The following is a 54,392-nucleotide window of genomic DNA, read 5'->3' as shown; positions in this document are numbered from 1 at the left end:
GATCGACGTCGAACGGGGCCGGAACGGCGGCTCGAGGCTCAACGTGGCCGGCCGGACGGCAACGGTGGGCCAGCTGCTGCGGCTGCTGAATACGCGGGTAGACCCCGCCGACTGCCACACCGTGAACGGAGATTGTCCGCTGATCAATGAGTGCAGGCTGCGCGGCGCCCTGGCCCAGGCCCGGGAAGCCTTCTACCGCGAACTCGACCCACTGGTTATCGCGGAACTTCCCAACCACCGGCAAATGGCCCCTGTCTTTGCCATGATCGGCCTGCGCCCCGGGCTTTAAGCCCCCGGCTTCAGACCCAGACTCAGGTTCAGGCTCCCCAAACCCCCTCCGTCACCGATTTGATTCCAAGTTCTACGGGGTGTAGAACTTGGGGTAAGAATACTCGTATCTGAAATACAAGTATTCGAGCCAGGCCGGACAAAACCCCCGGTCCCTAAACATCAGGAGTACACATGCTCTCGGACAAGTCCCGCCCAGTCATTGAGGCAACGCTGCCGCTCGTCGGTTCGCGGATCGGCGCCATCACCCCCAAGTTTTACGCCCGCCTGTTTGCCGCCCATCCCGAACTGCTGGACGGCCTCTTCAGCCGCTCAAACCAGCGCAACGGCAACCAGCAGCAGGCCCTGGCGGGAAGCATTGCCGCTTTCGCCACCCATTTGGTGAACAACCCCGGCACACTGCCCGAGACGGTGCTCGCCCGCATCGCCCACCGCCACGCGTCCCTCGGTATCACCGAACCGCAGTACCAGGTGGTCTATAAGCACCTTTTCGATGCCATCGCCGAGGACCTGGCCGAGGTCATCACGCCGGAAATCGCTGAGGCCTGGACCGAGGTCTACTGGCTCATGGCGGACGCACTGATCAAGCTGGAGAAAGGGCTCTACGCGGCACAGGCCAACGGAAAGATGTGGAGCCCCTGGAGGGTTGCAGCCAAGACGGCCGCCGGCACCGGCTCCATGACCTTTACCCTGGAACCCGCCGACGACACCCCGATCACCGCGGCCCTCCCCGGCCAGTACGTCAGCGTGAAAGTCACCCTGCCGGACGGCCTGCGCCAGGTCCGCCAGTACTCGCTGTCCGGCGATGCCGGCACCAGCCGCAGCTTCACCACAAAGAAGGACGACGGCGGCGAGGTTTCCCCCGTGCTGCACAACAGCGTCCAGGTCGGCGACATCCTGGAAATCTCCAACCCGTACGGCGAGATCACACTCAAGGAAGGCGACGGACCGGTTGTCCTGGCCTCAGCGGGTATCGGCTGCACTCCGACGGCGTCCATCCTGCGCTCCCTTGCCGACGCCGGCTCGGACCGCCAGGTCCTGGTCCTGCACGCTGAAAGTGATCTGGAGTCCTGGGCACTGCGTTCGCAGATGACGGACGACGTCGAGCGCCTCGACGGGGCCGATCTCCAGCTCTGGCTCGAGCGTCCGGTTGAGGGAACCAGGGAGGGGTTTATGTCCCTGCGTGAAGTGGACCTGCCGGCCAACGCCTCGCTGTACCTGTGCGGTCCCCTGCCGTTCATGAAGAGCATCCGCAACGAGGCCATTAACGCCGGGATCCCGGCCACGAAAATCCACTACGAGGTCTTCGGCCCGGACATCTGGCTGGCCAGCTAAGTCCCCACCGCCTCCCTCGCGTACGACGACGGCCCCGCACCTTTTCGAGAAAGGTGCGGGGCCGTCGTCGTACTTCAGGCGGTTCAGCTAAGGCGGGCCTTCAGAGCTGCAAGCTCGGCCGTCAGGGCCTCGGGCAGGGAGTCACCGAACTTGGCGTACCACTCTTCGATGGAAGCCAGTTCAGCGGCCCACTCCTCGGGATCGACGCGCACGGCGTCCTCCACATGGGCGTGGGTCAGGTCTAGTCCAGTCAGGTCCAGCGAGTCGCCGGTCGGAACGAAGCCGATCGGGGTTTCCACAGCGGCAGCCTTGCCTTCGATGCGCTCGATGGCCCACTTGAGGACACGGGCGTTATCACCGAAGCCGGGCCACGCGAACCCGCCGTCAGCCGTCCGGCGGAACCAGTTGACCAGGAAGATCTTGGGCAGGCGCGCCGGGTTGGCCTTGGACGAAACGCTGATCCAGTGCTTGAGGTAGTCCCCGGCGTCGTAGCCGATGAAGGGCAGCATGGCCATCGGGTCGCGGCGGAGCACGCCCACCTGGCCGGCAGCAGCTGCCGTGGTCTCGGAGGACAGCGTGGAGCCCATGAAAATGCCGTTGGTCCAGTCGCGGGACTGGGTGACCAGGGGCACCGTGGTCTTGCGACGGCCACCGAAAAGGATGGCAGAAAGTTCCACGCCATCAGGGCTGTTGTATTCCTCGGCCAGCATGTCGATCTGGGAGATCGGCGTGCAGAAGCGGGAGTTGGGGTGGGCCGCGGGCTTGTCAGAGTCCGGGGTCCAGGAGTTGCCCTGCCAGTCGGTCAGGTGGGCGGGGACCTCATCGGTCATGCCCTCCCACCAGACGCCGCCGTCGTCCGTGAGGGCGACGTTGGTGAAGATGCTGTGGCCCTTGGCGATGGCGCGCATGGCGTTCGGGTTGGTTCCCCAGCCGGTGCCGGGGGCTACGCCGAACAGGCCGGCCTCGGGGTTGGTGGCGCGGAGTTCGCCCTCCTTGCCGATCCGCATCCACGTGATGTCGTCACCCAGGGTCTCAACCTTCCAGCCGTCGATCGTGGGATCGAGGAGGGCGAGGTTGGTCTTGCCGCAGGCGGACGGGAAAGCAGCAGAGACGTAGTACTTCTTCTGCTCCGGGGACGTCAGCTTGAGGATGAGCATATGCTCGGCCAGCCAGCCTTCATCACGGGCCATAACGGACGCGATGCGCAGGGCGTAGCACTTCTTTCCAAGCAGGGCGTTTCCGCCGTAGCCGGAACCGAAGGACCAGATGGAGCGCTCTTCGGGGAAGTGGACAATCCACTTGTCCGGGTTGCACGGCCAGGCCACGTCCTTCTGACCCGGGGCGAGCGGAGCGCCCAGTGAGTGCAGCGCCGGAACGAAGAAGGCGTTGGTCTCAGTGATCCTGTCCAGGACCTCAGTGCCGATGTTGGCCATGATGCGCATGGAAGCGACCACGTAGGCGCTGTCCGTGATTTCGACGCCGAACTTGGGGTCCTCAGCCTCGAGGTGGCCCATGACAAACGGGATCACGTACATGGTGCGGCCGCGCATGGAGCCGGAGAACAGGCCTCGCAGCTTGTCCTTCATCTCGGCCGGGGCCATCCAGTTGTTGGTGAAGCCTGCATCGCGTTCATTCTCGGAGCAGATGAAGGTCTGCTCTTCCACGCGTGCAACGTCGGCGGGATCGGAGAATGCGGCGAAGGAGTTCGGGAAGAGCTCCTGGTTCAGCCGGGTCAGGGTGCCCGCGGCGACCAGCTCGTCCGTCAGGCGGGTGTTTTCCTCTTCAGAGCCGTCAACCCAGTGGATGCTGTCCGGCTGCGTGAGCTCAGCAACCTCTTCGACCCATGCGAGCAGCGCAGCATGTGTGGTGGGTGCTTTCTCAAGCAGCGGCTGTTGTGCCAGATCGCCCATTGCGGTTCCCTTCCTCGGGTTCATCGGTGTGTCCTAAATGCTATGGGCCGACCGGGCTGCGTTTTCTGTAGCACCGATGCACCTTCGTGAGCGTTTGGAGGAGAAACCGCGCAAAATCAAGGAAACTACGTGCAAAACAGTCGAATTAAGTGACGAAGGTCACCTATACCGGTCTAGTCGCTCATATTACATGCCGTTCGATTTGGCAGGAGGTGCCAGCCTCGCGTAAAGTAATTCGAGGTTCGGGGAGCGAGATACTCCGCGGAACAGAATATGCGCCCATAGCTCAGCTGGATAGAGCGTCTGTCTACGGAACAGAAGGCCGGGGGTTCGAATCCCTCTGGGCGCACAGAATGAAGGCCCGCACCGGTTCGCCGGTGCGGGCCTTTTTGCTTTAAGACACCACCGGCCCGAACCCCTGGTACCCCCGCGGCCCCGGCGTAGGCTGGACCAATGACCCCTCAGGCTCTGGCACGCGAATTTGACGTCATCGTAATAGGCGCTGGTGCCGTGGGAGAAAACGTGGCGGACCGCGTGGTCCAGGGCGGACTCAGTGCGGTCCTCGTGGAAGCCGAGCTGGTGGGCGGGGAATGTTCCTACTGGGCCTGCATCCCCTCCAAGGCACTGCTACGCTCCGGCACTGCCCTCCACGGCGCCCAGACGGTTCCGGGGGCGGCGGAAGCAGTCACGCGGACCTTGGACGTGGCCGCGGTCCTCAGGCGCAGGGACTACTTCACCGGCAACTGGCAGGACGATGGCCAGGTGAAGTGGGTGGAAGAAACAGGTATTGAGCTCATTCGAGGCCACGGCTGGATCACCGGAGCGCGGTCGGTTGAAGTAGCCGGGCTGGACGGCAACTCCTACCGGCTCGAGGCGCAGCACGCCGTCGTACTGGCCACCGGTTCAACCCCCACCATGCCGCCCATCCAGGGCCTTGCCGATCTTCAGGTCTGGGGCACCCGGGAAGCCACCTCCGCCCAGGAGGTGCCTGCGCGGCTGGCGGTGCTGGGTGGCGGGGTTGCCGGGACGGAACTGGCGCAGGCCTTCGCCCGGTTGGGTTCGAACGTAACAGTTGTGGCCCGGAGCGGCCTGCTGGGCAGGTTTCCTGCAGAGGCGTCGAAGCTGGTGGCGGCAGGCCTGCGCGCGGACGGGGTGGAGATTCATCTCAACACGTCCACCGAAAGTGTCCGGGAAAAGGACGACGGCACCTTTGAACTGACGTTGGCCGGTCAGAACACCGGCGATCAGGGCACCGTGATCGTCGACAAGGTCCTGGTCTCCACCGGCAGGCACCCCGCCCTTGAAGGACTGGGGCTGGAAAGCCTCGGCTTCACGGCGCAGGACGGCAAGCTGACGCTCACCACCGATTCCACAGGCCTCGTCCAAGGGACACCCGACGACGACGACCCCTGGCTCTACGCCGTAGGCGACGCGGCCGGAAAGAACTTCTTCACGCACCAGGGCAAGTACGAGGCCAGGGCTACCGGTGACGCTATTGCAGCGCGGGCCAAGGGCGAACTCCGGGGCGCCCCGGACGCCTGGAGCCGTTATGCCCACACGGCCAACGAACACGCCGTCCCAAGCGTGGTGTTCACCGATCCCGAGCTCGCCACCGTGGGGCGCACGGCAGCGCAGGCCGCGAAGGACGGGTTTAACGCCTCATCCGTGGAGCTGCCCATCCAGGTGTCCGGATCATCCCTGCACTCGGAGAACTACCAGGGCTGGGCTCAGCTGGTGGTCGATGAGGACCGCGGGGTGCTGCTGGGCGCCACTTTCGCCGGCCCTGATGTGGCCGAACTGCTGCATGCCGCCACCATTGCCGTGGTGGGCGAGGTGCCGCTGGACCGGCTCTGGCACGCGGTGCCGTCGTTTCCCACGGTCAGCGAGGTATGGCTGAGGCTGCTTGAGAAGTACGGCTTGTAGGCTCGAAACGCTATTTGAACTGACCAGTCAGTTCAGTTAGACTGTGGGCAGACAGTTTCCTGCGAAAGGCCCTCTTTGCTCTCCGCCCAGCAACTCCACGTCAAAGGCCGGCGCGGCGACCTCCTTCCGCCCACGTCCCTCAGCGCAGGCCGCGGCGGGTTGCTGCTCGTTGTCGGCGAGCGCCAGGACCAGCGGACCGCGCTTGCCCTCACCGTCAGTGGGCGCATGAAACCCACTGCCGGTCGCATCCTGTGGGATGGCAGTGACCGCACCAAAACCCTCCGTCTCGCCAGCGCGCTGGTCGATTCCCCCGGTGTGAACGAACCCGAGGAACACCTCAGCGTGCGCGACCTGGTCACCGAGGATCTTGCCCTGATCCCCCGCCGTTACCGCGGGGCGCTGCTCAGCAAGCCCTGGCTGAAGGTCAACAGCTTCGAGGACATCGCGGACCTGTGGACCGAACAGCTGCCGCCGGACCGCCGGATGGAGCTGCTGACCGGCCTCGCCCTGGCCAACCCGCATACAGACCTCCTCGTGGTGGACTCCCCCGACAGGCACAGCGCCCACGCTACGGACTGGCTCCCGAGACTTGAAGAGCTGGCGTACGACGGCGGCCGGCCGCTCGCCGTCGTCGTCACCGTCGCTGCCCTCCCGGCAGGGTGGAGGGGACCGGCAGCTGTCATCGGCAACTCGGTCCACCACCCCGGGGGCGTTCCGGCCGGGACGCCCGAAAACGATCTCCTACTCGAAACCGAGGATGCCAAGTGACCGTTCTGCGGCTTGCCCGTTCCGAACTCAAGCGGATGACCGGCGGGCTGCTGCCCAAGCTGACCATCCTGGCGCTGATCATGGTGCCGCTCCTCTATGGCGCCGTGTACCTGTACGCCAACTGGAACCCCTATGGGAACCTGAACCAGATCGACGCCGCCCTGGTGGTCGAAGACACCGGCGCCACGTCGGGTGACGGCACCGAACTGCAGGCCGGCAGGAAAGTGGCGGACGGTCTCGTGGACGGCAACGTCTTCAACTGGACGCCGGTGGGCACCACGGCCGAGGCAGATGCGGGAGTCAGCAGCGGCAAGTACGCCTTCGCACTGAAGATCCCGGCGGACTTCTCCACCAATCTCGTCTCCCCCGGCAGCTTCGATTCGGCCAGCCAGGCCATGCTGAACGTCACCACCAACGATGCCAACAACTATCTGCTGAGCACCATCGTGGACAAGCTGACCACCGCCGTCCACACCACCGTGGCCAAGGAGGTGGGCGAAGAGACCGCGAACCAGCTGCTGTCCGGGTTCGGCACCATCCACACCCAGATGCTCAAGGCAGCCGACGGCGCCGGACAGCTTGCCGATGGCGTTGCCTCCCTCCGCGACGGCGCCACTACCTTGCATGCGGGCACCGGCGAGCTGGCGGCCGGGGCAGGGGACCTCTACGCCGGGCAGCTGAAACTCCGGGATGGCGCAAACCAGCTGACCGACGGCGCCGGGCAGCTCAGCAGCGGACTCTCCGTTCTCAAGGACAAGACGGCTACCCTGCCGACGGACACCCGGACACTCGCCAACGGCGCGGCGCAGGTGGCTGCCGGAAACGCCCAGCTGAATTCGAAGATCCAGGGCGTCGTCACCCAGCTCGATGCCGCGGACCAGGGGCTCCGGACCCGGGTCCTCGAATCGAACGCCCGTCTGGTGGCCGAGCAGGTGATCACCCAGGCGCAGGCCGACAGAATCCTGGCCGACGTTGTTGCCGCTGCCGCCTCCGGCCCGGTGGCCGCAGCAAAAACCACCATCCAGGCGGACGCGGCGCAGATCCAGCAGCTCGCTGACGGTTCCGAAGCCGTGAGTGTGGGCGCGGCCCGGCTCGCTGCCGCCACCCCTGGCCTCAAGGACGCCATTGGCCAGGCGTCAGCCGGCGCAGACCAGCTCCATACCGGCGCAGCCACCCTGGCCACCGGGCAGCAGGCGGCCCTCGACGGCGCCGGACGCCTTGCTGAAGGGGCCCGGACGCTCGACGCCGGTGCGGGGCAGCTTGAGGCCGGGGCCCGCACCGCAGCCGAGGGCTCCCGGACGCTGGCTGACGAAATTGCCAAGGGCGCCGGGCAGGTTCCCAACCCGGACGAGTCGCAGAAGAGCAGCCTTTCCCAGGTGATCGCCGACCCCGTTTCGGTCAGCAATGTCTCCCAGGCCAAGGCGGAGTCCTACGGCGCCGGCCTGGCCCCGTTCTTCCTGACCCTTACCTTGTGGATTGGCATTTTCATGCTGATCCAGGCGATGCGTCCCATCACCCAGCGGGCTCTGGCGTCAAACGCCCCCGCCTGGAAAATCGCCGTCGGCGGCTGGCTGCCGTTCCTTGCCGTCTCCGTCCTGCAGGCCAGCCTGCTGACCCTCGTGGTTGATCTGGCCCTGGGCCTGAATCCGGCGCATCCGGTGCTGATGTGGCTCTTCATGCTGGCGGCGGCCATGGCGTTCAGCGCCATCATCCAGGGCGTGGTGGCGTTGTTGGGATCCCCCGGAAAGCTGGTGGTTCTCATCCTGCTGGTGCTTCAGCTGGTGTCCTCCGGGGGAACCTTCCCCTGGCAGACCACACCGCAGCCGCTGCACGTGGTGCACCAGGTCCTGCCGATGGGTTACGTGGTAACCGGCATGCGGCACCTCATCTACGGTGCGGACCTGTCCATGATCGTGCCCACTGTTGCAGGGCTGCTCGGCTATACGTTGCTGGGGGCCGCGATGTCCACGCTTGCAGTGCGGAAAAACAAATACTGGACACTCAAGACCCTGAAGCCGGAGATCGCGGTATGAGCGCGGGCATGGGCCCCGGTACCGGCCGCAGCATGGGCCACAGTGTGGGTACAGCAGGGCCGGAGCGGGCTCCTGCGGATAAGAAGCTGCGCCCGGAACGGACGAATGCCACGCGGCAGAAGCTGTTCGAGGCGTCAATGGATCTGATTGGCGAACGCGGCGCGGCCGGCGTCACGATGGACGAGATCGCCGCGGCGGCCGGAGTGTCAAAAGGGACTGTCTACTACAACTTCGGCAGCAAATCGGATCTCATTGCACAGCTTCTGCGGCACGGCGTGGACATCCTGAAGGTGCGACTGCTCACCGAGCAGGGGGACGCTGCTGCCGATCCCTTGGTGTCGATGGAGGCAATGATCGGCCAGGCCATGGATTTCATGGCGGAGTACCCGTCCTTCGCCCGGCTGTGGGTGAGCGAGAACTGGCGCATCCCCAGCGAGTGGCAGGACACGTTCGCGGTACTCCGGGCGGAGTTGCTGGCGGTCATCGGCTCTGCCATCGACAAGGTGGCAGCTGCCTACCCAGTGGACGAGGGCATCCCGCGTGGCAGCCTGGAAACGGCCATCTTCGGCGCCTGCTTTGTGGTCGGGCTGGACCGCCAGACCTACAACCCCGAGCGCACCCGTGACCAAAGCGTTGCAGCAATCATGGCAATCATGCGCGGCTACGTGGTCAAGTAGCTTTTGCCTCAGGGATGATTGGTCCCATGCGTCACATGGGGAACAGTGGAAAGCTCGCCTTGATCGCGGCTGTCGTCGCGCTGCTCATGCTCGTTTTGACGGCCCTCACCCTCGAGGAGCCGGTTCTCTTTGCGTTCCTTGGGCTGGTGGCCCTTGCCTACGTTGCCGCCCTGTACGAGGTCTTATCCCGAGGCCGGCATGCGGTGGCCGTCGCCACAGGCCTGGGGACCTGCCTGACGCTCGCCTTTTCCCTGGCCTTTGTCAGCACCTGGGAGCTCGCGTACGCCAACCAGTCCTCGATCATCGGCACTCCGCTCCCCACCGGCGATCCGGACGATTACTTCTACCTCGCCGCGGGTTCCGCGGTGGGCACGCTCATGATCCTGTTCGTTGGGGCGGCATGGCCCGCCGTCAGGAGGCTGGGGGCGGCGCAGCGGAAGACCTCGCCGGCCAAGCGGCGCCCCGCCTCTTCTGCCCGCCGGCCGCCGGCCAGGTTTTCGGCTGCCCGGGGCTCAGCAACGCGGGGCTCAGCAACGCGGGGATCGGCAACACAGGGGTCCGCCACACGCTTGTCGGCAACGCAGGGAACAGCAACGCAGGGAACAGCTACACAGGGAGCGGCAGCCCGCAACGCTGCCGGTCAGCGCTCGTCCGGGTCCCGCGCTCCGGCGCGCCTGCCCGGCGCGGCAGCCAAGCGGACCGCATCGTCCGGATCGTCCGCCTCGTCCGCCTCGACAGTGCGCAAACCCGCGCCCAATCCGGGATCCAAAGCCCCGTCCCGACGCTGACCGGGCCTGCGGCTTCCGGTGAGCACCGCCGTCGCCACCCCGCCCAGGAGGAGCAGTCCGCCCAGCAGTTCGGCCGGCGTCGGCACCTCCCCCAAAACGAGCCACGCGGCAGTCATTCCCACCACCGGCACCAGCAGGGTGAAGGGAACCACGGCCGACGAGGGGTAGCGCGCCAGGAGCCAGTTCCAGATCCCGTAGCCCACCAGCGACCCGAAGATGGCCGTGTACAGCGCGCTCAGGAGCGTTACGGGCTGCAGGTCCCCGAGCGTCCCCAGCACGGCGTCCGGGCCGTCGACCAGGAAGGACAGTCCGGCCAGGGGTACCGGCACAACGGCACCGGACCAGACCACCAGCCCCAGCCCTGAGGCGGCTTTCGCCTGCCGGGCAATGACGTTTCCGGCGGCCCAGGACAGCGCCGCCGCAAGCACGATGACCAGCGGGAGCAACGGCGCCACGGCGCTGCGGCCCACGGCCACCACGGCCAGGCCCGCAACGCCCAGGACGACGCCGGCCAGCTGCCGGCGGGTGGGCCGCTCACCGAGGAATCCGGCCGCCAGGAGAACGGTCAGGAGAACCTGCGCCTGCAGCACCAGCGAAGCGATGCCGGCAGGCATGCCCAGCGCCAAGGCCACGTAGAGGAGACCGAACTGGCCGGCACTCATGAAGAGTCCGACGCCGATGATCGCCTTCCAGCTGACGTCCGGTTTCCTGATGAAGTAGATCAGCGGAAGGACCACGAGGACGAACCGCATGGCCACGAACAGTAGCGGCGGAACCTCCTGGCCGTCCGCGTGCAGGCCAAGGTCGATCGCCACGAAGTTCAGGCCCCAGAGCACGGCGACCAGTAGGGCAAGGAGGGAGTGGCGGAGGTTCACCCGTCCAACTATTGCAGACGGTGCCGGCCGGGGCTGTCCGATTGCTTGCTTGCTCAGTGCGCCCTTGGCACCTTGAACCTGGTCAGCCGGGCGTCCTGGCCGTCCAGCTCTGCCCAGGATTTTTCCGTTTCCAGTACCGTGAGCGCGCTCGTGGGATAGCGGGTGGCGGCATCCATGTAAGCGTCGTGGTTCGAGTCCCGTGAGGCCAGGTGCATGGCGAGGTCCTGCACGCCGGGCATGTGCGAGATCAGCATCAGGGTGGTGACGGTGTCCGGCACATGGTTGACCACTGCGAGCATGCGTAGCGCGGAGGCGGCATACAAACCGTCTTCAAGCTTCGGCGTCGGGGCCTTATCCCCCAGTTCGGAGCACACCCAGGTGCACGTCTGGCGGGTTCGGAGGGCACTGGAGCACAGGATGAAATCGGGAACGATGTTGTGCTTGAGCAGCCACTTCCCGGCAAGAGGCGCCTCCCGGTGCCCGCGCTCCTCCAACGGCCGTTCATGATCAGCAACGCCGCCGGGCCAGTCGGCCTTGGAGTGGCGCATGATCACCAGTCGCTTGATGTGGTGCTCGCTCATCCCCCAAGCCTAACGCCGCAGCATCACCATAGAGGCGCAGGCACATGCTCGCTGGTCCCGAACGCGCAAAAGCGACTTTCCGCGTAGTGCCGCATCGCCGGGGCCCACGCCGCCAGGGTTCCCTGGCCGAGCCTGCGAGGCGAGGGAGGCGGTGGGGAGGGACGAGCGCAGGCGCAGAGGGATCGTGCCGCGGAAGCGAAAGCGGCCGCCCACTGGGGCCAGCCGCTTTTGCGCGTCACGTATGGACTAGATTGAGTATTCCGGAGCAGCCCAGACAACAACTTCGGGGTGCTCGTAGAAGCGGTAGCCCTGGCCGCGGACGGTGCGTACGGTGTTGGCGAGGCGGCCCAGCTTGGAGCGGAGACGGCGGATGTGGACGTCGATGGTGCGCTCGTTGGGGACCTCCTCGGCGTTGCGCCACAGGCCCTCGAGCAGTTCATCGCGCCCTACGGTGCGGGTTCCGTTTTCGACGAGGTAGTTCAGGAGTTCGAATTCCTTGAAGGTCAGGTTCAGTGACTCGCCGTCCAGGTGGACTTCGCGGCGGGCCAGGTCGATCAGGACGCCCGACGGGCGCGGGTCCTGGGGCTGCAGCCGCGCGGTCTCTGTGCGCTTCTGGGCATTCACGGTGGGGTCACCGAACGTGGAACGCACGACGTCGAGCGCGGAACCGGGCGTGCCGGCCGGGGCCACGGCCACGGCAGCATAGCTCTCGGCGCCGGTCACGAGCGACTGTGCGTAGGCGCGGATTTCCTGGGCAAGCTTGGCGATGGAGGTTCCCGCGGCTGCGGCGGTTTCCTCATCGATGCCCATGTACAGGACAAAGCCGCGGGCCAGGTTGTCGTTGGCAACGGGCCGTACCGCGTTGGGACCGGCCACCACGGGCGTCGGTGCGGTCAGCGGCGCCGCCTCGGCGGGCTGGACGGCGCGGAGCTGGCCGTAGGAGTTGGGGTTGTAGCCCTGGGGCGCGTAGCCGGGGGCGGGAAAGCTGGTGCCGGGGGCTGCGGGGGCGAATGCCGGGCGGGCGCCGAAACCTTGGCGGAGGCCTGAAGCCTGGCCGGCCTTTCCTGCGTTACGGACGGAGATGTGGACGTATCCGGATGCAACGGTCATGTTTGCTTACCTCAATGTGAATGGCCGTCATCGCGGCTCGAATGCTGGGTTCCCCGCAATGAAGAAGTGGGGAGGGGCGCCCTACGCTGGGCTGGGGGGCGAATGCCTAAGAACTTCGTGGGGTTTGAAGGTCAGGCGTGCATTCGACAACAGCGCATGTCGGCAGCAGCTGGTGTGCTGGGCCAATATTCTGCGGCTGCAGGTGCTGTTGAGTTCTTGTTCACAATTGAAAGTGTGCAACGTAACAATGAAAACTTGCAAGTAACAAAGGGCCTTTAGTTCCGCATTGTGAGACAAAGTGGCTGTTTGTGGTGTAGGTCACGATTCTGGATCGACGGCAAATAGCCGGTTGCCTTCCGTATCAGAGGCCCCGTTGCAGCCCTCTTTCGAAGATGCTTCGGGCGGCATGGCCCATCCGGATTTTAAATTCATCTGGAAATCATTTACCGAAATCTGTCCGCCGTTTAGGCCGCGTGTCCAGCCCTGAAGGCCAAATATGGCGGCACCCGCCTGGTTTTCCCGGCACCGGACAGTCCCTCCGGGCCGCACGGCCGGAGTCCTGCGCCTGCACCACATCCAGCTCGCTAGGCTGGGATTCACAGCCCGCACACAGGAAGCCCATAGCGCGGGCTAACCCGAACATCGGAGAGTTGTCCCATGGCCACTTCGCACTCCATGACCAACAACCTTCCGCAGCTCACCCACCCGGACGGCTCCCCCATCCGCGCCCTGGTGGTTGACGACGAGCCCAGCCTCTCCGAGCTCATGAGCATGGGGCTCCGCATGGCCGGATGGTCCGTTGCCGTGGCCGCGGACGGCCCGGAGGCCGTCAAGCTGGCCAAGGAGTTCCGCCCGGATGTCCTGGTGCTGGATGTGATGCTGCCCGGGTTCGACGGCGTGGAGCTGCTCGGCCGGATACGGGCCTTCGCCCCGGAGGTTCCTGCGCTGTTCCTGACTGCCAAAGACGCCGTCCAGGACCGGATTGTGGGCCTGGCGGCCGGCGGGGACGATTACGTCACCAAGCCATTCAGCATGGAAGAAGTCCTGCTGCGGCTGCACCGTCTGGTCCAGCGGTCCGGCGTTGCCGCCATGGACACCGCCGAACTCGTGGTGGGCGATCTGGTCCTCAACATCGACACCCGCGAGGTGACCCGCGCCGGCGACGACGTCCAGCTCACTGCCACCCAGTTCGAGCTGCTCCGTTACCTGATGGAGAACCCCAAGCGTGTGATCAGCAAGGCCCAGATCCTTGACCGCGTCTGGAATTACGATTTCGGCGGGCAGGCCAACATCGTCGAACTCTATATCTCCTACCTGCGCAAGAAAGTCGATTCCGTCCACCCGCCCATGATCCACACCGTGCGGGGCGCCGGTTACGTCATCAAGCCGGCAGAGTAGCCCTTCCATGTCCTCATCACTGGCCACCCAGCCGTCCAGACGGAGCTGGCTGAAGCCCGCCACCTGGCACCTGCGTACCCGCCTGGTCCTGCTCGCCATGGCTCTGCTGGTGGCCATCTGCGGGGCCGTCGGCCTGTTCAGTTACGCTTCCATGGATTCCTTCCTGACGCGGCAGCTCGATGAGCAGCTGAGCCAGGCCGCGAACCGTTCGAACGATCCCGGGCGGCCTCCCTCGGGCGGCGGATTCAACGGCAGGGACCCGCTGGACGCCCGCGGCCAGAGTGTGGGAACCCTCAACGCCCGCATCGTGAACGGACAGCTCAACAGCGGCGGCTACCTGGACCCGAACACCACACGCTCTGCGCTCAGCTCTGAGGACAAGCAGACCCTGCTCGCCCTGGCGCGGAACGGCAATCCGGTGGACCGCCCGCTCTCCAAGGGTGACTACCGGATCGTGGCCGTGGAAACCGGCTTCGGCGACGTCCTGGTGACGGGACTTCCGCTGGCAGCCAAGGAAAGCACGCTGGCGTCACTGGTGTGGACGTTCACGTTCGTTTCCCTGGGCGGCCTGGCGCTGATCGGGCTTGCCGGGACCGTGCTCATCCGGCGCACCATGAAACCGCTGGAGCAGCTTTCAGAAGTTGCCACCCGGGTATCGCAGCTCCCCCTGGATGCGGGCGAGGTGGCACTCGCGGTGCGCGTCCCGCCGTCGAACTCCAACCCCGGAACCGAAGTGGGCAGCGTGGGCCACGCCCTCAATCTGATGCTGGACAACGTGGCCAATGCGCTGGAGGCGAGGCAGAAAAGCGAAACCAAAGTTCGTCAGTTCGTCGCCGATGCCTCACATGAATTGCGGACTCCGCTGACAGCCATCCGAGGCTATACGGAACTGATGCGGATGACCGAGAATTTCACGCCGGACGGCCGGAAGTCCTTGGCGCGGGTGCAGAGCCAGTCGGAGCGCATGACCACCCTCGTGGAGGACCTGCTCCTGCTTGCCCGGCTCGACGAGGGCCAGCCGCTCAAACTCAGCGAGGTGGACCTCACCCAACTGGTGGTCGAGACAGTCAGCGACGAAAAAGTCATCGCCCCGGGCCACACCTGGCGCCTCGAACTGCCGGACGAGCCGGTCGCGGTGACCGGTGACGCATCGCAACTGCGCCAGGTCCTGGTGAACCTGCTCTCCAACGCACGCAAGCACACTCCGCCGGGAACCACCGTGGTGACCGGGGTCAGCAGGGCGGCTGATGGCAGCGCCGAGGTTACGGTAACGGACGACGGCGGCGGCATGCCGGCCGGATTCGTGGACAAGGCCTTTTCGCGGTTCGCCCGCGCAGACGCTTCCCGGGCGGGCACCGCCCACCCTTCCGGAGCCGCGGCCTCCGAGGGCACCAGCGGCCTGGGCCTGTCCATAGTGCAGTCCATCGTTGAGGCGCACGGCGGAACCGTCACGGCGACATCTGCCCCCGGCCATACGGCCTTTACGCTTCGCCTCCCTTCAGGTTCCCCAACCACGCAAGGTGACACACCGGCGTCGTGATCCCTGTTACCAAAATGTGACTTAAGGTTGTAACTCCTGTACCGTCGATTGGGTGCAGTTCCCTTTGGGCTGCATATCCGGATGACGCCAAGCTCTGCCGCTCCCCGGATTCCGCGTTCAGAGGCAGAGGCGGGGGACCCACGGTCCCGGGCCCAAGAGTGCCCTTGGGGTTAAGCCAGCACGTGAACTTTCCGTGTGGCCGGATGCCCTCATCCGAACCCGACAGCTAACTCCGCAGGTGTGAGAGGCGATCCATCATGTCTGAATACAGAGCACAAACGCGCCCGGAGAACGGGTCACAGAAACCGCACGGCCGCCGGAAAGCTTCCGAAGCGGAGTCAGCATCCCCGGTAGCGGCAACCTCCGGGTCCACATCCACCCCCACCGCATCCTTGGCCAAGCTTCCCTCCATTGGCAAGCGTGCAGCAGTATTCACGGCGGCGTGCGCGCTCCTCATCGGAGTCGGCGCTGCCGGCCAGGCGTCCGAGTCAACTTCACTGCTGGCCGCGGGCGATGCCCAGCCAACTGCTCAAACCTCCGCCGCGGCCGGATCCAGCCTCAGCTTCGGAACGGCCGAAGTCCAGGCGAAACCCGCTCCGGAAGCCGCTCCGGCAGGGATCAGCCTTGCCCCGCAGGCTGCCGAGCCGGCACCTGCCGCCGCCCCGGCCCCCGCTCCAGCGCCTGCGGCGGCGCCCGAGCCTGCCCCAGCACCGGCACCGGTAGTGGCGGTCAATGACCCGGCCGGCGCCCAGGCGTACGCCGCCGGGCAGCTGGCATCATACGGTTGGGCGGCTGACCAGATGCAATGCCTGAAGACGCTCTGGACGAAGGAATCCGACTGGACCACAACGGCCACCAATGCCAGCAGCGGCGCCTATGGCATCGTCCAGTCATTGCCTGCGGAGAAGATGGCCAGCGCCGGAGCGGACTACCTGACGAACTACCGCACTCAGATCAACTGGGGCCTGAACTACGTCAAGGAGCGCTACCAGTCCCCCTGCGGTGCCCTGAACTTCCACCTGTCGCACAACTGGTACTGAGCACAAGGCTCCATACCTGTCGGCTTTGAGCCGTCCGGGGCATACTGGGGCCATGAAATTCACCACCACGATTCTTGGCAGCGGCAATAAGACCGGTATTGAGGTCCCGGCGGAGGTCGTCGCCGGGCTGGGCGCAGGCAAGCGGCCGCCCGTCGTCGTGACCATCAACGGGAAGAGCTACCGCAGCAGCATCGCCGTGATGGGTGGCCAGAACCTGATCGGGGTCAGCGAGCACAACCGCGAATTCACGGGGGTCTCCGCCGGCGACACCGTGGAGGTGGACGTCGAGCTGGATACCCAACCGCGCATTGTCGAGGTTCCGGACGACCTCGCGGCGGCAATGGCGGCCGATCCTGATGCCCAGGCGTTCTACGCCACCCTCAGTTACAGCAGTCAGCGGCGCTACGTGGAGCCTCTCGCTGATGCCAAAACAGAGGAAACCCGGTCGCGGCGGATCGCCAAGGTAGTGGCCGATCTCAAAGCCGGAAAGAAATAGTCCTTCGTCCCTGCGCATCTGAGGTCACCGAGGCGGAAACCTCTGCGTAGTCCTGAATGTGCAGCACGCCCGGCGGCAGTGGGCCCGTCTTGGACCCCACCGCCACAGTGCGGATCCCGGCGGCCACGCCGGCGGCAATTCCAGCCGGAGCATCCTCAAAAACCACGGCGTCCCCGGGCTCCACGCCCAGCAGGCGGGCCGCCGTCAGGTAGCCTTCCGGGTGCGGCTTGCCCCGGGTCACAACCTCCGCCGTCACGGACGTGCCCGGCATCGCCAGGCCCGCCGCGTCCATCCGGATATCCGCCAGGACCCGGTCCGCGGAAGTCACCAACGCCACGGCATCGGCCGGAAGGCTTCCAAGCAGCCTGGCCGCGCCCGGGATGGCGATGATCCCGGCGGTCCGCACGCGTTCCATGGCGCCGAGTTCCCGGGTGAGCGCTACGACGTCGGAACCTGCTGGAGCGAACCGTTTGACGGTGTCGATGGCCTGCACGCCATGGGAGGTCCGCAGGATTTCTTCGATGTCCAGGCCATAGCGGTCCGCCAACTCCCCCCAGACCTCCTCGACAACGGCGGTCGAATCCACCAGGGTGCCGTCCATGTCAAACAGGGCGGCACGGCAGGTGAACGCGCGTGTGGAGGCAGGTGCGAAGGGATTCATGCACCCCATTTTGCCCTACCCGTTTTTGCATGCCTTGGCTTGACCTACGATTCCCGCCCGGGAATGTACTGCACGGCCCACTTGTTGCCGTCCGGATCAGCAAAATAGACGAAGTGTCCCCAGTCCTGGACGTCAATTTCACTGACGTCCACACCGTTGTTCTTCAGATGGTCGTGCGCGGCCTGGATGTCACTGACCACGAGCTGCAGGTTCGGCGCGGTGCCTGGCGGGGCGTCCGTGAGCCCCTCGCCGATGCTGATCGAGCAGGCCGAGCCCGGCGGGGTCAACTGGACAAAACGGATGCCGTCCATCGGCCGTTCGTCGAAATCCGCGTTGAACCCCACTTTGTTGACGTAGAAGTCCTTGGCGTGGTCGACGTCGGATACCGGCACAAAAACGAGTTCTAGTTTCCAGTCCATCCGCACAGGTTAGCTGCGAGGCAGCGCGTCCGGAAGGCCGTGGGCAAAAGGCGCCCGGGTGGATGCCAGTACCGGCCGGGTCGACGCAGTTCCGGCACCGCCGGAAGCTGTACCGCCAGTCAGCCTGCGATTCCGTACAGGCGGTCGCCGGCGTCGCCGAGTCCGGGGACAATATAGGACTTCTCGTTGAGTTTTTCGTCGATCGATGCCAGGACGATGGTGACGTTGGCGTCGGCGAGTTCTTCCTCCAGCTTGGCCAGTCCTTCCGGGGCTGCCAGGAGGCAAATGCAGGTGACGTCGGACGCGCCCCGTTTGAACAGGAACTTGATCGCTTCGCGCAAAGTGCCGCCGGTGGCCAGCATGGGGTCCAGCACGAAGATCTGCCGGTCAGTGAGGTCATCCGGGAGGCGCTCGGCGTAAGTGATGATGTCCAGGGTCTCCTCGTCCCGTGCCATGCCGAGGAAACCGACTTCAGCGGTGGGAACAAGCTTGGTCATGCCTTCGAGCATGCCCAGGCCGGCACGAAGGATGGGGACCACCAGAGGCGTGGGCTTGGTGAAGGCGGTTCCTACCGCGGTGCTGACGGGGGTCTCGATGGTGACCGGCTGTGTGCGGACCTCACGGGTAGCCTCGTAGGCCAGAAGGGTAACCAGCTCTTCCGTCAACTGCCGGAAGACCGGTGACGGGGTGTTCTTGTCCCGGAGGACGGTGAGCTTATGGGCGACCAGCGGGTGGTCCACAACGAGAGTGCGCATGGGTCAAAACTATCACCCGGGCGCAGGGCCCCCGCCCGAAGAGCCGGTGCCCGCACCGCGTTCTGCAGAGCCCCCGGCGGAGCCCTGCACACCCGCGCCGTCTTCCGTGTGGTCGTCGCGGAGGACCGGGTGTTCAAAGGTTGGGGACGGACCCGCGTGCTCACGTTTACGCAGCAGATGGAAGAGTCTGTGTGCGAGTATCACCATGGCCACCCAGGCAAGGCCAAGGAACCAGCCGGCCATCACATCGGTTAGCCAGTGATGACCCAGGAACACCCGGCTCAGGCCCATCGCGATGATGAAGACGGCGCCGGCGGTGATGGCGGTGATGCGCGTCCAGAGCACCTCGAACTGGAGGCAGATGATGTAGACCAGTACGCCGATCACCACTGTGGTGTTGAGGGTATGGCCGCTCGGGAACGACGGTGAGGTCTCATAGGGCGGGACGGCGTCGGCGTGGTCCGGGCGGGTCCGGCCTACGAGGCGTTTGCCGAAGGTGGTGGCCGTTGTTGAAACGGCCGCGGCGCCGCCCACCAGGATGATTGGCCGCCAGGTCCTGCTCAGGAAAGTGAGCCAGGCTGTGAGGATGGAGGCCAGGATGGGCATGCCGATGCCCCCGCCCAGATTCGTGAACCCGGTCACAGCCGAGTCCAGCACCGGGTTGCGGAGTTCTTCAGCAAGTTGAAGGGCCGGCTGGTCGAGATTCGCGAGCCCGGCATCATCCACCACGTTGTCGTACACCTCGGCACCCAGCAGTGCCATGGCAACAACCAGCACACCACCGACCAGAAGCGTGATCCACATTGCGGCATACGGCTTGAACCATTGTCCCAGGCGGTCCCTGAGGGTGTCCGTGTCCACGTTGCCTCCCGGCGCCCATGCTTTGCTGGCTGGATATCCTTCGAAACTATCATTGAGCCATGGTCCAGTCAGAAAAGGAACACGGCGAGTGGATGGACCTCGCCCTGGCCGAGGCCCGGCGCGCCCTCGACACGGAGGACGTGCCCATCGGGGCCGTGGTGATTGGTCCCGACGGCGGGGTGCTCGGTTCGGGACGGAACCAGCGGGAGGAGCTGGGAGACCCCACAGCCCACGCAGAGGTGGTTGCCATCCGCGGGGCCGCCGAAAGATTGCGTGAACTGGCCAGGATCAGCGGCGGCACCAGTGACGGCTGGCGGCTTGCGGACTGCACCCTGGTAGTCACGCTGGAGCCGTGCGCGATGTGTGCCGGAGCTGTTGTCCTTGCCAGGATTCCCCGGGTGGTCTTTGGTGCCTGGGATGAGAAAGCGGGCGCGGCGGGCTCCGTCTTTGACGTCCTCCGAGAGCGCCGCCTCAACCACTGGGTGGAGGTCTACGGCGGTGTGAGGGAAGAGGAATGCGGTGCCCTGCTGAGGGATTTCTTCGCTGCCCACCGCAGCCGGCTTTAGTTCGGGACCTTAACTCGCGGCGTCCAAAGCGTCGATCCGGTCCTGCCGCGAGCTGGGCGAGTCCAGGCTGAACGAGCGGAAATCACCGAGTCCATCCCGGATCCAGGCCTCGACCTCGGAGATGCGCTGGGTTACCGCCGCCGTAGCGCCGTCAAAGAGCCAGTGGGCGATCCTGGCGTTCGCGGGGTCGTACTGCCAAAGGCCGATGATCCGGCCACGGTCCAGGATGGGATGATCGGGAAGATCCGCCAGCAGGGCAAGGGCGGAACCCAGCACTTTCTTGTCCCTGTCCTGTTCGGCGAACATGTCCGCTGAATTCCGCCGAAGCAGGACGAGGGAGTCGGCGGCGGCGAGCAGCTGGATCTGCTCCCCGGCCGGTGCTTCAAAAGCGGCGAGGCGTACGACGTCGTCGGGCAGCATCCACAGCACCTCGCCGTTGGCTGCGGTCACCTCTACCGCGGCGACGGTGGCCAGCGCGGCCCTGGTGTGGGCCAACGTAAACCCGGTAAACCACTGGGACTGCTTGATTGTGGCTCCGCCTGTCCAGCCGAGGTAGCGCTCCACGAGCAGGCTGCGGGCGGCGGCGTCGTCCATGGCGGTGGTCGGCAGGTTCCAGAGGGCGTAGGCATAACGCTGCTGATCGAGGCGCCCGTTGATGGGTACCCGGCGGATGCGGCCGTCCGCCTGCAGGAGGCCCAGGGCCGTGGGAAGGGTGGTAGCGGCGCCTTTCTTCTTGCCTTCTTCGCCGAGGTTCCGGACCGAATTACCGAGCACGTCCTTGAGCTGCCTGGGGTCCAGCGCGCCGCCGGCCTCCGCTAGCGCATGGAGGATCTCCTCTTCGAGGAGCGTGATTTCGCCGCGCTCCACCCCCATCCGGGCGAGTACCCGGAAGGGCGCCACGGCGGCGTCCCTGCCAATCTGAAGGCCCCACGCGAAGTCCTGGTGGCCCAGAACGTACGTGCACCCGCGGGCTGTCGGCAATTCATGGATCTTCACTGACAGGACCTCGGCGTCCGCCTTTTCGCGGCTGGTCGCTGCCCTGGCAAAGAGGGTGAGGTACGGGTTCGCGCCACCGACGGAGCGGGCCCAGCCGGCTGAGGCAAAGACCTCCGCGGGCTCCGCGCCCAGCAGCGAACCGTCGAGGCCCTGCTTATGCCAGGCCCAGGCGCGGAGAATCTCCGGCGTCAGCCGTTCCGGCGGGAGCAGATCCGGCGGGAGCAGTTCCGGCGTTGGCAGTTCTGGCGTCGGCAGATCCGGCGTCGGCAGTTCTGGCAGAAGAGATTCAGACGTGGGCGGTTCAAACGTGAGCAGCGGGAACGGCGGCTGCGGGAGAGGGAGCGGCACCTGCGCTTGCGGGCTCAGGCCGGCATCGGGCCCGGCGTTCGTAGTCATGCCTCATTGTGCACCGGAGGATCCCCCCGCGGTAGGCGCCTCCTCTGCGGGTGTTGCCGTTGTCGTTGCTGACGGCCTGAGGATCTCCAGGACGTTCAGCGCGGTGACCTCCCAGCCCGGCAGCCTGTCACGGCCGGCGACGGCAGCCGAACGCCAGCCTGAACGGAGGGTGGCGTCCGACAGCCACTGCCGGATCACTGCGGCCAGCACATCCGGACGGTCTCTCTCAGGCCCGTCCAGCTCGACGGCGGCTCCAGGCAGGGCGCCTGCCGTATCTGGCCGGGCGCCTGCCGTATCTGGCTGGGCGCCTCCCGTACCTCGGTAGGCCACGGCCGAATCTGGCTGGCCTGCTGCAGAACCTGACACCGCATTCGCGTCGGCCCCCGGCGTTCCTTCGTCTCCGGCACGTGCGTTCACCGCGCCCGCAGTCTGTGTCCCATTGTCTCCGCCCGGGGCGTCAGACAAACTGCTGGCCAGGCCCAGTGCATCAACCGCCCCTGTCCCCTTCCGGACAATGACCGGGATTCCCCGGGCCAAGGACTCGGTGACCACCAGGCCGAACGATTCGGCCCGGGACACCAACAGGCTCAGGTCCGCCCGGTTCCACTCGTCCGCCAGCGCTTTCCCGGCGAGCTCTCCTGTCATCCGCACCCGGCCTTCCAATCCCTGGGCGGCGATGGCCGACCGCACAAGCGCAGCATAGGCGGGGTCGGCGTCGTCCGTTCCCACCAGCGACGCACTCCAGGGGAGATCCTTCAGCCTGGCCAGCGCCGCCACTATCAGGCACTGGTCCTTGTTGGGGAGGAGCGCAGCAACGGCGATGATGTGCGGCGGTTCCGAACCGGGCGCCAACGGTGCGGCATCCGTCCCCGGGAGGGCAACGCGGCCGGCGAGCCCGTAGTTGTCGGTGACGTGCGCTGCGGCTGACGAACTGGTACAGATCACGCCGGCAGCCGCCCGAAGTGCCCTCTTCTCGCCGTCGGGATGGCTTGGTGAGGGCATGTGCAGCAGGACCCAGGTGCGCTGCCCTGCGGCCGCAGCGTATTCAATCTCGGCGGGGGCGCCGCACGCGATCAGGCCATCCACCAAGGTGACCGTTCCTGAGGGGGCCTTTACCCTCGATGTCCACGCCCCCAGCAGGCCGCCCAGCCGGCGTCGGTCTTTGGCGCTTGCTTCGGGCCACGAGCCCTCAACCGGCACAACGTCCACTTCGACGCCCAGCGCCCTGAGGCCCTGGGCGAGCCGCGCGTTGAAGACGTTGCCGCCGGAGTTGTGGAGGATATTGCCGGGGACCAGGAACGTGACCTGCACGGCGGTCAGGCGCTGAGGTCCAGCGAATAGGTGGCCCAGGCGTCGGGGTTTTCCCTGAGGGTGACGTCAATACCCGTTAGTTGGCGGCCGTCGACGCTGTTTTGGAGCTTCGAGGAGACAGACCGGGCAATGTACTCAGCCAGCGCCTCTGTGGTGGTGAGTCTGCCGGCAAAGTCCGGGTGGTCGTCCAGATTGCGGTAGTTGAGCACTGCCAGCACGTCCTCAATGATGCCGCCGGCCGCACCGATGTCGAGCACGATTGCGTCCTGGTTCAATGCACGACGGCGGAACGTCACCTCCGCAACGAAGGTCGCGCCGTGCAGGGCCTGGGCAGGGCCGAACACGTCCCGTGGGAGGCTGTGGGCGATCATGAAGTGGCGGCGGACCGTAAGGCTGAACACTGGCTACCTCTTGTCTTCGGGGTCGGTGGTCTTGTTTGTGGGGCGGGTCGGCTTGTTTGGGGCCCCGGCGACAGTACTGTTTGCGTCGGGGTACTCGATCACGTGGCACAGGGCTTCGAGTGTTCCGTCCGCCAGCTTTTGGACCACTTCCGGCAGCTCTGTGAAGGGGGACGCTCCGGTGAGGAACGCGTCGAAGACCGGATCCTTGAGGAGCGACACAGCCAAATCCAGCCGGTTGGCGTTAGTGCGCCGGTGCCGCCGCGCCCTGGCCACTACCCCCACCTGGCTGGCCCGGATGGACAGCCGCCGCGCGTGGAAGTCCTCACCCAGCGGAAGTGTGACCTCGCGGTTGGCGTACCAGGACATCTCGATGACAACACCCTCGTCACCGGTCAGTTGCAGGCTGCGCTCCAGCCCTTCCTGGGAAGCGGAGCAATGGAAAACGATGTCGCAGTCGGGTTGGGCATCGTCCGGACTGGCGAAATCAATGCCAAGCATGTCCGCAAGGTGTTTGCGATCCGGATCAAGGTCCACCAATTGGAGCCGGCCCAACGGAAACGTCCGCAAGAGCGTAGCTACCATGCCGCCCACCAGACCAGCCCCCACCACGGCGATCCGGTCCCCCAACCGGGGGCCTGCTTCCCACAGCGCGTTGACGGCCGTTTCAACAGTCCCGGTGAGCACCGCGCGGCGGGCAGGAACGTCGTCGGGAACCCTGGTGAGTTCTTTCGTCGCGGTCACGTAGCGGTCCTGATGGGGGTTGAGGCAGAAGACCTTCTGGCCGATCCAGTCTTCAGGTCCTTGTTCAACGATGCCAACGGACAGGTACCCGAACTTCACGGGAGAAGGGAAGCTGCCCTCCTGGTGCGGAGCGCGCATCTCCTCAGCCACCCGCGGCGGAACCGAACCCTTGTGGACCACGATCTCGGTGCCCTTGCTGATGCCGGAGTAAAGCGTACGGATGAGTGCCTCACCCGGACCCGGGATGGGTAGGGATTCGGACCGGAGTTCGCCGTGTTCCGGCCCGGTGGTCCAGTATGCCGTTGCCCGAGCTGCTTTGCCTGAATTAGTCATCTTGCTGATGAATCTAGTCCCGGGATGGTCTCGGCGAAAGCCACCGGTCCCACACGGAGCGCCGGAACCCCGGACTTCCCTCACACGGATCTTCTTCACACGAACCTTCCTCACGCCGATCTTCTTTCCTCACGCGGACCTCCCTCACAGTCTTTGTGCGTCAAGACCCCACAGAGCACGCTTAGCTCGAGAGGTTGGGACCGAAACGCCGGACGCCATCACGGAATGGCGGCCCGACCCGCTACACGTCGTCAGACAGTGCCGTGATCCACAGGCAGGCCGCCACCGGGAATCGAGTCTTCGGGCCTGCCTTGACGAACGACGATTTCTACCTCTGGCGGGTGTTCTGACCAGTATTCGGGCAGCCGGGGTGGTTCCCAGTCGGGGTATTCACTGGCGTAATGTCTGCCTGTCGGTGAGGTCCAGCCCGGCGGATGGTCTTTGGTGGCCGGGCCGGGTTCCCAGCCGCCGGTATGCCGCAGTTTATGGTGTTTGGGGCAGGGCTGGGCCAGGTTGCTGATGCCGGTGGTGCCGCCGTGGGCCCAGGCGAGGAGGTGGTCCGCTTCGTTGTCCAGGGACTGGTTGTGGCAGCCGGGGAACGGGCACTTCCCGTCCCGCAGGCGCAGCCATTGGCGTTGGGCTTTGGTGACCGGGTAGCTGGTCCGGCCGATCTCCAGCGGTGCACCGTCCCTGGGGTCGATCAGGACGCGGTGGAAGGACGTGGCGCCGTCGGCGATGAGACGCCTGGCCATGGTGATGGGGATCGGACCGTACCCGTCCAGCATCGCCGGTTCATCGGTGGCGCCGAGCAGGGACATGATGGGCGCGGTGAGCAGGACCTGCGCCCGCGGCACGGGGACACGGCCGCCCAGGGCACCAAGCATGTCCGCCGTCAGGCCCGCGCCGGCGTCAGCGGGAACCATGGTGCCGCTGGCTTCCGCAGTGGGCGTGACACCGGTCCCGCCGAGGAGCAGGTTGGCGGCGGTGTCGGCCCGCATCTGGGTCATGGTGCGGTCCTCGTCCGGGCCCTGCAAGGCTCGGGCGGTGGCGGTGGTGCGGTTCCAGATCCCGGCGGCCTGGTCAGCGGGCAGGTACGCCGAAAGCCAGGCCATCCCGTCCCGGTCCGGCCGGTATTCCAGCCGCCGGTCGGCCACGGATCTGGCGTGGCGTTTTTCGATGCTGACCGGGTGGTGCCGTTCCCGCCAGATCCGGGCCTTGTGCCGGAACCTGGAGGGAACCAGTTCCCCGGCCGGGCAGCCCCGGTGGGGGTTCTCCACCCCGGGGTCCAGAAAGTGCGCCTCCAACGCCTTCGCGGCGCCGGGGTCCAGGCTGGTGGTCTCGTCCACCATCACCCGGGCATGCTGCCACGATATTGCCCCGGCCGTCAGTGCGGTGAGGGTCAACGGCAGGCCGGTGGTCAGCGCCTGGGACTCGGCCAGCAGGGTTGAGGCCGTCCGTTCGCCAACCGTCAGGGCACACGCGACCTCCGCGACCAATGCCATCTCCTGGGCGGTGGCCTCCTGCGGCGACTGAGCCGATGCGGCCAACGCCGAGGACACCTCGACTAATTCCGCGATAACGCGGACCTTCTCCGCCGCGGTCCGCGCCTCGCCCCGTGCAATCTCCGCCAGCCGGTCCAGGCAATAATCCTTCCGCCGGCGCAAAGGATCCGACGGGAAAAGCGCCTCGTCCTGAAACTCGTCGCCGCCCTCGAGACTCCCAAAACGTGGGGCCGGGGCAACGTCACCGCCAGCGGCTACGACGGGGACAGCGGCGGACGCCATGATGCGCTCCATCACCTCATCCGCCGTCGTGCTTTCCATACCCCCATCATCCTGCGCGGCACCGACAAAAACGGCGCGGACAAAGGCCTATGTGGATAACTCAGCGGCATCGCGACCCCGCACCAAAGGAACTCAGCTCTTGGCAATTCCCGATCCGGACCGAGCTGCTCCGGCAGGCCCACTAAATTCCTGTTCTAACCCCATCACCTGCCGTTTTGGGGATGCGCGGCATGCTCCGGTAACCTATTCAGGTTGGTGACGTGTCCGAGCGGCCGAAGGTGCAACACTCGAAATGTTGTTTGGTGTCAAAGCCAACGTGGGTTCAAATCCCACCGTCACCGCGAATGAGAAAGGCCCTGCTTCCCTTGTAAACAAAGGGAAGCAGGGCCTTTTGCTTTGCCCGAAATCAGGTGCTTGCCCACATTTTGCCCACACTCGCCAGAGATACGGCGTTATCCAGGGCATCTGAAACAGAGTCAAGATCCCCGTCAAACAGATCAGCGTAAACGTCCAGAGTCATAGCAGCCGAGCTGTGCCCCAGCATCTTTTGAACAGCTTTGACGTTGGCGCCGGCTGACACTGCAAAGCTCGCAGCGGAGTGCCTCAAGTCGTGTGGCGTGATTCGCGGAATGCCGGAACGCTTCACGGCCCCGCCGAACCAGCTCATATTGTCCTCATGCACGCGGGCAAGCCGCAGGTAGTGCCCATTCTCCCCAGGGAACACCAGATCGTCACGGCCCTTGCCCTCGCATTGCCGCGCCAACTGCTCCCCCAGGAACCGTGGGAAGGGTACCGTTCGCTTCTTATGATTCTTGGGAGTGCCCACCTCGATCACGGACCCAACCTGCACGGCATTCTCTTCAATGAGGAACCGACGCCGCAGCATATCCAAGTGCTTCACCCGCAGCCCCGTCGCCTCGCCCCAGCGCAGCCCGCAGTAGGCCAGCACGAGAACCAGCGTGGGGTATTTGCTTGCGACCGCCAGCTCGTGCACCTGGTCGTGACTGAGATAGACGTGAGGTTTCTTCACCTTCCGTGGCAGCGTCACACCCCGCGCCGGATTAGTCAGAATTCGCCGGTCGCTCACGGCGTCGTCAAGGATGGCAGCAAGCACGCCATAGGCCCGAATAACCAGGGTTGCACCCTTTGGCTTCCGCGGCGGCACTGCCTTAGGATCACCCATCGACATTTCAGACACCCATTGCTGAACAGCCGTCTTCTGAACATCAGCCACGGCAACATGACCCCACGCGGGCAGAACATGATTCCGCCACGCCGACTCAACGGGCCGGTACGAGGACGGCTTTAGGTGGGTCTGCCGACCCAGCCATACGGCGCCCAGAGGCCCCACCAGCGCCCGAGCGGCGGTAGCGTCCACGAACTCTCCACGGGCCTTAGAAACCTCAACAGAGGCTAGGAATAACTCAGCGTCACGCTTAGTCCGAAACCCCCGTTTATCCGTCTGCGCACGGTCAGGCTTCCGATACCGCACGCGGTAGCGCTTGCCGGCCGTCGTCTCGTAGGGCTCAATCGTTGCCACGACGGGCCGCCTCGGCCGTTGCCTCGGCGGCTGCCAAGTTGGCGGCCATTTCCTGGATGCTTTTCAGCAGGTCCGCAGCGGTAGCAGTCTCTGCGCCAGGTGGACGCACCGGCCGCGAAATCTCCCAACTTTGTTGGTCGCGGTCGTGTCCGGTAAAACTTCTACCCCCGTCCGCCCACGACCAGACGTCAAGGAACATGGCATTACCAACAGCCGTCGCCGTCGGCTCCGGAGAGGGGTCCTCATGCGGCAACAAGAGACTATTCGGAGGCACGCCGAGAGCGACGGCAAGCGCCAGTAGATCGTCCACATCGACGCGGCGGTCCCCCTCTTCAATGCGCCGGACCGCCAACGGTGAGATGGGCCGACCCAGCTCAGCGAGCTTGCGTGAAAGCTCAACGTAGTTGAGCGAGCGGTACCCCCTGACGCGTTTCACGTTGTCGGCAACTGTGCGGCCTGTAGGCCCGAGTTCGATTTTTTGTCCTGCCATGACATTAGTGTCGCATACAAAAGATGAAGGTGCACCTCTATTAGTTGACACACGCTCACAAAGCACCTACTCTGATTACAGACCTACAAGAGATGAAGGTCAAGCTAATAAGAATGGAGGCACGACATGACAGAGGAACTTGTTCCCCCGGTTGCACTGGCTGAATATCTCGGCACCACTACGGGCGCCCTTGCTCAAATGCGATACCGGGGCATCGGCCCCAAGTTCATCAAGCTTGGAGCCAAGGCGGTTCGCTACAGCATGGCGGACGTAAACGCATGGCTGGCAGCAAACACCATGCAGTGCACCAGCGAGAGGGCGACAGCATGAGTGCCGTCTATACAGAGGCTGACCTGGCTGCGGCTTGGGAGAGCGGCTATTGGCACGGCACCAGCCATGAGGGACCGCTGAACGATGCCGCCGTAGCCGCGAAGAACCCGTATCGGGCTACGGGGATCACGCCCGCCAAGGCGTGCAAGGTGGCCCTGAAGACAGACAGAGACCGCGACGTTCCCTACCAAGAATCCGTCACGGCCTCAGAACCAACCAACCAGTAAGAAGGAGATTCACCATGAACACTACCAACTGCGCGACCGCAATGCGAGAGCCCAACACCGTGGAGCCGAGGCTGCTGGAGGTCTTCGGCTCCATCCCGAAGCCGCCGGCTGGATTCACCCCGGAATACTTCGTGAATGAGTTCGCTAAGGAGCCCGTGCCCGAGTACGTCGGTCACTCCGCCCCGGCCATTGAACGGCCCGGCTACAAGATCCTGAGCAGTTGGACGTCAGAGGTTGGCGTGCAGCTCTACATCGACCACGAGAACGACGAATCGTTCACCATGGCTGAAGTCCGCGACCTCATCGCGACTTTGCAGGAAGCCCTCGCCGCCGCTGAGGCTACGGAGGTCTAAATGGATGCACGGTTCCCGACCTACTACCTGAACGACAGGCGGGTGCTGAGGCTGCCGCCTGAACACTTCCGGCTGTTTGTCCTGGCTAATGCGTGGGCCGTTTCCAATATGACGGACGGCGCCATCTCACAAGAAGACCTCTACCTCATTCCATTTGCCGACGAGTCAGGGCCGGAGGTGCTTGTGCAGCAAGGCTTATGGGTGCGAGCGAATGACGGATGGATGATTGCGGACTTCCTCAAGATTCAGACATCGGCAGCGAAGTTCGAGGCAGCTTTGGAGAACCGCCGTGAAGCAGACCGTGCCCGCCAGCGTCGGAAGCGTGAAGGTGACAAGTCCATAGGTGACCAACCGTCACGTGACCGTCACGTGACGGTTGAAGGAGAGGAAGAGGCAGAGGAAGAGGCAGAGGAAAGGCTAAGTACTAAGCCCATTGCTTCCGAAAAAGCATCAGAGAAAATCGGCCCCGATTACCCGACCGATCCCAATGCAATTGGGTGGCGTCAGAAGATCGATGCACGGGGCATCAGGTCAGAGGCAGAACTCGTTGCGGTGGCCGGCGTGACGCCGAACCAGGCCAAGAGAATGTGGACCGCCGCTTTCCCTGAATCGAGGGCTGCGTGATGTTTTCCATTCCGTGCGAGACAGACGACTGCATCGGGCTCAGTGGAGACGGCCGCCCCACTTGCGATGACTGCCACGAGCATAACGGCTTCCCCGCCGGCTACACCCGTTCCATGGATGAGGCGTGGCTGAACTACACGCCCTGCGACAAGATCCGGGCGGATGCTGCATGAACCCCCCTACCACCGAGAGCGAGCCCAGCACGTGAGCATTCCACCATTCATCAAGGCCCGCTTCTGGGAATGGAAAGACCGCGACGGGACCAGTGTCCCCGGTGTCGGACTCTTTCGAGGCGTCGAACTAAAAGCCCACCTGACACCCGCCCAGGCCCGGACCCTCGCAGACAAACTGCACGACATGGCCGACCGAATCGAATCCAAGGAAGCATTGTGCAAATAGCCAACATCCAAGACAAGGACAGGGCCCGCGGACTCCGCGCCACTCTCGGCTTCATCCAAGGCGATTCGTTGGCCCTGGACGCCGTACTGACCGAGGCGGCAGAAGACCCCACACCGGGCGCTACAGCCGCTCTGGTCCTGGCAGTCACGGAACAGGCCGCGATGTACGCCAACGCGGCCCCAGACGCCGTGCAGCAGCTCCAATCCCTGATCCTTGACTACGTGCAGCAGGAGGCCAACCGTGGCTAAACAGAAACACGACATTGGACACAAGAAGCAGAAGACAAACGATGCAGCCCATGCAGCACTTAGGCAAGTACAGCACGAACGCGAAATGTCCAAGAAAAGTGCAGAAATGAAGGCAAAACGTACATACAAACCGCGCCCGATGAGTTAAACTGTTCATAGCAGGAACTGTTTTTAGACATTCGGTTTCTGTCCCCTTTCCGATTGGGAGGCGGGTCCGGTAGCTCCGGACCCGCTTCTCATGGAAATAGCATCACCCGGCCAGCACCTGCCAGCCGGTCGCAACTTAGGAACCCAGGAACGTCACGGCCTAGGACCCGCAAGGGCACGGCTTAGGAACAGACCGAGGGCATGGAAGCGATCAGCCCGCAAAGAGTGTCCGCCGAAGAGATACGGTGCCGCCCCATCTGACGGGGCCCGCACCGCACCCACCATTCACAGCCCCACTCAAGGGGCCACCCCTCTTTGGAGACACATCATGGCTACTTACGCCGAACTCATGACCGAAGCCAAATCACTTGTTGACGCTGGCAAAGCTGGCACTCTGACTCACTCCCAGGTGTCCCGCATGGACACCATCAAGGCCGACATTGAAGCTGCCAAGCAGCAGGATTCCATCGCACAGGGCGACGCGCTCATCGCACAGCTCAAGGCCGCGGGAAACCCCACCCCCGCCGGCGGGCAGTCCAGCACGGTCCTGAACCTGACCCAGGACGAAATGCAGGGCATGTACGAGGCCGCACAGCGCAAGCAGAGTTTCCGTGTGCAGGCCAAGTCCGGGCCCATCGCCTACAAGGTCGCTTCCGCCGCACTGACTCAGCCGCAGATGAACGGCCAGCTCGTCAGCCGTCCCCACGAGCCCGCCCGACTGCTCGCCTACATCCCGCAGAAGTCCATCGACGCCGGTTCCGTGGACTTCCTCACCCACAGCAGCAGCGCCGGCGGCGCGGCTACCGTGGCCCGTGGTGGCCTCAAGCCCGAGCTGCTGCTCGACTGGACCCCGACCACACTGACGGCCCGGAAGATCGCTGTACAGTCCGGTGTGCCGGATGAAGTCCTGGCCGACTTCGGCACGTTCCTTGCCTACCTGACCAGCGAACTCAGCCGCTCCGTGATCGACGTCGAAAACGCGCAGATCCTCAACGGCGACGGCGTAGGAGAGAACCTGCTCGGCCTGCTCAACACCTCAGGCATCCTGACCCGCGCCAAGGCCACAGACACCGCACTGGACGCCGTAGAGCAGTCCATTGCCGACCTCCGCACAGGTCCGTCCTACGTAGACCCGGACGTGCTGGTGTTCCACCCCACCACCTGGTCAACCATCCGCCGCAGCAAGGACGCGCAGGGCCGCTACCTGCTCGGCGCTGACCCCACCGCAGCAGAAGCCAACAGCCTCTGGGGCCTCCCGGTACTGGCAACCACCACCATGCCAGTCGGCACCGGACTCATCGGCAACATGGCGGAAGGCGTGCAGGCGTTCATCCGTCAGGGCATCACCACCGACATCGGTGTAAGCGCTGACGACTTCGTAAAGAACATCACCCGCATCCGCTGCGAGGAACGAATCGCACTCGGCGTCACACGCCCCTCCGCCCTGCTCAAGATCACCGGACTCTAAACCGCACAGGGGAGGGGCGGCTACGTCTGTCGATTAGGTCAACGCGAAAGTGATGGCCTTGGGAGGCCGCCTCTCCCCCCGCCCACCCCCTAGGGGGGTCGCGTGCGCGTGATTGTAGAAAGGATTGATCGGTATGGCAAGTGTTGAATTGGCAACAGCGTATATCTCCCTGATCCCCTCTATGCAGGGTGTTCAGGGGAAGATCGCTGAGGCACTGGCTCCCGCGGGGGCAGCCGCCGACGAGGCGGGCAAGTCTTCCGGTGGCATGTTCGCTGGTGGCTTCAGTGGGGCTCTTGGTGCCGCTGCTATGGGAGTAGCTGCCACGAGCGCGGCTGTCGCCGGCGCTGCGGTGGGTCTGTATAAGGTTGGCGCGGTCTTTGATGACGTGACTGACACGATCCGTGTTGGCACTGGCGCGTCGGGGGAAGCCTTGGACGGGCTCGTTGCTATCGCGGAAAGTGTTGGCGCGTCGGTCCCGACCAGTTTCGAGAAGGCCGGGCAGACCGTTACGGACCTGAATCAGCGTCTCGGCCTGTCCGGGTCCACGCTTAACACCGTTGCGCAGCAGTACATCCAGGCCGGCAATATCTTGGGTGAAACTGTTGACATCGACAGCACCACCGCCGCGTTCTCGGCTTTCGGTATTGAGGGCGCGAACGTTGAGGGCGCCATGGACTCGCTGTTCAGGGTATCTCAGGCTACCGGCGTCGGTATGAATGAATTGGCGTCACAGGTGCAGACGGCGGCGGCTCCGTTGCAGAACCTCGGATTCGGTTTTGAGGAAACGGCGGCTCTTGCCGGCACGCTGGACAAGGCGGGCCTGAACACCTCGCAGGTCATGTCTTCCATGAGTAAAGGCCTCGTTACCCTGGCGAAGGCTGGTGAGGAGCCTCAGGCCGCGTTCAAGCGCGTTACGGGCGAGCTGCAGGGGTTCGTTGCTGAGGGCAACACTGCCGGCGCGCTCGACTTGGCATCGAAAGTGTTTGGCACGAAGGGAGCGTCCCAGTTCGTTGGTGCGCTCCAGTCGGGCAAGATCAACCTCGACGACCTGACGGCTTCGGCTGGCCTGTCCTCTGACACAATCCTTGGGCTCGGTCAGGAAACGGCTGACGCTGCCGAGTCGTGGCAGCTCATCAAGAACAAGGCGCTGTTGGCTCTTGAGCCTCTGGGTACGGCCGTGTTCAACCTCGCAGGGCAGGGACTCGGGTTCCTGGCTGCGAACATGGACGGCGTAATCGGGAAGATCACCACATTCGCCGAGGGCACCGCGGGGCTGGTAACCATACTGGCAACCGGCGATTTCAAGGGGCGCCCGTTCGGGCTCGAAGAGGACTCGGCGTTCATCGGGTTCCTGTTCAACGTCCGCGACGCATTCCAGACCATCGGGCCGATGGTAGGCCAGGTGTTCGGGCAACTCGGTACCGTCATTGGGCCGCTGGTTCCGCAGTTCCTGGCCCTGTTCTCGGCACTCTCGCCCACGTCGCTGCTGTTCCAGGCGCTAGTTCCCGTGCTGCCTCAGATTGCGGCTGCTGTGGGCGGGTTGCTGGCGCAGATCGTCCCGCTTGTGGTGTCGCTGACTTCACAGCTAATGCCGGTCATTACCGAGCTTGTGACGGCCATCCTTCCGCCACTGACTGTGGTCTTCACGGAGATCATCGGGGCCATTGCTCCGCTTATCACCCAGATAAGCGGGATGCTGATTCCCTACATTCAGGCGCTCATTCCTGTAGTGGTCACGGCGTTTTCGATCATCGCCGATGTCATCACGGCGGCGATGCAGATTGTTCAGGGCGTCATTCAGGTGGTCACCGGCATCATTTCCGGCAACTGGGACCAGGTCTGGACGGGCATAGGTAACGTGTTCGCCGGGATCTGGAACACCATCGGCGCGGTCGTCAGCGGGGCAATCCAGTATGTGGCGGTTCTGCTGGGGGCCTACATGGCGAGCATTTCCGGCGTCATCGGCTCAGCTCTCGCCGGTATCGGCAGGTTCTTTGCGGACACATGGGACAACGTTGTGGATGGCGTCTCCGGGATGATCGGAAACGTAGTCGGTTTCTTCTCCGGCTTGATCGGGAAGATCACGGGCGCCATCGGTAACGCTGGCTCGGCACTGTTCAGTGTCGGCGTGAACATCATCCAGGGGCTTATTAACGGCATCGGTTCGATGATGGGCGCTATCGGTCGGGCTGTCCTGTCGATTGTTCCCGAGGCTATCCGTGGGCCCTTTGAAGACCTCTTGGGTATCCACTCCCCGTCGCGGGTGTTCATGGGCTACGGCGTAAACATCGGCCAGGGCCTCATTGACGGTATCGACGGGATGCACGGCAAGATCGCGTCCTCTGTCGAGGGCATGGTCACCACCGCGTCATTCACCGCAGGTTCCTACGCTCCGCTGGGTGCTGCACAAGCCGCGGCGGGGCCAGGCTCATCAGGTGGTGTGAACTTCTACGGTCCTGTGGGCTGGAATCCTCAGCAGGTTGCCCAGGAGATTGAAGTGCAGAAGCGAAGGGTGCAGACCATGGCCGGAATTGGTGGGGTGGTGTTCCAGTAATTTAGGCGCAAACGAAAGCAGCCCCGGATCTCTCAGGAGGTCCGGGGCCGCTTTTGCTTTGGGCGGGTGTAGGTCTTACCGTCCATGCCTCGCACTGGCTCAGGTGACACATATGTGTCAGGTGCGATGTCGCGGCGCTGACGGAAGATCAGGAGCGCCGGCGCCTACATGGTTAGGCGTACTTAGCCGCCAGAGCAGCCAGGGCAGTTCCCGCTGCGACTGCATGGGACGCGCTGAAACCGCCCTCCGAGTAGTCACCGTTCGGAGGGGTTATCTCGAATGCGATTCCCTTCTCGCGGGTGAATGTGGTTTCGATCAGCCACCCATCGCCCTCCTCGTATGGCCCCTGCCAGTAACCCGCAGAGACATCGGGAAACACGGGGTCCATCACCAGGACGAAGCCGTCAGGAACCGGGGATAGTGTGGTGGTGTTCATGGCAGCGGGCCTGTTTCTGTTGGAGTCTGTCGGACGCCGTGAGTCTAGCGGCAGCACATGACCAGAAAGGCCGCGTGACATTACTGCCGCCCACATTCTGCCCACATTCTGCCCACATCAGGCGTGATTTACGGTGATTCATGTACTGCAAAAACGGCGGAATCTAGCGGATTCCCTTACCAGCAGTAGCGCGGGAGAGGTTTCAAATCCCACCGTCACCGCCAAATAGCGAGGCCCCTGGCTTCCTTCACAGAAGGACGCCAGGGGCCATTGCTTTAACTGGACTGCGAGGGCCTCACGGAAAGCCAGTCGGTTAAAGCTTGTCTGTTCTGTCCTCACCCTTGTGGCCGGTTCCGCGCAGGTTTTCCTGCACCTTGCCGAAGAGGTCCTTGATGGTGGATTCAGTATTCGTGAGCATGTCCGGCTGCAGGTAAACCTGCTGGCTTCCGGGAATGCTGTAGCTCGCCTGCAGGCCGCCGCTTCCCTGCACCCCTTGGAGGGCGATGGTCACGCCGCCTTCTTTGCGCGCAATGGCTGCGATCTTCCCGAACACCAAAGTGAACTCGTCGGGCTCAAAGCTGACTGTTTGCCCGATGTGTGTGCGGTTGAGTTCGCTGGCCGGCGTTGCCTTCTCGTTGCCAGTCCCTGAGTAGTTCATCGTGTGCTCCCTGAGGTTGTTGGCGACTTACGCCAGCAGTCTAGCGGCGACCCCACTCCCGGTACATAGGCCCAGTACACAGGTCCTACTACGCACAGTAGAATTTGAGGGGCACCGCCCCAGCGGCAGCAAACAGCCACACCGACAGCGAGGGAGGACCCGTGCGGACGCACCACGGCCGGGCTCCCTTCCATTTCCTCCGCGCTGCTTCAGTGTCCACAGGCATCCTGACCCTCGCCGCGGGTGCGCACGTATTTGGCGGCGGAGACCTTCCAGCCGCGCCGATCCTGCTGGCTGTACTGGCGCTGACAGGGCTGACGGCAACCGCGGCCACCCGTCTGAAACTCAATATCCCCGCGATGGCTGCCCTGCTCGGGGCCGGCCAGTTTGCGCTCCATGAAGTCTTCACCGCCTTCAGCGCTCCTGCCCTGGCGAACGGGGCCGCGGCAGCCGGCACCCACCACCTTTCCGGGGCAGCCGCGCCTGTCCTCGAAACCGCAACACACCTTCACGGCCAGGGTTCCCCAACCGGCGTCATGATGCTCGTGGCGCACATCGTGGCCACGGCGGCGTGCGCGCTGCTCCTCGCCAAAGGCGAAGAGGCCCTGTGGGCCCTGGCCTCGTGGCTCAGACCCCGGGCCCGGCTTCCGAAGGCGGTAACGCCCGACGCCGGTCCGGCACCGGCGGTGCCCGGCCCACCGCCGGCTTTCCCGTTCCGTCCCTGGCGGAACCTCAGGCTCGACAGCCGGCGCGGCCCGCCATCCGCCGTCGTGCTTCCCTGACCTGCCCCCCGCCTGATCCAACGGCTGACGGGGCTCCTCCGCACTTCCGCACGCCCCTTTCCGGCGTGCGTCCGAAAGGCAGACCCATGAACACGACCTTGCTTCGCCGTACCCTCACCGCTGCAGCCGCGACCGGCAGCGCCGCCGTCCTGATCCTTACCGCCGCAACAGGCGCGTCCGCCCATGTTGGCGTCACCCCTGACAAGACAGGAGCGAACTCCTACGCCCTGCTGACGTTCGGCATCCCGCACGGCTGCGAGGAGTCAGGCACCACCAAAGTGACCATCACGCTGCCGCCCGAGCTCAACGATGCCCAGCCCACGGTGAACCCGAACTGGACGGTGGAAAAGGTGACCGAACAGCTCGCCGAGCCCAGGAAGCTGGCGGACGGGACGTCCATCACCAAGCGCACCAGCCAGATCGTCTACACGGCCAAAACGCCGCTGGACCACCAACTGCGCGATGCCCTGGTGCTCTCAGTCAAACTGCCTGACGCCGCCGGATCGACGCTTTATTTCCCCACCCTCCAGACGTGCGAGTCCGGCCAGACTGACTGGTCGGAAGTCGCCAAGGACGGCCAGGACCCGCACTCCCTGAAGGCTCCCGCTCCGTCCCTCACCGTCACTGCCGCTCCCGGTGCGGACGGGCACGGGGCTGCCATGGAAACGGCGGCGCACGGCACCGAACAGGCGGCAGCCGTGACTGATACCGGAGCCGATGCGCGCAGCTGGGCGGGCCTTGCTGCCGGACTCGGCGGCCTGGCATTGGGCGGGGCAGCATGGGTGCGCAGCGGATCCAGGCGCCCCGAGGCAACCGCCAAGTAGCGGCTGGCAATTAGCGAGCTGGAATTTGATGCCCGGATGATCACGATCCGGGCATCAAATCCGCCCGCTGTGCCGTGGCATCGTTGACTCCAGCCACACGGGCCGCAATGGTTATGCCATGAAGTCCCAGGGAATCTCACAGGTGTTTGTTCTTACGACGGCGGCCGCTGCGGCGGTGCTGATGCTCAGCGCCTGCGGACCGAGCCAGGCGCAGCCGCAAGGAACGACGTCCGGCAGCAGTTCCGCCAGTGCGTCTCCCTCGCCGGCGACCTCCAGCGCGTCCGCGAGCGCGTCGGCGTCGCCGTCGCCCTCCACCCCTGAAACCACTGCACCGGGCGCAACCGCGCTCTGCAAGGCGGCCACACTGTCAGCCGCCACGGACGCGTCCGGCGGCGGCGCGGCCGGCAGCGTGTACATGAAGCTGAACCTTACTAATACCGGCATGGCACCGTGCCTGCTGAGAGGTTTCCCGGGCGTATCGCTGACCGCCAATGCCGACGGCGAACCGATCGGTGCGCCAGCTGCGCGCGACGAGACAAACCCTGTGGTGGACGTCCTGCTCGCGCCGGGTCAGACCGGAACCGCGGTGCTCCGCTACACCCAGGCGGGCAACTACAGTGACTGCACCCTGGTGGCCGCGGCCGGCTACCGCGTCTACCCGCCGGAAGATACCGCGTCACTCTTCCTGCCTCAGCCCGTCAACGCCTGCAGCAACGCGAACATCGCGCTCCTGAGCGTGGGGGCTTTCCAGCCCGCGTAAGCTTCGGTGTTGGCCACCAGGCTCTGGGCGCCACCCCGGATAATAAGTACACTTATCTTCTATGACCTCCCTTTGGCTGGACCGCGGGCAATCATTCAGTTCTGACGCGTTTGAAGCCGGCCGCAGCTACGACACTGTGGTGGCCGGGGCCGGGCTGACAGGGCTGGTCACCGCGCTCCTCCTGGCCCAGCCGCGTCAACGGGTCCTTGTCCTCGAGGCCAGATATCCGGGCGCTGTCACCACCGGGAACACCACGGCCAAGGTCACCCTGCTGCAAGGAACCGTGCTCGCCGCACTGGCGAAGCAGTATTCGAAAAGGCAGGTCCACGCCTATGTGGAGGGAAACCGGGAGGGGCAGGCCTGGCTGCTCCGCTACCTCGACGAACGCCACGTGCCATATCAGCGCCGCGATGCGTTCACGTATGCTGCGTCCGCCCAGGGCACCGCCATCCTCCGCGATGAACAGGCGGCGGCAAACGCGGCCGGACTCGATGTGGAGTACCTCCGCGACACAGGCCTGCCGTTTCCCGTTCATGGTGCACTGCGGCTGGCTGACCAGGCGCAGATCAATCCCATGGATGTCCTGGACGCCCTCGTAGCCGATGTCCGCGAGCGTGGCGGCACCATTGTCAGCGGCGTCCGGCTGCGTGGCGTCTCCGGCAGCCGCCCGTTGACGGTCCAGACCGATCAAGGCGAGGTGACGGCCAACCGGGTTGTCCTGGCCACAGGCACGCCGGTCCTGGACCGCGGTCTCTACTTCGCCAAGCTGAGGCCGAACCGTTCGTACGCCGCAGCACTGGAACTTCCTGAGGGCCAGTCTCCTCCGCCCGGCATGTACATCTCCGTTGAACAGCCCACTCACTCCCTCCGCGACTACGAAAGGGACGGCCGCAGGCTCCTGCTTGTGGGCGGCCATGGCCATCCCGTGGGCCGGGCGACGTCGGAAAAAGCCCACCTTGCCGGTCTGCTGGACTGGGCCGCCCAGCATTACCCCGGGGCTGTACCAACCCACAGCTGGTCCGCCCAGGACTATCAGGCCACCAACCTGATGCCGTTCTTCGGCAAGCTGCCCAGGGGCAGGGGACACGTCTATTTCGGCACCGGCTACAACAAGTGGGGCATGACCAACGGGGTGGCGGCGGCCCTGGACATCGCCTCGGACATCCTGGGCGGGCACCTGCCTTGGGCGAACACCATCCACCACCGCGTCACCTCCCCCGCAGGGGCCATTTCCGCCGTCGCCCTTAACGCCGGGGTGGCTGCGAAGCTAGCCACTGGCTGGGGGCACATCGCGGCCGACGGCCGGACTAAAGACGGCCGGACTAAACCAGTCGGCGCTGCCGCGGCCCCGACTGCGGCGCCCACCGCACCACCGGCCACCACCGATCTGCCGGCCTCCGGAACGGCACCGGCCGACGGCGAGGGCCTGGTATATCGCGACGGTATACATCCGGTGGCGGTCTCCACCGTCGGCGGAACAACGTGCCGGCTGTCCGCCGTGTGCACCCACCTGGGCGGGATCGTGCACTGGAACGACAGCGAAAAGAGCTGGGACTGTCCGCTGCACGGTTCACGTTTTACCAACGAGGGAAAGCTCCTGGAGGGCCCGGCCACCAAGGACCTCCCCCGGGCCGGCGCCCCCGGGGCGACGAGCGCTGGAGCGGGCAGCACCGGGTCAGACACCGCTTGAGCGGCGGCACAGCAGGCCGAAACGGATCCACTCCCCGGGCACCTGACAGCTCCGGCAATACTGTCGGTGGGTTAGGGCATGATGGAGGCATGCAGGAGGATAAGGGCGCGAATTCGGGGACTGGGGCGGTACCGGCATCTGGCCGCGCCCCGGGTCCGGGGACGCCCATGGGCCGTTTCAGCCGGCCAACCCGGGAGTGGTTCCTGGGTGCCTTTTCTGAGCCCACGCCCGCACAGGACGGGGCCTGGGACGCCATCTCGCACGGTTCACATGCCCTGGTGGTGGCACCCACCGGCTCAGGTAAAACGCTTGCTGCTTTCCTCTGGGCCCTGGACCGGCTGCTGGTTGCCGTGCCCGCTGCGGATCCGGAGTTGCCGGGGATCGATGCCGCGCCGGCGGAGCTGACAGTCCACGGCCCGGCCAGGGGCGCCGTCAAAGGGGCCGCCAAAGGTAGGCGGCCGCGGCCCCCCAAGCGCAAAACCCGGGTCCTCTACATCTCCCCGCTAAAGGCCCTCGGCGTGGACGTGGAACGGAACCTGCGCGCGCCCCTGATCGGGATCACCCAGACCGCCAAGCGGCTGGGGCTTCCTGCGCCGCTGATCACGGTGGGGGTCAGGTCCGGAGACACCACGACGGCGGACCGCCGCTCGCTGCTCAGCAACCCGCCGGACATCCTCATCACCACCCCCGAATCGCTGTTCCTGATGCTCACCTCCCGCGCGCGGGAAACGCTGACAGAGGTGGACACCATCATCGTTGACGAGGTGCACGCCGTGGCAGGCACCAAGCGCGGCGCCCATCTGGCCGTCTCGCTGGAGCGGCTGGATGCCCTGCTGCCCAAGCCCGCCCAGCGGATCGGCCTCTCGGCCACCGTGGAACCCCGCGAACTGGTGGCGCAGTTCCTGGCCGGTTCCGCGCCCGTGGAGATCGTGGCGCCCCCGTCCCGCAAGAACTGGGATCTCACCGTGTCAGTGCCTGTGGAGGACATGTCGGACCTGCCGGCTGCCGCCGGCGCGTTCGACTCCGGTCCTGCGTCCGGGCTGCAGCCGCAGGCCTCCATTTGGCCCCATGTGGAGGAGAAGATCGTTGACCTGGTGCTGGCCAACCAGTCCACCATCGTCTTCGCCAACTCACGCAGGCTGGCCGAGCGGCTTACGGCCCGGCTCAACGAAATATATGCCGAGCGGCAACTGATCGCCGTCGGCGGCGGCTGGGATGATCCCGCGGTTGCCGGAGAACCGGGGTCTCCTCCCGGAGCCGCAACGTCGGGCGTCGCAACGTCGGGCGTCGCAACGTCGGGCGTCGCAACGTCCACAGCAACGCCTGCCCATATGATGGCGCAGGCCGGCAGTACAACAGGGGCTGACCCGCTACTTGCCCGCGCGCACCACGGCTCGGTTTCCAAGGACCAGCGCGCCCTCATCGAGGACGATCTGAAATCCGGGCGCCTGCGCTGCGTGGTGGCCACATCGTCACTGGAACTCGGGATCGACATGGGCGCAGTGGACCTGGTGGTTCAGGTCGAGTCCCCGCCTTCCGTGGCCAGCGGCCTCCAGCGGGTGGGCCGCGCTGGTCACCAGGTGGGTGAAATCTCGCAGGGAGTGCTGTTTCCCAAGCACCGGGCAGACCTCGTCCACACGGCCATCACGGTGGAGCGGATGCTGGAGGGGAAGATCGAGCGGCTTTTTGTCCCCGCCAATCCGTTGGACATCCTGGCGCAGCAGACCGTCGCGGCCGCCGCCCTGGGCAGCATTGACGTTGAGGAATGGTTCGCCACCGTCCGGCGGTCGGCGCCCTTCGCATCCCTCCCCCGTTCCGCCTTCGAGGCAACCCTTGATCTGTTGGCCGGCCGCTATCCTTCGGACGAATTCGCCGAGCTGCGGCCCCGCATCATCTGGGACCGGAACGCCGGCACCATCGAAGGCCGGCCAGGCGCCCAGCGGCTGGCCGTCACGTCCGGCGGCACCATCCCGGACCGCGGCCTGTTTGGCGTCTACATCATCGGCACCGAGGTGGAGGGTTCCGGTTCCCCGGGCGGGGACGGAAAACCCGCTCCGTCTCCGGCCAAGGGCGGCCGTCGGGTGGGCGAGCTCGACGAGGAGATGGTCTACGAGTCCCGCGTGGGCGACATCTTTGCCCTCGGCGCCACCAGCTGGAAGATCGAGGACATCACCCATGACCGCGTCCTGGTCTCCCCTGCCTTTGGCCAGCCGGGCAAACTGCCCTTCTGGAAAGGCGATTCGCTGGGCCGGCCGGTGGACCTGGGCCGCGCACTGGGCGCCTTCGTGCGCGAACTGGCAGCATCCGACGTCGGCCCTGCCACCGAGCGCTGCAAAGCCAGCGGGCTGGACGACTTCGCAGCAAACAACCTGATCCAGTACCTGACCGAGCAGAAGCTCGCCACCGATGTGGTGCCCAGTGACACCACGCTCATCGTGGAACGGTTCCACGATGAACTTGGCGACTGGCGGGTGATCCTGCACAGCCCGTTCGGGATGCCGGTGCACGCGCCGTGGGCCCTCGCTGTCGGGCAGCGCCTGCACCAGCGGTACGGCATGGACGGTTCCGCGATGGCCGCCGACGACGGCATTGTTCTTCGCGTCCCCATGATGGAGGACGAGCCGCCGGGTGCCGAGCTGTTCCTGTTTGATCCCGACGAGCTGGAGCAGATTGTCACCGCGGAAGTCGGCGGGAGCGCGCTCTTTGCTTCCCGCTTCAGGGAGTGCGCCGCCCGGGCCTTGTTGCTCCCCCGCCAGACCCCGGGCAAGCGGCAGCCGCTGTGGCAGCAGCGCCAGCGGTCCGCACAGCTGCTGGACGTTGCACGGAAATACCCCACGTTTCCAATCGTGCTGGAGACTGTGCGGGAATGCCTCCAGGACGTCTACGATCTTCCCGCCCTGAAGGACATCGCGGCCTCGGTGGAACGCCGCGAACTCAGGATCGTGCAGACCACCACACAGCAGCCTTCGCCGTTCGCAAAGTCCCTGCTGTTCGGGTACGTTGCCCAGTTCCTTTATGAAGGCGACTCACCCTTGGCCGAGCGCCGGGCCGCTGCCTTGGCCCTCGATTCCACGCTGCTCAATGAGCTGCTTGGCCGGGTTGAGCTCCGCGAGCTGCTGGATGCCAAAGTCATCGAGGCCACGGAGCTCGAACTCCAGCGTCTGGCACCGGACCGCCGGGCCCGCGGGATGGAAGGCGTCGCTGACCTCCTCCGGCTGCTGGGTCCGCTCGCACCGGAAGAGGTCGCGGCCCGGCTGGAACCGGCGGCAGTGGTGGAGGCTGCACAGGCGGTCGAGGCGTCCCACGCGGTTGAAGCGGCACCGGCGGTTGAGCCTGGCGGCGTCGATGAGCCTGACGAAATCCCCACGCTTGAGCGCGTCGAAACACCGCCTGCCGACACCGCCCTGGCCGCTTCGCACCTGATTGCACTTCAGCGGGCCAACCGGGCCATCAAGGTCAACATCGGCGGGGCCGAGCGCTACGCCGCCGTCGAGGATGCTGCCCGCCTGCGCGATGCCATCGGCGTTCCCCTGCCCATGGGCGTTCCGCTTGCCTTTATCGAGCCGGTGGCGGATCCTCTGGGCGACCTCGTCTCCCGGTATGCCCGGACCCACGGTCCCTTCACAGCCGGTGAGGCAGCGGCCCGCCTGGGCCTGGGCGTCGCCGTCGTTGGTACCGCGCTGAAACGGCTCGCCGCAGACGGCCGCGTGGTGGAAGGCGAGTTCAGGCCCCATGCCGCTGCGCCGCAAACTCAAGTCCTCGGACCTGCGTCCGCACCAGCAGGGGAGGCACCCCCGGACCTCCCGGATCACCGGCCGTCCACAACGAGCACAGTCACCAGCGAATGGTGCGACGCCGAAGTCCTCCGCAAGCTGCGCCGCCGTTCCCTGGCTGCGCTGCGCGCCGAGGTGGAGCCCGTGGACGCCGCCGCATATGGCCGTTTCCTCCCGGCCTGGCAGCACGTCCGCATTCCGGGCGGCGGCCGCGGGCAGCCCTCCCTGCGCGGGCTGGACGGGATTGTCACCGCGATCGACCAGCTGTCCGGCGTCCCGGTGCCGGCTTCGGCCTGGGAGCCGCTGGTCCTGGCCAGCCGGGTGTCCAACTACCAGCCCGCCATGCTCGATGAGCTGATGGCGGCCGGCGAAGTCCTCTGGTCCGGGGCCGGCGCACTGGCCGGCAACGACGGCTGGGTCAGCCTCCACCTGGCCGATTCCGCCGAGCTGACCCTGAACCCCGCCATCGAATACGAACCGGGGGATGCGCAGCAGCGCCTCCTCCACCACCTCCGCAACAACGGCGGCGGCTACTTCTTCCGCCAGCTCACGGACGTCGCCGGTGGCATGGACGCAGTACTCAGCGACCAGGACGTGGTGACCGCGCTCTGGGACCTGGCCTGGGCAGGCCGCATCACCGGCGATACGTTTGCCCCGGTCCGAGCCCTCATCGCCGGCGGCCACACCGCCCACCGCCAGGTGGCGCGCGCACCACGGGCGCGTGCACCCCGTTTGAGCCGGCTGGGACGCTCGCACGGCAGCGGCCTGCTGGGCGCCTCCGGGCTGGGCTCCGCGGGATATGGCGGCGGGAGGTACGGTTCCGCTTCCGGGGCCGCGGCCACTCCCCCGCTGGCTGCCGGCCGCTGGTCTGCCCTGCCGCTGCCTGAGCTGGATGCCACCATCCACGCACGTGCCACCGCTGAGCTGCTGCTTGACCGCTATGGAGTGGTGACGCGCGGATCGGTCATGGCGGAGCAGATCCTTGGCGGCTTCGGCCTGATGTACAAGGTGCTTGCCCGGCTGGAGGAGGCAGGCCGGTGCCGTCGCGGCTACTTCATCGAGCACCTCGGGGCCGCCCAGTTTGCGGTCCCGGCAACGGTGGACCGGCTCAGGTCGTATGCGGAGGACACCCAACTGGCGAAGTCCGAGCCGGTGGCGCTGGCCCTTGCTGCCACGGATCCTGCCAACCCGTATGGTGCGGCGCTTCCCTGGCCCGCGCTGAACGTGGAGGCCGGTACCGGCCACCGGCCCGGGCGGAAAGCCGGTGCACTGGTAGTGCTGGTGGACGGTGCCCTGGTCCTTTACGTGGAGCGCGGCGGAAAAACACTGCTGGTCTTCAGCGAGGACGAGGCTGTTTTGTCGGCCGCGGGCGCAGCTCTGGTGAGTGTGGTCACCCGCGGTGCCATCGACAAACTGATCATGGAAAAGGTCAACGGGCACGGCATCCTGGACACCCCGGTGGCCGCGGCACTGGCAGCAGCCGGCGCCTACTCCACACCGAAGGGACTGAGGATCCGTGCCTGAGGGAGATTCCGTCTGGCGGGCCGCAAACCAGCTGCATCAGGCCCTGGCGGGACAGCAGCTGACCGCGTCCGATTTCCGCGTCCCCCGGTTCGCCACCCTCAACCTCGCCGGCTGGACAGTTAACGAGGTGGTGCCGCGCGGCAAGCACCTGCTGATGCGCGTCCAGGGCCCGGACCGGCCGGGAAGGCAGGGCGGGGCGAACGGGCCGAGCGGGCCAGTTACGGAAGTCCAGAAACTCACCATCCACTCGCACCTGAAAATGGAAGGGGCATGGCAGGTCTATCCACCGGGCGGACGCTGGCGGAAGCCGGGATTCACGGCACGGTGCGTGCTGCGCACTGCGGTGGCGGATGCCGTCGGCTTTTCCTTGGGAATTATCGAAGTGGTCCGCACTGCAGATGAAGACAAGATTGTCGGCCACCTCGGGCCGGACCTGCTCGGTCCGGACTGGGATCCCGCCGAAGCCCGACGGCGGCTGCTTTCAGCGCCGGACGTCCCGGTAGGTGTGGCATTGCTGGACCAGCGAAACCTCGCCGGCATCGGCAACATCTACCGCTGCGAAACCTGTTTCCTGTCCGGAATCCATCCGGCGTCGCCCGTTTCCGCCGTCGCCGATCTCCAGACAATGATGACGGACGCGAAGCAGCTTCTGGAGGCAAACCTGGGTCCGGGCCGCCGCGTCACCATCCTCAATCCGCGCGGGATGCCGGTGGGACGGATGGCCGGGAGGCCCGGCTACTGGGTGTACCGCCGAGAACACCAGCCGTGCCTGAAATGCGGCACCCCCATCCGCCGCGGGCTGCTGGGGAAGCCGAACGGCGAGGAAGAGCGGGACATCTACTTCTGCCCGAAATGCCAGCCGGTTCTGCCGTCAGAAACCATGCAGCCCTGACAACCCGACAGCCCTGATTTGCTGCCCTGGTGGACAGTCAGCTTTGACCTATGCGCCACGGGTTACTGGCACCGACACCGCGGAATCGGGCACGTCGTCATCGGCATCCTTCGCCGGGAGTGCCGCAGGGACCATGAACCATGGGAGCAGCAACTGGACCAACGGTCCGATGGCGAGGGCGTAGACCACAGTGCCCACGCCCACAGAACCGCCAAGAAGCCAACCAACGCCCAGCACCACGACCTCGATCAACGTGCGGGATACCCGGACGGACCAGCCTGTCCGCCGCGCCAGCCCGGTCATGAGTCCGTCCCGGGCACCCGGACCGAACCGTGCGCCGATGTAGCATGCGGAAGCAATTCCATTGAGGATCACGGCACCGGCCAGCATCCCGGCCTGGCCGCCCAGATGCGAGAACGCCGGAATCAGAGCGAGGCCAATGTCGGCAAAGACGCCCACCAGAATGGCGTTGCAGAGCGTGCCGAACCCTGGCCATTGCCGGAGCGGAATCCAGAGCAACAGCACCAGGAAGCTGACAATAATGACCACCACGCCGATACTCAGACCGGTCCGCCCGGCCACGCCCTGGTGGAAGACGTCCCACGGGTCCAGGCCCAGCCCGGCGCGAATAAACATCGCCAGGGAAATGCCGTACATGGCGAGGCCGATAAAAAGCTGGAGGAGTCTGCGGGTCAACATACCGACAACTGTGGCAGAAAACTGGCATTGAAATACATAGCCAGTTTGAGATACTGGCATCATGTCCACGTCCCTCAGCCCGTCCGCATTGGCCCGCCTTTTGGGTCAGTGGAGCCTCGGCAACGCACCCGCCTACCGTGAGCTGGCCGACGTCGTACGCCTTCTGGTCCTGGACGGCCGGGTGGCCCTGGACACTGCCCTGCCCAGCGAGAGGGCCTTGTCCGAAGCCCTGGGCGTCAGCCGGACCACCGTAACAGCTGCCTACGGCCACCTCCGCGAACAAGGATTCCTCAGCAGCGGGCAGGGCAGCAGGGGCCGCACCCGGATTCCGCGCCTGACGCCGTGGGGCACCACGGTGCTTCCGCAGACAGGCTCCGCGGCCGGCAGCGGGCCGGCCTCGCCAGCGGCATCCTCACCAGCCGGCCTTACAACGTCCGGCATGACAGCGCCCGGCCAGACAGCTCCCAGTTTCGCAGCCCCGGGAATCGCGGCGCCGGAGGGGCTTATTGACCTCGCCTACGCATCGCTGCCCGCCAGCGGCGAGGTGGTGCATCGGGCGTTCGCGGCAGCCCTGACCGAGCTTCCCGCACTGTTGCCGGGATTCGGGTACGACGCCATCGGCCTGCTTCCGCTCCGCGAGGCGCTGGCAGCACGCTACACGGCGGCCGGCGTTCCCACGAGATCCGACCAGATCCTGGTGACTTCAGGAGCGCAACATGCCCTGAACATCATCATCCGTGCCCTGGCAGGCCGGCAAGACAAGGTGCTGGTGGAACACCCGAGCTACCCGAACGCACTGGACGCCGTCCGCGCGGCGGGCTGCCGCGCCATTCCTGTGGCTTTGACGCCATCCGCCGACGCCGGCACAACCAAGGCTGACGGCGGCAGTCCGGACGCCTGGGCGTGGGACATGACAGCCCTGAAGGCGGCCATGACGCACCAACGACCCAAGATGGCGTACATGGTGCCCGACTTCCACAACCCGACAGGCCAGCTGATGACTGACCTCCAGAGGCGTCAGCTGGTCCGGGCGGCAGCTGCCAGCGGAACCGTTCTGGTGGTGGACGAGACGCTCCGGGAGTTGAACCTCGACGGCGCCCAAACAACCCACGTGGCGGCGTTCAGCCCGGCTGTCGTGACCATCGGCTCGTTGAGCAAATCCCATTGGGCCGGGCTTCGAACGGGCTGGATCCGGGCTTCGAAATCCATGATCCAGAGGTTTGCTGCCGCCCGCACATCCTTGGACCTGGGCGGACCGGCCATGGAACAGCTGGCGGCGGCCCACCTGGTCCGGGCTCTCGACGAACCGCTTCCCGCACGGCTTGCCAACCTACGCGAGAGCCGGTCAGCCCTTTTGGAACTCCTGGCCGGCCATCTTCCCGGGTGGCATACGGCCCGCCCGGCCGGCGGATTGTCGGTCTGGTGCAGGCTCCCGGAACCAGTCAGCACGGCGCTGACGGTGATTGCCCCGGACTTCGGCATCCGGCTGGCGGCCGGACCGCGCTTCGGAATCGGCGGCGCCTTCGAACGCTACCTCAGGGTGCCCTTCACTCTTCCCCCGGAGCAGCTGGAAACTGCGGTCCGGGCGCTGCGGTCAGCCCAGGACAGGCTCGACGCCGCTCCACAGCTCCGCAGGACCCTCAAGAAGGCACCCGCAGTGGCCATCGCCTGACGACGCGCCCCGTCAGGAACCTGCACTTCCCGGAAGATCGTTTTCAGGCAACCGCGCCGTTCAAGGAAGCCGCACCGCCACCGGGACCCGCGTTCCGGCCTATCCGCTGCTTGGCGGTATTGGTTCCAGCACCAATGGGTTCGTGTGCCGTGGCCTTCGCCAGCCCAAACAGCGGCATGCCGTTATAGACCACTTCGATCCCGGCTGCTGGAACCTGGTAGGTCTCATGCCAGACTCCGACGTCCCCGGTGCCGGAAAGCTCTTTCATAAAGCGCCGCCACGGTGCCAAATGGGGGGACTGCCGGTCTGCGGCAAACTTCCGCAGATGCTCAGGGCTTTCCCAATAGCTGAGCAGCATGGTGGTCCGCCCGAACCATTGCTCATATCCCAGCATCCCCGACGCCGGATCGGCCGCCAGGTGCTGCAGCATCCGGGGCATGGCGGCCGCCACCTTGCCCACGCTTCCCACCTTCCACCAGCGGTTTGCCCGCATACCGATCAGGAAGACTGTCACGGATTCACGCTGCGGGTCAGCGGTGTACCGGCCGGGAAATACCTTCTGCGCCACGGCAACTCCTTCGGTTCGGAATTTCATTCTTCGTTTCATAACGGCGTTACGAAACAAGGTTATGAAACAATTGACCCCATGGCAAGACCCATCGTGCATACCGATTCCCTGCGGCAGGAGTTGCTGGCCGTCACCGCCGAACTGGTGGACCGCGACGGTCCGGCCCGGGTGACACTGCGGGACGTGGCAGCTGCTGCCGGGACCTCCACCTCTGCCGTGTACTCGCTGTTCGGCGGCAAATCCCAGCTCCTGACCGCCGTGGTTGACGACGGGTTCCGGTCGTTCCACGACTCACAGGCAGCCGCGGCGGCGGGCGGTCTGGAGGGACTCGGCGTGGCCTATCGGCTCTGGGCACTGGAGCATCAGGCGCTCTACAGATTAATGTTCGGCGGAGCGCTGGCAGCCTACGTGGACTGCCAACCCAGCCCTGAGGCCGCCGCTGACGCCATGGTGCCCCTGATCGACGCCGTCGCCGCAGCCCAGGAGGCAGGCAGGCTGCTGCCGGCACCTGCGGAGATGGTCGCCGTCGCAATCTGGGGACAGGTCCACGGACTGGTCAGCCTGGAACTGGCGAAAGTGGGGCCGCCGGACGCCGATTGGGCCGCCGTCTACAGTGCAGCCCTCGACGCCGTCGCCCGCGGCTGGGCAGCCTGACGCCGCCGCGGGCCGGTAAAGAACCCGGAGCCAGCGGCGCCTACCAGCAGATCGTTCCGAGTCGCCTAAATGATTGCGACGCGCAAAATATCTGACGCTTCGAAATTTCTGATGCGCCAGATATTTTGCGGGTCGCCAGGTAAATTGCGGCAGGCATGCCGCGGACCGCGAGCAGCTGCGCCTAGGCGTAAACCTTTTCCAGGAAACCACCCCAGGCCTCAGCGGCGGCATCAGAGTCGCCGCCTCCGCTGAAGTCGTGGACCGTCATGCCCACCGGGGCGCCGAAAGCGTTGCGGCCGAAGAAGCGGTACATGGCGTCAGCCGTCCGCAGCCCGAGGAAGTGTTCGTTGGAGAAGTCGACTTCGCCGGAAAGCCGCCCCACGCCGTCGACCTCCAGGTCCACCGCAGTACCCTGCGCCGCAGAATCCACGCCGAGGGCCTTCTTCAGCCGCTCGAACCCGTCGGCAGTCTGCGACGCGGCCGGGCCCTGGATATCCGTGAACACCACCGGCCGGCCATCGAAGTACTGCAGGTACTGGCCCAGGGTGTGAAGGTAAAACTCGGTGTGCCGGGTGGCGCCGTCGTACTGCTCGTCCCAGTTGTCCGTGAGGATCCCACTGTGGACGTAATGGAGCCGGGCCCGGCCGCCGTCGAGCGGTTCCAGGACGTGCTCAAGCTGGTTGAACCAGCCGTCGGGACCGTCCATCCGGGAGACGAGGTGGCTGGGATATTCCTCCACGGTCTTGACGTCGGGCCACTGGTCCGTGGGGAACATCCAGGCCGGCGTCCCGCTGGTGACTGCCTCCCAGACCCGTTCCGGAGTGCCCGGCAGTTCGGTGTCGTAAACGATCTCGAATTCACGCTTGTCAGTCATTGTCTTGCTCCTTCGCTGAATGGGGTTTGATGGGGGTCTTGAGAACGGGGTGAAGCGCGACGACGAGCCGGTGCTTCCGCCCGCCACCCGCCGGGGTGGCGTCGTGATATTTGTCCACCAGCCGGGTCACCGCCACGCTGAGCTCCTCGGCAAAGGCGGCCCGGTCCGCCGCGGTGCGGAAAGTGATCTCGCCGTCGATCGCGAACGTGGCAAGTTTCTGCCGGGCCGCAGCCGCCCCGGCGATCAGCTTGCCGACCTCCTGGACCATCCGCCCCGCGAGCGCCAGCAGCCAGAAGGCCGAAAAACGGTCCGAGAACCGGTGAGGATCCGGAGCCACCGACGCAAGCGCCACGGGCGAGATCAGGTAAGAGGCCGCCGTCGACTGGAGCACGCGCTCGGTCACGTTCCCCTTGCGCCGCTCCTCCACCAACTCCACCAGGCCATGCCGCTCAAGGGCCTTGAGGTGGTAGTTGACCTTCTGCCGGGGCAATCCCACCTTCGCTGCGAGCTGGGTCGCCGACCCGGGCTGGGCGAGCTCCCGGAGGATGCGCGTACGGATCGGGTCCAGCGAAGCCTCCGCCGCGGCCGGGTCCTCGATCACTTCGATGTCCAACATGCTTCAATTGTGCCAACCGACAACTTTTATTATCAAGAACTTTTTTTCCGTCGGTGGCCGCTTCGACGGTTCCCTGCCGGCTCGATGGTCCGCGGCGTCGAGTGCGCAGGGAACCGTCGAAACGGGCAGGAGCGGCCGCAAAGTAGAATGGACCGGTGATGCAATCCCCCCTCCCCGTGCGCGACGGCGTCAACGCCACCCGCCTGCGCCTCCCGGACGAGGGGCCGTGGACCACCGCAATGGACTACATGATGCACCGCTGGGGCCACATCGACCCCCAAGGCATCGAGGACAGGTTCGACGCCGGCGAGATCGTCGGTGAAGGCGGCGCGCCGTTGGACCGGGCCACCAGGCTCGAGGACCACACCTTCATCTGGTACTACCGCACCCTCCCGCCGGAGATCCGGATTCCCGTCGAGCTGGACATCCTGCACCAGGACGAGCACCTGCTGGTGGTGGACAAGCCGCACTTCCTGCCCACCACACCCGGCGGCACGTACATCCAGGAATCTGCCCTGGTGCGGCTGCGGAACCAACTGAATCTCCCCGACCTCATCCCCATGCACCGCCTGGACCGGATGACCGCGGGCGTGCTGCTGCTGTCCACGAACCCCGAAACCCGCGGCAAGTACCAGGTGCTGTTCGAGAAGCGCCAGGTCCAGAAGGAATACGAGTGTGTCTCCGCCGCGGAGCCAGCGCCCGAATTTCCCGCCGTCGACTTCCCCGTGGTGGTGCGCAACCGCATGACCAAGTCCCGCAGCTACCTGCTGGCAGAAGTCATCGAGGGCGAACCCAACGCGGAGACCCGGATCGAACGGCTGGAAACGTTCGACGGCGGCGCTTCCGCGGATTCCGCGCGTACACACCCGGCCCGCCTGGCGCGGTACCGCCTCGAGCCGCATTCGGGAAAGACGCACCAACTCAGGGTGCACATGGCCTCGCTGGGCCTGGGCATCGTGAACGACGCGTTCTACCCCGAGCTTCTGGACAAAGCCCCGGACGACTACACCAGGCCCCTCCAGCTCCTGGCCCGCGGCATCCGCTTCGTCGACCCCATCAGCAACCAGCCCGTGGAATACCGCAGCCGGCGCGTGCTCAGCGAGGCTGCCCAAACACGGCGCTGAAGGCTTCTTCCATGTCCGGGCTGAACAGCACAAACTCCACCAACTCCACCGTGCTGGAGGGATGCGAGGCACCAAACCCGGTGACGGCGTCGTACGCGGCCTCCGCAACCTGACGCCCGTTCCACCCGTAGACTCCGCCGCCTATTGCCGGAAAAGCGAGGGAACCCGCAACCAGCGAATCCGCCAGCCGCAGGCTTTCGCTGAAGCAGGACACCAGCAGAGCCGGGTTCGTCTGCCCGGCACGCCTGTTGGGCCCGACCGTGTGGATGACCCAACGCGCGAGGAGCCGGAAACCGGGGGTGGCGACGGCGGCCCCCGGCGCCAGCCCGTGACGCAGTTCGCTGTCGCGGAGTCCGCGGCAGGCAGCCAAAAGTTCAGGTCCGGCAGCCCGGTGAATGGCCCCGTCGACCCCGCCGCCACCGAGCAAAGTGGAGTTGGCCGCATTCACGATCGCATCCACTCTGCGGGTGGTGATGTCGCCCTGCAGGATAGTAATCCGCATGCGGCCAGTTTCCCACTGACGGGGAGCGGCTCAAAGGCCCGGCATCCGCTCCGCCGGTTATCGCCCCCGCACCTCACACCGCGTGGATGAAGGTAGAACTGATGGCTTGACTTGATGCGTCCAAGTGCCACGATTGTTATCAGCCCTCCGCAATAGAGCGAGGAAGCATCATGGACACACTGAGCGAGATGCCCGGCGACCGGACGGCCGCCAGGTTCGCGTACACCGCTGCCGGCGTCGGCGTGGCCGGTGTGGCAACGCTCGGTGCGATGTATGCCATCGAAGTGCCAAAGAAGGGACCCTACATTTTTGGCACCATCAATGACGTCACGGGCGGCATCTTCAACCTGCTGGTCATTCCTGTGGTGGTCCAGGTCCACCGCCGCCTTCGCCGCACCCCCGGCTCCGAAGCGGCCATCTGGCTCGTGACCGCAGCCAGCGCCGTGGGATCCGCCAGTTCGTTCCTCCTGGTCCTTAAGAAGCTGAATTTCACTGTGTCCACCGGAATTAGCGTCGGGGCAATGACTGTCCAGGCAGGCTGGTTCCTCCTGGCCAACCGCTCACTGCTGAAATCAGGGGACTATCCCCGTGACCTGGCGAAGCTTGGACAGGCTATCGGCGGTGCCTTGGTGGCGGCTTTGCCGGTTGCCGCGCTGGCCACCGTCGAGAAGGCGCCCGCGTGGATCCGCTGGGGCCTCGGCGGGTCAGGCATAGCGGTGGGGGCCGCTGCCTGGGTTGCGTGGCCGTACTGGTATCTGTTGGCCGGCCGGCACCTCAGCCACCGCAGGTAGATGCCGCTCGCCTGTGACGGTGGTGCCATCGGAAAGTGCGGTACTTTGTGGCCATGGACTTTGGCAACGCCGACAGCTGGGGGGCGGCGATCTACTTTTGGATCATCCCCATAGTCCTTGGCGATGCCATCTTCCCGCCCATCCCCTCGGAAATGGTGGTGATCACCGGCGGGGCACTCTCGGCTGACGGCCGCGCCAACGTTTTCCTGGTCGGGGCGTTGTCAGCGCTCGCTTCCTGGATGGGCGACATCGTGGTGTTCCAACTGTTCAAGCGCCGGCTCAGCCACGTCCTGGACCGTTGGCGGTGGGGCCACAGGATTCACGTGGGGATGCATGAGGCCATCGCCAAGGCCGGCCGCTCCTCCACCTACGGAACAATCATCGGGGCCCGCTTCATCCCGGGCGGGCGGCTGGCAACCTCCGCCGCCGCGGGCATAGCGGACGTATCGGTGCGGGGCTTCAGCCTGTGCGCGGGCCTGGGTGCCGTGCTCTGGGCGAGCTGGCTGGTAGGCCTGGGCTACTTCACGGGATCGGCCACGAAGCTGCCGTTCTGGGCAAGTTCGCTGATCGGCGTGGCGCTTGGCCTGGTGATCGGCGTCGTTGTCGGCATCATTGTCACCCGTCGGCGCGGCACCCGCTCACCGGTGGACGAGCCGGCCCCCGAAGACTAAGCCGCCTGCTACACCGGAGCCCAGCGGCCGCGGTTGCGGCGGAGAACCGTCAGGGAGCCGGTCAGCGCAACGCGTTCGACGGCGTCGCGCATCATCGCTGCCGACTCGCGCGCCTGCAGGTTCTCACCGCTGTATTCGGTGGGCTCCACGAGGAACCGCAGGTTCAGCTGCGGGACGCCGCCGGCAAGCTCCAGCTGGTTGGACTCCACATGATGGCGGGTTTGCAGCGCCTCAACGGCCGCGGCCATCACCGCTTCGGGCGGATTGCCAGGCTTCAGGCCGGTGATTTTCAGGCGGGTCTGGAACGAAGGCATGCCGCCAACACTATCCCGGCAGGTTTCCCGCCCCCAACATTCCAAACGCCCTCCCACTTGCTGCAGGAAAAGCACAAATGCTCTCTCACTTTTGAACTGGTCCCCGATAGTTGGACTGGCTAATGGGATTCTAGGCTGCGAGGGTCTGGGCCCGGTATTGCACCGGACTCAGGCCCTTGAGCTTTGTGGAGATTCTTTCGTT

At 65.5% G+C, this 54,392-nt stretch carries 57 protein-coding genes, 2 tRNA genes and 1 riboswitch (1 of these 60 running past the window's edge); of the genes, 34 read left to right on the top strand and 25 right to left on the bottom strand.

Annotation, left to right across the window (positions count from 1 at the left end; translation table 11 throughout):
* Window positions 1–289, top strand: the 3' portion of a protein-coding gene (locus ACS5PJ_RS20505) for an RrF2 family transcriptional regulator (RefSeq protein ID WP_439436701.1). It extends 161 nt beyond the left edge of the window; 289 of the gene's 450 nt are visible here — the last part of the coding sequence; its start codon lies beyond the left edge, outside the window; the stop codon is at window positions 287–289.
* Between the two features lie 173 nt (window positions 290–462).
* On the top strand, window positions 463–1,623 hold the full coding sequence (locus tag ACS5PJ_RS20500; RefSeq protein ID WP_439436700.1) for a globin domain-containing protein: 1,161 nt from the start codon (window positions 463–465) through the stop codon (window positions 1,621–1,623).
* Window positions 1,624–1,706: 83 nt separating this feature from the next.
* On the opposite strand, the gene ACS5PJ_RS20495 is transcribed toward ACS5PJ_RS20500, so the two are convergent.
* Window positions 1,707–3,533 (bottom strand): phosphoenolpyruvate carboxykinase (GTP), encoded by a 1,827-nt coding sequence (locus ACS5PJ_RS20495; RefSeq protein WP_439436699.1) that lies wholly within the window; start codon window positions 3,531–3,533, stop codon window positions 1,707–1,709.
* 275 nt (window positions 3,534–3,808) lie between these two features.
* Here ACS5PJ_RS20495 and ACS5PJ_RS20490 point away from each other — a divergent pair.
* The 5 genes from ACS5PJ_RS20490 (at window position 3,809) to ACS5PJ_RS20470 (ending at window position 8,934) form a co-directional block, all read left to right on the top strand.
* Window positions 3,809–3,882, top strand: a tRNA-Arg gene (locus tag ACS5PJ_RS20490).
* Window positions 3,883–3,986: 104 nt separating this feature from the next.
* Window positions 3,987–5,456 carry a dihydrolipoyl dehydrogenase family protein gene (locus tag ACS5PJ_RS20485; RefSeq protein ID WP_439436698.1) on the top strand — a complete coding sequence of 490 codons (1,470 nt, stop codon included), beginning with the start codon at window positions 3,987–3,989 and terminating at the stop codon, window positions 5,454–5,456.
* Window positions 5,457–5,531: 75 nt separating this feature from the next.
* The gene (locus ACS5PJ_RS20480; protein ID WP_439436697.1) at window positions 5,532–6,224 is read left to right on the top strand and encodes an ABC transporter ATP-binding protein; all 693 of its coding nucleotides are present in this window, start codon (window positions 5,532–5,534) and stop codon (window positions 6,222–6,224) included.
* Complete coding sequence (locus ACS5PJ_RS20475) at window positions 6,221–8,257, top strand: YhgE/Pip family protein (RefSeq protein WP_439436696.1); 2,037 nt, start codon at window positions 6,221–6,223, stop codon at window positions 8,255–8,257. The genes ACS5PJ_RS20480 and ACS5PJ_RS20475 overlap by 4 nt, the downstream gene beginning before the upstream one ends.
* Before the next feature lie 32 nt (window positions 8,258–8,289).
* A complete protein-coding gene (locus tag ACS5PJ_RS20470; RefSeq protein ID WP_439436711.1) occupies window positions 8,290–8,934 on the top strand; it encodes a TetR/AcrR family transcriptional regulator in 645 nt (214 codons plus the stop codon).
* 640 nt (window positions 8,935–9,574) lie between these two features.
* Here ACS5PJ_RS20470 and ACS5PJ_RS20465 read toward each other — a convergent pair.
* From ACS5PJ_RS20465 to ACS5PJ_RS20455, 3 genes are all read right to left on the bottom strand, one after another.
* Window positions 9,575–10,597 (bottom strand): EamA family transporter, encoded by a 1,023-nt coding sequence (locus ACS5PJ_RS20465; protein WP_439436695.1) that lies wholly within the window; start codon window positions 10,595–10,597, stop codon window positions 9,575–9,577.
* Window positions 10,598–10,650: 53 nt separating this feature from the next.
* Complete coding sequence (locus ACS5PJ_RS20460) at window positions 10,651–11,178, bottom strand: SixA phosphatase family protein (protein ID WP_439436694.1); 528 nt, start codon at window positions 11,176–11,178, stop codon at window positions 10,651–10,653.
* Between the two features lie 246 nt (window positions 11,179–11,424).
* Window positions 11,425–12,288, bottom strand: a complete 864-nt coding sequence (locus ACS5PJ_RS20455) for a winged helix-turn-helix domain-containing protein (RefSeq protein ID WP_439436693.1) — start codon at window positions 12,286–12,288, stop codon at window positions 11,425–11,427.
* Window positions 12,289–12,390: 102 nt separating this feature from the next.
* Between ACS5PJ_RS20455 and ACS5PJ_RS20450 the strand changes: the two genes are divergently transcribed.
* The 5 genes from ACS5PJ_RS20450 to ACS5PJ_RS20430 all read left to right on the top strand — a co-directional run bounded on the left by ACS5PJ_RS20450 (window position 12,391) and on the right by ACS5PJ_RS20430 (window position 16,762).
* Window positions 12,391–12,567, top strand: a complete 177-nt coding sequence (locus ACS5PJ_RS20450; protein ID WP_439436692.1) for a hypothetical protein — start codon at window positions 12,391–12,393, stop codon at window positions 12,565–12,567.
* Between the two features lie 378 nt (window positions 12,568–12,945).
* Window positions 12,946–13,686: a response regulator transcription factor gene (locus ACS5PJ_RS20445; RefSeq protein ID WP_354147875.1), complete on the top strand. Its 741-nt coding sequence runs from the start codon at window positions 12,946–12,948 to the stop codon at window positions 13,684–13,686.
* Between the two features lie 7 nt (window positions 13,687–13,693).
* Entirely contained in the window at window positions 13,694–15,226 is a 1,533-nt protein-coding gene (locus ACS5PJ_RS20440) for a HAMP domain-containing sensor histidine kinase (protein ID WP_439436691.1), read from the top strand.
* Between the two features lie 92 nt (window positions 15,227–15,318).
* A riboswitch (cyclic di-AMP (ydaO/yuaA leader) is annotated at window positions 15,319–15,478 on the top strand.
* A 5-nt stretch (window positions 15,479–15,483) separates the two neighbouring features.
* Window positions 15,484–16,266: an aggregation-promoting factor C-terminal-like domain-containing protein gene (locus tag ACS5PJ_RS20435; protein ID WP_439436690.1), complete on the top strand. Its 783-nt coding sequence runs from the start codon at window positions 15,484–15,486 to the stop codon at window positions 16,264–16,266.
* 52 nt (window positions 16,267–16,318) lie between these two features.
* Entirely contained in the window at window positions 16,319–16,762 is a 444-nt protein-coding gene (locus ACS5PJ_RS20430; protein ID WP_354147878.1) for a YdeI/OmpD-associated family protein, read from the top strand.
* Here the strand turns inward: ACS5PJ_RS20430 and ACS5PJ_RS20425 are convergent.
* The 4 genes from ACS5PJ_RS20425 to ACS5PJ_RS20410 all read right to left on the bottom strand — a co-directional run bounded on the left by ACS5PJ_RS20425 (window position 16,743) and on the right by ACS5PJ_RS20410 (window position 19,401).
* Window positions 16,743–17,423, bottom strand: a complete 681-nt coding sequence (locus tag ACS5PJ_RS20425) for an HAD-IA family hydrolase (RefSeq protein WP_439436689.1) — start codon at window positions 17,421–17,423, stop codon at window positions 16,743–16,745. The two genes, ACS5PJ_RS20430 and ACS5PJ_RS20425, sit on opposite strands and share 20 nt — an antisense overlap.
* 44 nt (window positions 17,424–17,467) lie before the next feature.
* Window positions 17,468–17,842 carry a VOC family protein gene (locus ACS5PJ_RS20420; protein WP_439436688.1) on the bottom strand — a complete coding sequence of 125 codons (375 nt, stop codon included), beginning with the start codon at window positions 17,840–17,842 and terminating at the stop codon, window positions 17,468–17,470.
* Between the two features lie 119 nt (window positions 17,843–17,961).
* Window positions 17,962–18,597 (bottom strand): uracil phosphoribosyltransferase, encoded by a 636-nt coding sequence (gene upp, locus ACS5PJ_RS20415; RefSeq protein WP_354147881.1) that lies wholly within the window; start codon window positions 18,595–18,597, stop codon window positions 17,962–17,964.
* 12 nt (window positions 18,598–18,609) lie between these two features.
* A complete protein-coding gene (locus ACS5PJ_RS20410) occupies window positions 18,610–19,401 on the bottom strand; it encodes a phosphatase PAP2 family protein (protein ID WP_439436710.1) in 792 nt (263 codons plus the stop codon).
* 116 nt (window positions 19,402–19,517) lie between these two features.
* On the opposite strand from ACS5PJ_RS20410, the gene tadA reads away from it, so the two are divergent.
* Window positions 19,518–20,024, top strand: coding sequence for a tRNA adenosine(34) deaminase TadA (gene tadA / locus ACS5PJ_RS20405; protein WP_439436687.1), 507 nt, complete (start codon window positions 19,518–19,520; stop codon window positions 20,022–20,024).
* 9 nt (window positions 20,025–20,033) lie between these two features.
* On the opposite strand, the gene ACS5PJ_RS20400 is transcribed toward tadA, so the two are convergent.
* The 5 genes from ACS5PJ_RS20400 to ACS5PJ_RS20380 all read right to left on the bottom strand — a co-directional run bounded on the left by ACS5PJ_RS20400 (window position 20,034) and on the right by ACS5PJ_RS20380 (window position 26,025).
* The gene (locus ACS5PJ_RS20400; RefSeq protein WP_439436686.1) at window positions 20,034–21,416 is read right to left on the bottom strand and encodes a DNA glycosylase AlkZ-like family protein; all 1,383 of its coding nucleotides are present in this window, start codon (window positions 21,414–21,416) and stop codon (window positions 20,034–20,036) included.
* Window positions 21,417–21,419: 3 nt separating this feature from the next.
* The gene (locus ACS5PJ_RS20395) at window positions 21,420–22,727 is read right to left on the bottom strand and encodes a glycosyltransferase family 4 protein (RefSeq protein WP_439436685.1); all 1,308 of its coding nucleotides are present in this window, start codon (window positions 22,725–22,727) and stop codon (window positions 21,420–21,422) included.
* Between the two features lie 5 nt (window positions 22,728–22,732).
* A complete protein-coding gene (locus ACS5PJ_RS20390; RefSeq protein ID WP_439436684.1) occupies window positions 22,733–23,128 on the bottom strand; it encodes a 6-pyruvoyl trahydropterin synthase family protein in 396 nt (131 codons plus the stop codon).
* Between the two features lie 3 nt (window positions 23,129–23,131).
* Window positions 23,132–24,202, bottom strand: a complete 1,071-nt coding sequence (locus ACS5PJ_RS20385) for a zinc-dependent alcohol dehydrogenase (RefSeq protein ID WP_439436683.1) — start codon at window positions 24,200–24,202, stop codon at window positions 23,132–23,134.
* 251 nt (window positions 24,203–24,453) lie between these two features.
* Window positions 24,454–26,025, bottom strand: coding sequence for an HNH endonuclease signature motif containing protein (locus ACS5PJ_RS20380; protein ID WP_439436682.1), 1,572 nt, complete (start codon window positions 26,023–26,025; stop codon window positions 24,454–24,456).
* Window positions 26,026–26,240: 215 nt separating this feature from the next.
* On the opposite strand from ACS5PJ_RS20380, the gene ACS5PJ_RS20375 reads away from it, so the two are divergent.
* Window positions 26,241–26,327, top strand: a tRNA-Ser gene (locus tag ACS5PJ_RS20375).
* A 65-nt stretch (window positions 26,328–26,392) separates the two neighbouring features.
* Here the strand turns inward: ACS5PJ_RS20375 and ACS5PJ_RS20370 are convergent.
* Window positions 26,393–27,337 carry a tyrosine-type recombinase/integrase gene (locus ACS5PJ_RS20370; protein WP_439436709.1) on the bottom strand — a complete coding sequence of 315 codons (945 nt, stop codon included), beginning with the start codon at window positions 27,335–27,337 and terminating at the stop codon, window positions 26,393–26,395.
* 175 nt (window positions 27,338–27,512) lie between these two features.
* Window positions 27,513–28,016, bottom strand: coding sequence for a helix-turn-helix domain-containing protein (locus ACS5PJ_RS20365; protein ID WP_439436681.1), 504 nt, complete (start codon window positions 28,014–28,016; stop codon window positions 27,513–27,515).
* Between the two features lie 126 nt (window positions 28,017–28,142).
* Here ACS5PJ_RS20365 and ACS5PJ_RS20360 point away from each other — a divergent pair, with 126 nt between their 5' ends.
* The 9 genes from ACS5PJ_RS20360 to ACS5PJ_RS20320 all read left to right on the top strand — a co-directional run bounded on the left by ACS5PJ_RS20360 (window position 28,143) and on the right by ACS5PJ_RS20320 (window position 34,366).
* Window positions 28,143–28,346, top strand: a complete 204-nt coding sequence (locus ACS5PJ_RS20360) for a helix-turn-helix transcriptional regulator (protein ID WP_439436680.1) — start codon at window positions 28,143–28,145, stop codon at window positions 28,344–28,346.
* Window positions 28,343–28,573, top strand: a complete 231-nt coding sequence (locus ACS5PJ_RS20355) for a hypothetical protein (RefSeq protein ID WP_439436679.1) — start codon at window positions 28,343–28,345, stop codon at window positions 28,571–28,573. The genes ACS5PJ_RS20360 and ACS5PJ_RS20355 overlap by 4 nt, the downstream gene beginning before the upstream one ends.
* A gap of 14 nt (window positions 28,574–28,587) precedes the next feature.
* Entirely contained in the window at window positions 28,588–28,926 is a 339-nt protein-coding gene (locus ACS5PJ_RS20350) for a hypothetical protein (protein WP_439436678.1), read from the top strand.
* Window positions 28,927–29,550 carry a hypothetical protein gene (locus tag ACS5PJ_RS20345; RefSeq protein ID WP_439436677.1) on the top strand — a complete coding sequence of 208 codons (624 nt, stop codon included), beginning with the start codon at window positions 28,927–28,929 and terminating at the stop codon, window positions 29,548–29,550.
* Complete coding sequence (locus ACS5PJ_RS20340; RefSeq protein ID WP_439436676.1) at window positions 29,550–29,723, top strand: hypothetical protein; 174 nt, start codon at window positions 29,550–29,552, stop codon at window positions 29,721–29,723. Before ACS5PJ_RS20345 ends, ACS5PJ_RS20340 begins: the two co-directional genes overlap by 1 nt.
* 31 nt (window positions 29,724–29,754) lie before the next feature.
* Window positions 29,755–29,949, top strand: coding sequence for a hypothetical protein (locus ACS5PJ_RS20335; protein ID WP_439436675.1), 195 nt, complete (start codon window positions 29,755–29,757; stop codon window positions 29,947–29,949).
* Window positions 29,940–30,197 (top strand): hypothetical protein, encoded by a 258-nt coding sequence (locus tag ACS5PJ_RS20330; protein WP_439436674.1) that lies wholly within the window; start codon window positions 29,940–29,942, stop codon window positions 30,195–30,197. Before ACS5PJ_RS20335 ends, ACS5PJ_RS20330 begins: the two co-directional genes overlap by 10 nt.
* Before the next feature lie 475 nt (window positions 30,198–30,672).
* The gene (locus tag ACS5PJ_RS20325) at window positions 30,673–31,812 is read left to right on the top strand and encodes a phage major capsid protein (RefSeq protein ID WP_439436673.1); all 1,140 of its coding nucleotides are present in this window, start codon (window positions 30,673–30,675) and stop codon (window positions 31,810–31,812) included.
* A gap of 133 nt (window positions 31,813–31,945) precedes the next feature.
* Window positions 31,946–34,366 (top strand): phage tail tape measure protein, encoded by a 2,421-nt coding sequence (locus ACS5PJ_RS20320; RefSeq protein WP_439436672.1) that lies wholly within the window; start codon window positions 31,946–31,948, stop codon window positions 34,364–34,366.
* A 172-nt stretch (window positions 34,367–34,538) separates the two neighbouring features.
* Here the strand turns inward: ACS5PJ_RS20320 and ACS5PJ_RS20315 are convergent, their stop codons facing one another.
* A complete protein-coding gene (locus ACS5PJ_RS20315; protein WP_439436671.1) occupies window positions 34,539–34,802 on the bottom strand; it encodes a hypothetical protein in 264 nt (87 codons plus the stop codon).
* A gap of 313 nt (window positions 34,803–35,115) precedes the next feature.
* On the bottom strand, window positions 35,116–35,460 hold the full coding sequence (locus ACS5PJ_RS20310; protein WP_131685273.1) for a hypothetical protein: 345 nt from the start codon (window positions 35,458–35,460) through the stop codon (window positions 35,116–35,118).
* A 161-nt stretch (window positions 35,461–35,621) separates the two neighbouring features.
* Here ACS5PJ_RS20310 and ACS5PJ_RS20305 point away from each other — a divergent pair, with 161 nt between their 5' ends.
* Window positions 35,622–36,242 carry a hypothetical protein gene (locus ACS5PJ_RS20305; protein ID WP_439436670.1) on the top strand — a complete coding sequence of 207 codons (621 nt, stop codon included), beginning with the start codon at window positions 35,622–35,624 and terminating at the stop codon, window positions 36,240–36,242.
* Between the two features lie 86 nt (window positions 36,243–36,328).
* Window positions 36,329–37,066: a YcnI family copper-binding membrane protein gene (locus ACS5PJ_RS20300; RefSeq protein WP_439436669.1), complete on the top strand. Its 738-nt coding sequence runs from the start codon at window positions 36,329–36,331 to the stop codon at window positions 37,064–37,066.
* A gap of 111 nt (window positions 37,067–37,177) precedes the next feature.
* Here the strand turns inward: ACS5PJ_RS20300 and ACS5PJ_RS20295 are convergent, their stop codons facing one another.
* Entirely contained in the window at window positions 37,178–37,510 is a 333-nt protein-coding gene (locus ACS5PJ_RS20295) for a hypothetical protein (RefSeq protein ID WP_439436712.1), read from the bottom strand.
* Between ACS5PJ_RS20295 and ACS5PJ_RS20290 the strand changes: the two genes are divergently transcribed.
* The 4 genes from ACS5PJ_RS20290 (at window position 37,476) to ACS5PJ_RS20275 (ending at window position 45,705) form a co-directional block, all read left to right on the top strand.
* Complete coding sequence (locus ACS5PJ_RS20290; protein WP_439436668.1) at window positions 37,476–37,826, top strand: DUF4232 domain-containing protein; 351 nt, start codon at window positions 37,476–37,478, stop codon at window positions 37,824–37,826. The two genes, ACS5PJ_RS20295 and ACS5PJ_RS20290, sit on opposite strands and share 35 nt — an antisense overlap.
* Before the next feature lie 61 nt (window positions 37,827–37,887).
* Complete coding sequence (locus ACS5PJ_RS20285; protein WP_439436667.1) at window positions 37,888–39,516, top strand: FAD-dependent oxidoreductase; 1,629 nt, start codon at window positions 37,888–37,890, stop codon at window positions 39,514–39,516.
* Between the two features lie 167 nt (window positions 39,517–39,683).
* A complete protein-coding gene (locus ACS5PJ_RS20280; protein ID WP_439436666.1) occupies window positions 39,684–44,813 on the top strand; it encodes an Lhr family helicase in 5,130 nt (1,709 codons plus the stop codon).
* Window positions 44,806–45,705: an Fpg/Nei family DNA glycosylase gene (locus ACS5PJ_RS20275; protein WP_439436665.1), complete on the top strand. Its 900-nt coding sequence runs from the start codon at window positions 44,806–44,808 to the stop codon at window positions 45,703–45,705. The genes ACS5PJ_RS20280 and ACS5PJ_RS20275 overlap by 8 nt, the downstream gene beginning before the upstream one ends.
* Window positions 45,706–45,753: 48 nt before the next feature.
* Here ACS5PJ_RS20275 and yczE read toward each other — a convergent pair whose 3' ends face one another.
* The gene (gene yczE / locus ACS5PJ_RS20270; RefSeq protein WP_439436664.1) at window positions 45,754–46,404 is read right to left on the bottom strand and encodes a membrane protein YczE; all 651 of its coding nucleotides are present in this window, start codon (window positions 46,402–46,404) and stop codon (window positions 45,754–45,756) included.
* Between the two features lie 61 nt (window positions 46,405–46,465).
* On the opposite strand from yczE, the gene yczR reads away from it, so the two are divergent.
* Window positions 46,466–48,076: a MocR-like transcription factor YczR gene (gene yczR, locus ACS5PJ_RS20265; protein ID WP_439436663.1), complete on the top strand. Its 1,611-nt coding sequence runs from the start codon at window positions 46,466–46,468 to the stop codon at window positions 48,074–48,076.
* Between the two features lie 43 nt (window positions 48,077–48,119).
* Here yczR and ACS5PJ_RS20260 read toward each other — a convergent pair whose 3' ends face one another.
* Complete coding sequence (locus tag ACS5PJ_RS20260; RefSeq protein WP_439436662.1) at window positions 48,120–48,644, bottom strand: DUF4188 domain-containing protein; 525 nt, start codon at window positions 48,642–48,644, stop codon at window positions 48,120–48,122.
* Window positions 48,645–48,722: 78 nt separating this feature from the next.
* On the opposite strand from ACS5PJ_RS20260, the gene ACS5PJ_RS20255 reads away from it, so the two are divergent.
* Window positions 48,723–49,298 (top strand): TetR/AcrR family transcriptional regulator, encoded by a 576-nt coding sequence (locus ACS5PJ_RS20255; RefSeq protein WP_439436661.1) that lies wholly within the window; start codon window positions 48,723–48,725, stop codon window positions 49,296–49,298.
* 181 nt (window positions 49,299–49,479) lie between these two features.
* Here the strand turns inward: ACS5PJ_RS20255 and ACS5PJ_RS20250 are convergent, their stop codons facing one another.
* The gene (locus tag ACS5PJ_RS20250) at window positions 49,480–50,172 is read right to left on the bottom strand and encodes an SRPBCC family protein (protein WP_439436660.1); all 693 of its coding nucleotides are present in this window, start codon (window positions 50,170–50,172) and stop codon (window positions 49,480–49,482) included.
* A complete protein-coding gene (locus ACS5PJ_RS20245; RefSeq protein ID WP_439436659.1) occupies window positions 50,165–50,788 on the bottom strand; it encodes a helix-turn-helix domain-containing protein in 624 nt (207 codons plus the stop codon). The genes ACS5PJ_RS20250 and ACS5PJ_RS20245 overlap by 8 nt, the downstream gene beginning before the upstream one ends.
* A 158-nt stretch (window positions 50,789–50,946) precedes the next feature.
* Here ACS5PJ_RS20245 and ACS5PJ_RS20240 point away from each other — a divergent pair, with 158 nt between their 5' ends.
* Window positions 50,947–51,912, top strand: a complete 966-nt coding sequence (locus ACS5PJ_RS20240; RefSeq protein WP_439436658.1) for an RluA family pseudouridine synthase — start codon at window positions 50,947–50,949, stop codon at window positions 51,910–51,912.
* On the opposite strand, the gene ACS5PJ_RS20235 is transcribed toward ACS5PJ_RS20240, so the two are convergent.
* Window positions 51,884–52,414: an O-acetyl-ADP-ribose deacetylase gene (locus ACS5PJ_RS20235; protein ID WP_439436657.1), complete on the bottom strand. Its 531-nt coding sequence runs from the start codon at window positions 52,412–52,414 to the stop codon at window positions 51,884–51,886. The two genes, ACS5PJ_RS20240 and ACS5PJ_RS20235, sit on opposite strands and share 29 nt — an antisense overlap.
* Window positions 52,415–52,584: 170 nt before the next feature.
* Here ACS5PJ_RS20235 and ACS5PJ_RS20230 point away from each other — a divergent pair, with 170 nt between their 5' ends.
* Both ACS5PJ_RS20230 and ACS5PJ_RS20225 read left to right on the top strand, forming a co-directional pair.
* Entirely contained in the window at window positions 52,585–53,205 is a 621-nt protein-coding gene (locus ACS5PJ_RS20230; protein WP_439436656.1) for a hypothetical protein, read from the top strand.
* 53 nt (window positions 53,206–53,258) lie between these two features.
* A complete protein-coding gene (locus tag ACS5PJ_RS20225) occupies window positions 53,259–53,876 on the top strand; it encodes a DedA family protein (protein ID WP_439436655.1) in 618 nt (205 codons plus the stop codon).
* An 8-nt stretch (window positions 53,877–53,884) separates the two neighbouring features.
* Here the strand turns inward: ACS5PJ_RS20225 and ACS5PJ_RS20220 are convergent, their stop codons facing one another.
* Window positions 53,885–54,190 carry a hypothetical protein gene (locus ACS5PJ_RS20220; protein ID WP_439436654.1) on the bottom strand — a complete coding sequence of 102 codons (306 nt, stop codon included), beginning with the start codon at window positions 54,188–54,190 and terminating at the stop codon, window positions 53,885–53,887.
* A 130-nt stretch (window positions 54,191–54,320) separates the two neighbouring features.
* On the bottom strand, window positions 54,321–54,392 hold a 72-nt coding region (locus tag ACS5PJ_RS20215; protein WP_439436708.1), incomplete at its 5' end, for an IS3 family transposase.

The sequence above is a fragment of the Pseudarthrobacter cremeus genome (genome assembly GCF_051857465.1).
Lineage (GTDB): Bacteria > Actinomycetota > Actinomycetes > Actinomycetales > Micrococcaceae > Arthrobacter.
Note: the sequence above shows the minus strand (reverse complement) of the source record. Positions and strands in the feature narration are given on the sequence as shown.

Excerpts from the sequence above, each read along its gene's own strand:
- ACS5PJ_RS20230 (WP_439436656.1), top strand. The coding sequence starts at position 52,585 with ATGGACACACTGAGCGAGATGCCCGGCGACCGGACGGCCGCCAGGTTC.
- ACS5PJ_RS20320 (WP_439436672.1), top strand. The coding sequence starts at position 31,946 with ATGGCAAGTGTTGAATTGGCAACAGCGTATATCTCCCTGATCCCCTCT.
- ACS5PJ_RS20425 (WP_439436689.1), bottom strand. The coding sequence starts at position 17,423 with ATGAATCCCTTCGCACCTGCCTCCACACGCGCGTTCACCTGCCGTGCC.
- ACS5PJ_RS20435 (WP_439436690.1), top strand. The coding sequence starts at position 15,484 with ATGTCTGAATACAGAGCACAAACGCGCCCGGAGAACGGGTCACAGAAA.
- ACS5PJ_RS20280 (WP_439436666.1), top strand. The coding sequence starts at position 39,684 with ATGGGCCGTTTCAGCCGGCCAACCCGGGAGTGGTTCCTGGGTGCCTTT.
- ACS5PJ_RS20430 (WP_354147878.1), top strand. The coding sequence starts at position 16,319 with ATGAAATTCACCACCACGATTCTTGGCAGCGGCAATAAGACCGGTATT.
- ACS5PJ_RS20470 (WP_439436711.1), top strand. The coding sequence starts at position 8,290 with ATGGGCCACAGTGTGGGTACAGCAGGGCCGGAGCGGGCTCCTGCGGAT.
- ACS5PJ_RS20310 (WP_131685273.1), bottom strand. The coding sequence starts at position 35,460 with ATGAACTACTCAGGGACTGGCAACGAGAAGGCAACGCCGGCCAGCGAA.
- upp (WP_354147881.1), bottom strand. The coding sequence starts at position 18,597 with ATGCGCACTCTCGTTGTGGACCACCCGCTGGTCGCCCATAAGCTCACC.
- ACS5PJ_RS20250 (WP_439436660.1), bottom strand. The coding sequence starts at position 50,172 with ATGACTGACAAGCGTGAATTCGAGATCGTTTACGACACCGAACTGCCG.
- ACS5PJ_RS20220 (WP_439436654.1), bottom strand. The coding sequence starts at position 54,190 with ATGCCTTCGTTCCAGACCCGCCTGAAAATCACCGGCCTGAAGCCTGGC.
- ACS5PJ_RS20500 (WP_439436700.1), top strand. The coding sequence starts at position 463 with ATGCTCTCGGACAAGTCCCGCCCAGTCATTGAGGCAACGCTGCCGCTC.
- ACS5PJ_RS20285 (WP_439436667.1), top strand. The coding sequence starts at position 37,888 with ATGACCTCCCTTTGGCTGGACCGCGGGCAATCATTCAGTTCTGACGCG.
- tadA (WP_439436687.1), top strand. The coding sequence starts at position 19,518 with ATGGTCCAGTCAGAAAAGGAACACGGCGAGTGGATGGACCTCGCCCTG.
- ACS5PJ_RS20240 (WP_439436658.1), top strand. The coding sequence starts at position 50,947 with ATGCAATCCCCCCTCCCCGTGCGCGACGGCGTCAACGCCACCCGCCTG.
- ACS5PJ_RS20495 (WP_439436699.1), bottom strand. The coding sequence starts at position 3,533 with ATGGGCGATCTGGCACAACAGCCGCTGCTTGAGAAAGCACCCACCACA.
- ACS5PJ_RS20365 (WP_439436681.1), bottom strand. The coding sequence starts at position 28,016 with ATGGCAGGACAAAAAATCGAACTCGGGCCTACAGGCCGCACAGTTGCC.
- ACS5PJ_RS20350 (WP_439436678.1), top strand. The coding sequence starts at position 28,588 with ATGAACACTACCAACTGCGCGACCGCAATGCGAGAGCCCAACACCGTG.
- ACS5PJ_RS20485 (WP_439436698.1), top strand. The coding sequence starts at position 3,987 with ATGACCCCTCAGGCTCTGGCACGCGAATTTGACGTCATCGTAATAGGC.
- ACS5PJ_RS20345 (WP_439436677.1), top strand. The coding sequence starts at position 28,927 with ATGGATGCACGGTTCCCGACCTACTACCTGAACGACAGGCGGGTGCTG.
- ACS5PJ_RS20460 (WP_439436694.1), bottom strand. The coding sequence starts at position 11,178 with ATGAGCGAGCACCACATCAAGCGACTGGTGATCATGCGCCACTCCAAG.
- ACS5PJ_RS20410 (WP_439436710.1), bottom strand. The coding sequence starts at position 19,401 with ATGTGGATCACGCTTCTGGTCGGTGGTGTGCTGGTTGTTGCCATGGCA.
- ACS5PJ_RS20420 (WP_439436688.1), bottom strand. The coding sequence starts at position 17,842 with ATGGACTGGAAACTAGAACTCGTTTTTGTGCCGGTATCCGACGTCGAC.
- ACS5PJ_RS20360 (WP_439436680.1), top strand. The coding sequence starts at position 28,143 with ATGACAGAGGAACTTGTTCCCCCGGTTGCACTGGCTGAATATCTCGGC.
- ACS5PJ_RS20245 (WP_439436659.1), bottom strand. The coding sequence starts at position 50,788 with ATGTTGGACATCGAAGTGATCGAGGACCCGGCCGCGGCGGAGGCTTCG.
- ACS5PJ_RS20380 (WP_439436682.1), bottom strand. The coding sequence starts at position 26,025 with ATGGAAAGCACGACGGCGGATGAGGTGATGGAGCGCATCATGGCGTCC.
- ACS5PJ_RS20300 (WP_439436669.1), top strand. The coding sequence starts at position 36,329 with ATGAACACGACCTTGCTTCGCCGTACCCTCACCGCTGCAGCCGCGACC.
- ACS5PJ_RS20340 (WP_439436676.1), top strand. The coding sequence starts at position 29,550 with ATGTTTTCCATTCCGTGCGAGACAGACGACTGCATCGGGCTCAGTGGA.
- ACS5PJ_RS20235 (WP_439436657.1), bottom strand. The coding sequence starts at position 52,414 with ATGCGGATTACTATCCTGCAGGGCGACATCACCACCCGCAGAGTGGAT.
- ACS5PJ_RS20295 (WP_439436712.1), bottom strand. The coding sequence starts at position 37,510 with ATGCCGGTATTAGTAAGGTTCAGCTTCATGTACACGCTGCCGGCCGCG.
- ACS5PJ_RS20450 (WP_439436692.1), top strand. The coding sequence starts at position 12,391 with ATGCCTAAGAACTTCGTGGGGTTTGAAGGTCAGGCGTGCATTCGACAA.
- ACS5PJ_RS20355 (WP_439436679.1), top strand. The coding sequence starts at position 28,343 with ATGAGTGCCGTCTATACAGAGGCTGACCTGGCTGCGGCTTGGGAGAGC.
- ACS5PJ_RS20440 (WP_439436691.1), top strand. The coding sequence starts at position 13,694 with ATGTCCTCATCACTGGCCACCCAGCCGTCCAGACGGAGCTGGCTGAAG.
- ACS5PJ_RS20400 (WP_439436686.1), bottom strand. The coding sequence starts at position 21,416 with ATGACTACGAACGCCGGGCCCGATGCCGGCCTGAGCCCGCAAGCGCAG.
- ACS5PJ_RS20255 (WP_439436661.1), top strand. The coding sequence starts at position 48,723 with ATGGCAAGACCCATCGTGCATACCGATTCCCTGCGGCAGGAGTTGCTG.
- ACS5PJ_RS20315 (WP_439436671.1), bottom strand. The coding sequence starts at position 34,802 with ATGAACACCACCACACTATCCCCGGTTCCTGACGGCTTCGTCCTGGTG.
- ACS5PJ_RS20455 (WP_439436693.1), bottom strand. The coding sequence starts at position 12,288 with ATGACCGTTGCATCCGGATACGTCCACATCTCCGTCCGTAACGCAGGA.
- ACS5PJ_RS20225 (WP_439436655.1), top strand. The coding sequence starts at position 53,259 with ATGGACTTTGGCAACGCCGACAGCTGGGGGGCGGCGATCTACTTTTGG.
- ACS5PJ_RS20325 (WP_439436673.1), top strand. The coding sequence starts at position 30,673 with ATGGCTACTTACGCCGAACTCATGACCGAAGCCAAATCACTTGTTGAC.
- ACS5PJ_RS20445 (WP_354147875.1), top strand. The coding sequence starts at position 12,946 with ATGGCCACTTCGCACTCCATGACCAACAACCTTCCGCAGCTCACCCAC.
- yczE (WP_439436664.1), bottom strand. The coding sequence starts at position 46,404 with ATGTTGACCCGCAGACTCCTCCAGCTTTTTATCGGCCTCGCCATGTAC.
- ACS5PJ_RS20385 (WP_439436683.1), bottom strand. The coding sequence starts at position 24,202 with ATGACTAATTCAGGCAAAGCAGCTCGGGCAACGGCATACTGGACCACC.
- yczR (WP_439436663.1), top strand. The coding sequence starts at position 46,466 with ATGTCCACGTCCCTCAGCCCGTCCGCATTGGCCCGCCTTTTGGGTCAG.